Genomic DNA, 57,671 nt, shown 5'->3' on the forward strand with positions numbered 1-57,671 from the left:
GGGACGGCGCCCTGCGCACCGACCTGCCCACCGCGCACCTGCTGATCGTCTACGCGTCCCTGCTGAGGGGCATCTCGGGGCACGTCGTCCACGGGCGCCTCGGCGTCGAGGAGGCGAGCACCGCGGTCACCCGGGTCTTCCTCGGCGGCGTACTCGCGACGTGAGCCGATGCCCCCGGCTGCAACGCATGATCACCTCGCTGGACAGGCTTCGGAGTTCCGACGCGGGAAACGTACGACTTACAGCGCGCTCCAACGCAAGAGGCGGGACGGGGCTCCGAAGGCTGCGGTGCCGCCCGTGCTGCGCGGCGGCAACTCCGAAGCGTCTGCGCGCGGACCGGTCACCTACGTGGCCGGCTGGATGCCCTCGGTCATGAGCCTGGGCGAGGTGGCCGCCGAGACCCGCACGTGCCGCCGCGCGGGGGCAACGGCCGGCTGGCCCGCTTCCCAGGCTACGCGCACGGCCTGCATGCGGTTGGACACGCCGAGCCTGGTGTAGATGTTCCGCAGGTGGGCTTTGACGGTGACCTCGGCAACGGAGAGGGATGCCGCGATGCCGGCACTGGTGAGCCCTTCGGCGGCGAGATCCAGCACTTCCCGCTCGCGCGGGCTGAGCGTGCCGATCAGCATCTGCGCGGCCTTCCGCGCGGTGGTGAGCCGCTCCGGCTCCGTGTAGGCGGCGACGACGGAGCGGGTCAGCCCCGGGTCGAGGACCAGGCCGCCGTGTGCGGCGGCGGGCACCGCCCACGGCAGGTGCGTCGCGGCCGTGCCACGCCGCAGGATGCCGACCGAGTGGCACGCGAGTAGCCGGCGGATGTCCTCGGCGGTGGGGCAGTTGAGCAGGATGAGGGTGCAGGGCCGCCGGGGTGATCCGGCGGTGACGCGCCGCAGCGAGTGCAGCGCCGCGTCCGCGCTGGGCTGGCAGTTCACGAGCACGTCCAGCGGCGTGTGGCGCACCAGCCGTAGCTCTCCGCCGGGCTTCCCCTCGGCGACGACGCTGACGCCTGCCTGGTCCGCAAGCGTGGCGCGGATGCCGCTGCACTCAAGCTGGTCTTCGGCGATGACACCGACTCGTAGCACGTTGTCCCCCTTATGGCACGTCACGAGACCGCCGGCCTGGTCAGGGCCCACTCGGCGGGTGCCGGATCTCATCGCGATCATGCCGCACGTTTCCCGTGGGGGACCTTGACGGCATCTAGCGCGTGTCCTCGCGGCGGCCCCAGCACACACGGCCGTGTGCTGTCAATTGCGCTGTCGGCGAAGAGGGTTCGCGGTCTCGTCCGGTCGGCCGATACCGCGCCCGGGATGAATCGCATCTTCGCCCCCGGACCGCGCTGCGGGAGGTGACCGCGCAAGCCCCCCGGCGCTGACCACCGTCCGCATGCGGCTATCGACGAGCGCCGGTGCTCATCCCGTCCAACCGGGCGCGGAGGTCTTCTGCCCGCGGGTGCTGCAACTCCTCGTAGATGCCGAGGGCACGCCGCCAGGCGTCGTGTGCTTCGGCGGGGTCTCCCGCGCTGTGCCGGGTGTCGCCGAGCCGGGCGAGCGTGTGGGCCGCCATCAGGCGGTGGGACGCCACCGGCGACTGAAGCAGGTCGAGTGCCTGCTGGTAGCAGGCGATCGCCTGGGGCCAGTCGCCCCGTTTCTGGTGGGCGAGGGCCAGGCTGTCCAAGGTCATGCCGGCGCCGTACTGATCGCCGAGGCGCTCCTGGAGCGCCAGCGCCTCGCCGAGGTGAGCCAGCGCCTGCTCGTGGTCGCCGCGCAGTGTGTGCAGCCAGCCGACGGAGTTCAGCGCCCGGCCCAGGCCGTCCTCGCAGCCGGTGGAGCGTTCGAGGTCGAGCATCCGCAGCGAGTGGTCCAGTGCCTCGTCGTAGTCTCCCCGCAACTCCTGCACGTAACTGAGGAGGTGGTGTGCGCGGGTCTGGCCACGAGTGTCGCCGCAGGCGTGGAAGAGGGCGAGGGCCTTCTTCAGGTGGGCCAGGGCCTGCTCGAAGTGTTTGGCCCTGATGTGCGCACGGGCGAGGTCGGTGAGCGAGCGAGCCTGCTCGACGGGGTCGTCGAGGCGCAGCGCCGCCTGAAGGGCGGTGTGCTGAAGCTCTTCCTGCTCGTGCCAGTAACCCTGCCGATCGAGGAAGGTGGTCAGCCACCGGCTCAACTGGGTGGCGTAGCCGTCGAGTTCGGTCCGCGCGGCGAGCCGTACCGCCGCGGCCAGGGTGCGGTGTTCGGCGGCGAACCAGTCCATCGCCTGGGCGGCGTCGGTGAAGCTTTCCGGGGTGATGGTGGGCAGTGGCGGACCGGGCGGTTCCAGGTAGAGGTGGATCCCGGTGGCCAGGCAGGCGGCGTGCGCGGAGTGGAGGTAGTAGTCCAGCAGCCGGGACAGGGCGGCGTGCCGCTCCGGCTCGGGGTCGAGGCGGTGGGTCAGCTCGGTGGCGTAGGCGCGCAGCAGGTCGTGGCTGGTGTAGCGGCCCGGAGTGCGCTCGGTGAGCAGGTGGGCGCGGGTGAGTTCGGACAGCAGCGTTCGGGTGCGCTGGAGCGGGAACCCGGTCAGGTGGGCTGCCGCGGCGCAGCTCAGGTCGGGGCCGGCGGGCAGGCCGGTCAGCCGGAACAGCCGGGCCGCCGCGGGGCTGAGGCCGCGGTAGGACCAGGAGAAGACGGCGCGGATGTCGGGATTCATGCCGCTGTCGGAGAACGCCGGCGCCAGGCCGCGGCCTTCCTCGCGTAGCTGTTCGGCCAGCGTGCCCAGGGGGAACGTGGGGTGGGCGGCGGCGATCGCGGCGACGACGGCCAGCGCCAGCGGCAGGCCGGCGCAGCGCTCGACGATGGTCTCGACCGCCTCCGACTGGCCGTTCAGGCGGCTTGCGCCGAGGCGGTGGACCAGCATCTGCCGGGCCTCGCCGGGGGTGAACAACTCCAGGCCGAGCCGGGTGGCGCCGACGGTCGGCAGGCCGGGGGGTGCGGATCGGCTGGTGATCAGGGTCAGGCAGCCCGGTGCGGCGGGCAGCAGCGACCGGATCTGGTCGAGGTCGCGGGCGTTGTCCAGGATGAGAAGTACCCGTCGCCCGGCCAGCGTGGTGCGGAAGAGGGCGGACAGCGCCTCCGTACTCGGGGGGAACTCCTCCTTCCGCAAGCCGAGCGCCGTCAGGAAGCCCCGTAGCACCTGAGCCGGGGCGAGTGCCGTGTGTGTGCCGTCGAAGCCGCGCAGGTTGACGTAGAGCTGACCGTCGGGGAAGTGTCCGGCCACTTGGTGCGCCCAGTGCACCGCCAAGGTCGTCTTGCCGATTCCCGCGGTCCCGACGACGGCACAGACCGCCGCCGTGCCGGTGGCGCCGGGCAGCAAGGGGTAGAGGCGGTCGAGGTAGTCGTCCCGGCCGACGAATCCGGGGACATCCGGCGGAAGCTGGGCGGGCCGTACCACGGGAGCGGGGGCGAGGCGGGACGAGGGCGGCGTGGACGTGGGGCGGTCGTGCAGTCCGGGATCGTGGCGCAGGATGCGCTGGTGCAGCTCGCGCAGGGCCCGGCCCGGGTCCTGGCCGAGTTCCTCGACGAGGTGGTTCCGGAGGTCGTCGTACGCCGCTCGGGCGTCGACTGTGCGGCCGGTGCGGTACAGGGCCAGCATGAACTGGGCTGTCAGAGGTTCGGCCGAGGGGTGCTCGGCGACGGCACTGGAAAGCTCCACCACGATCTCGGCGTGCCTGCCCCGTTCGAGTTCGGTGTCGAAGCGCTCGGTCAACAGGGTGACGCGCTCGCGCACCAGCCCTGCCCGTACCCGAGCCGCCCAATCGCCGCGCAGGTCGCCCAACGGGGTGCCGCGCCACAGCCCGGTGGCCTCGCGAAACAACTCCACGGCCTGCGCCCGTTCCTGCCGGGCGCGGCGGGCCAGCGTGCGGACACGGTGCACGTCCACCTCGTCGGGCCTGAGGTCCAGGACGTATCCCTCGGCACTGTGGGGCAGCGCGACGGAGGCGTCCGTCCGACGGAGGAGGCGCCGCAGCCGGTAGACGTAGTTGTAGACGAGATCGCGGACGTTCTCTGGCGGGTGCGGGCCCCAGACGTTGTCGATGACGGTCTCCACCGCCACCGGCCGACCGGGGGACATGGCGAGCACTGCCAGCACACAGCGCTGCTGCTGCGGGCCGAGGTCGATGCACGCGCCCGTCTCGCCGCGCAGCTCGACCGCTCCCAGGAGACGAAGGTGAGTCATGCCCGGTGGAGACCTCCTGGATGTGCGTTCCGTGTCAAGGCGCGTGAGCGCAAGCTTGCCAGACGAATTACCAGCCAGAGGCTCCGTCCAGGGCGGGGCACTTCGGCTAGGCAAGCCGGCCGGGGCTCAGCGAGGTCCCTGACAGGTTTCGTCAAGGTCTGGCAGGCACAATTCATCGGCAGGGTCAACAGCTGTGACAACCTCGCCTGTCGGTACTGCTCCACCACCTCCAGACTGCCTGCGACGATGCAGCCGTCGCCGCCGAGCGGACGCCGGGCAGAACCGGCCCGTGGCCACGTCCGCATCCTGGTCCCGCTACGCCGCCCGCGAAGGCATACGTGCGGCGGCTGCCGGAGCGCCCGACCGTTTCATGCACACGTACGAGAGTTTGGGGTGGTTGCCGATGGAGCCGTTGCAGGTCGAGGATCCGGTTGCCTTCGGTCCGTACCGGCTGCTGGCGCGGCTTGGGGCGGGGGGCATGGGGCGGGTGTACCTTGCGCGGTCGGCGGGCGGGCGGACCGTCGCGGTCAAGGTCGTGCGACCGGAGCTGGCCGAGGACGCCGGGTTCCGGCAGCGGTTTCGGCAGGAGGTGGAGGTCGCACGGGCGGTGTCGGGGACGTACACCGCGCCCGTCGTGGACGCCGACACCGAGGGGGTGTTGCCGTGGCTGGCGACGGCGTACGTCCTGGGGCCCTCGCTCTCCGAGGTCGTGGGGCGGCACGGGCCGCTGCCGGAGACCACTGTGCGCGCCCTGGGTGCCGGGCTCGCGGAGGCGCTGGTGGCGGTCCACGGCGCCGGGCTGGTGCACCGGGACCTCAAGCCGTCGAACGTGCTGCTGGCCGCCGACGGCCCGCGCGTCATCGACTTCGGTATCGCCCGCGCCGTCGACGGCGACCACCTGACGAGCACCGGCGTCATCGTCGGCTCGCCCGGCTTCATCCCGCCGGAGCAGGCGACCGGGCAGCACGCCGGCCCGGGGGGCGATGTCTTCTCGCTGGGCGTGGTGCTGGCGTACGCGGCGACCGGGCGGCAGCCGTTCGGTGCGGGCAGCGCGCCCGCGCTGCTGTATCAGGTGGTGCACGCGGAGCCCGACCTGAGCGGGGTGCCGGACGGCCTGCGCGGCCACATCGCGCCGCTGCTCGCCAAGGATCCGGCGACCCGGCCCCGTCCGGAGCAGATCGGCGCGGGCTTCGCGGCCGGCGGCGCGGCGGGGCTGCCGCAGTCGTGGCTGCCAGGCCCGGTCGCCTCCACGATCGCGCAGCACGCGGCGCGGATCCTCGACCTGGAGGAGCCGCTGCGGGAAGGCGCCCCCGCCGGCGCCGCGGGGCCGCCGGCGGCGTTCGGGCCGGTCCCGGACGGGGCCTACGACGTGACGAGGTCCGGCGGCGGCACCCCGGCGCCCGGTGCCGGTGCCGGTGCCGGTGCCGGCTACACCCCGACCGCCTTCGCCGCGCCCCGGCCGGGTCCCGCCGGGCGCAGGCGGTCCTCCCGGCGGACGTTCCTGACCGCCGGGCTCGGCACCGGTGTGCTCGCGCTCGGCGGCGGCGGGCTGGCCGCGTGGCTGCTCACCGGCGCGGACGGCGGCGGGAAGACGGACGGCGACAAGGACAAGCTGCCCGAGGCGCTGGACGCGGACAACTTCACCACCCCGCCCGCCGGCACGAGCCCGGAGCCGCTGTGGCGGCAGCGCGCCAAGCCGCTGAGCCTGGCGTACGGCGTCGCGCCACAGGTCGTCGACGGCCAGGCCATCGTCATGGGCGACCCGCTCCTCGCGTGCGACCCGGTGACCGGCGACAAGAAGTGGCCGGTTGCGGGCATCACACCCGGCTCCGAGATCGTGCACAGCGGCGGACTGCTGTTCCTGCTCAGCGCCGACTACGACGGCGACTTCGTCGGCCTCGACGTCAAGACCGGCAAGGAGGCGTGGCGCAGTCGCCTCGGCGCCGGCTACACCAACCCGCGGCCCGTCGCCGCCGACGACAGACACGTCTACGTGATCGCCGAAATCGAGGGCGTGGAAGGCGCCGGGGAAGGCGGCACCGTCGTCGCCGCCGTGGACCTGGATTCCCGCAAGGTCGCCTGGCGCAAGCAGCGTGACCCGGGGGCGGGCGAGTGGAGCGTGGCCGCGACCACCGACGGGACCTACCTCGTCTACGCGGACGACAACTACAACCTCACCGTCCGCTCCACCGCGGCCGGCAACCAGGTGTGGACCAAGGAGGTCGGCGACGAGATAGCCCAGCGCCCCGCCCTCCACCGCGACAAGGTCATCTTCGCCAACCAGAGCGAGCGGACGCTCGTCGCCTACGCGCTGGACAGCGGGGACGAACTCTGGGCGGTCCCCTCGGAGCACCAGAGCAACGGCTTCAACCCCTCGGTGACCGTCGCCGACGGGGTGGTGTACACCTCCGTCACCCGGCACGCCGTCTTCGCCGTCGACGCCGACAGCGGCGACGTGCTGTGGCGCAACAAAGACGTGACGCCGATGGAAATGCCGATCAGCTTCGTCCGGGCCGGGGACTCCGTGTACGGCGCCTCGTACTTCGACGGCGGCGGCATCTACGCGTTCGACGCCGACTCCGGCGAGCTGCGCTGGCGGTACAACGACGGCGTGAACGACAGCGGCCAGTGGCAAGTGGCGGCAGCGGGCAGACGGCTCATCGCCGTCCACACGGACAACATCTACGGCCTTCCCGCCGTATGACGGAGACAGGGCCGGTCTCCGGGGACCGAGCACCCGGGCAGGCCCCGCAGAACCCCGACGCCGCCGGGCGCCTTGCCCCCGCGCCGGCGGCGTCGGTCCCGAGCGTCCGCGGCGGGCGGCTGTCCTCCCGCCCGCCGCGGACCCACCACCTTCCCCCTCAGCCGCCCCGCGGGCCCGGGCCCGTGAGGTGGTTGCCCTTCACCGCCAGCGACGGCAGCCGCACCGCCGAGTCGTCCTCGGCGATCACGGCGAGCGCCAGGGTGTTGCGCCCGTCGTCGCGGAGCAGCCCGGCCGGGAGGGTGAAGTCCCGCTGCGGGCCGATGCCCGCGCCGTACTGGCCGACGTTCCAGCCGTTGAGGTACATCAGCAGCCGGTGCCCGGCGGGCGGCTCGCCGAACCGCAGCGCGAGGGCGGTGTCCTGGCCCCGGGGCAGGTCGAGGCGGAACGACGTGCGGTACCAGGTGACGGTGCCCGCCCCGACGTCCGGCGGTGCCGCCCGCCACGCGCCGGAGTGCGGCTCGCCCGGCAGGTGCCAGCCGTGCCGCTCGCCGTACAGGCCGCCGGTGTTGAGCGGCCCGCGTACGACGTCCGTCAGGTCCTCGCCGCCGCGGGCGCCCTGGAGCTTCCAGGACAGGGCGGCGTCCGACCCTTCCAGTTCCGCGCGTACGAGGCCGCGGGGCTGCTTGAAGCGGGTGTCGTCGGCGATCCAGTCGTCGTTGTGCCCCATGTTCTGTACGAGCACCGCGACGACCACCTCCTCGCCCGCCGCCGCCTCCGGCAGCGTGAACGTGCCCGGCCCCGGGTCCTCGTTGACCGGCGGGTCGGAGTCCGCCTGGACGCCGCCCTTCGCCGAGCCGAGGTAGCGGCCGTCCGCCCACACCTGGTAGATGCCGCGCCGGCCGGTGAGCGCGTTCAGCTTCAGCGTCGTCTCGCCGCCGGTGGCGGTGAACCGCCCCCGGTACCACAGGCTGCCGTGGTGGAAGCCGTGGTCGTCGGCGTGCAGCGTCTTGTCCGCCGACCGCCAGCGGGAGTCGTCGAAGCCCGGCTGCGCCTCCGGCGCCTCCGCCGCGGCCCGCCAGCCCGTCAGCTCCGGCGGCTCGACCGCCCGCGGCCCGGGCAGCGCGCCGAGCAGCGAACCGCTCGCGGTCCGCCGTACGGGCACCCGCTCGCCGTTCACCGCGAGCCGGCCGGCGCCGGCGCCGGTGAACACCTCGACCTCGCCGGCCCGTTCGGTGTCGGCCCGCAGCCGTGCCGTGCCGCCGTGGACCGCCCCGTCGCGCAGCAGCGCGGTGCCGCGTACCAGCAGCCCGCTCTCCGCGTCCTGCCAGAACTCCGCCGCGGTCGCGTCGGTGCCGAGGAGGAGCAGCAGCGGCGGCCGGTCGCCGCCGGTGATCCGGACCCGGGTCAGGCCCTCGTGGACGTAGTCGAGGGTCAGCTCGCCTCCCTCGTACGCGGCGGACGCCTCCCCGGACAGCACCTCGACCCGCGGCCGGGAGCCGTACTCCAGCACCGTGCGCCCGTCTTCACCCGCGCGCCCGTAGAACAGCGCGACGTCCCCGCCGCCGCCGTCGTCGGTGTGCGTCATCAGCTCGGAGCTGGACACCGCGAGCCGCTGCCCGCCGAAGTCGTAGTCCGAGAGCAGCACCTTGGCGTCCCGCCCGTCGACGCGCACGGGCAGCGTCCGCCCGTCGCCGTAGTCGAGGACGGCCGTGTCGTCGGTGGTCGCGGCGGGCTCGCTGTGCCGTACGAGCGTGAACGCCGCCCCGCTGTCGGGGTTGACGCGGGCCGCCGTCTGGACGGCCGGGTTGTCGGAGGCCGGCACGTCGGCGGGCGCCGCCTCGTCGGTCTTCGTCAGCTCGCCGGAGGCCGCCCGCAGGAAGTGCGACTGGAGCTTGAACTCGTCGTACTTCTCCGTCAGCTGGCGGTCCTCGGTGATCATCGCCCCGTAGTCGTACGAGGTGTAGACGTCGTTCGGCTGCGCCAGATAGCCCCAGTTGGTGCCGCCGAAGCCCATGTAGTAACTGAAGAGGGTGGCGCCGCTCTTGATCAGGTTGGATTTGTAGAAGTACTTCATGTACGCGGGGCCGGTCAGCTTCCGGCACGCCTCGTAGCCCGCGTTGTTGAGGTCGATCGCCCCGCCCTGGTACTCGGCGGCGTACACGGGCGCGTCGTCCTTCAGCCGCCGGGTGATGCCGTCACCCCACGGGCCCCAGACCGTGTCTGCGTCCTGGCACTCGAAGGACTGCGGGTAGTCGTCCAGGCCGGGGATGTCGACGGCGCCGAGGCCCTCCGCCCAGGTCGGGGTCCAGGACGCCTGGCAGCACTGGTTGTGCGTGATGGGCACGTCGACGCCCTGCGCGTGCGCGAGGTCCTGGAGGTCCTGCATGTACTGCGCGTCGGTGTTCTGTGCGTACTCGTTCTCGACGTTGTAGAGGACGACCGGGCCGCCCCGGGTGATCTGGTGCGGCACGATGATCCGGTTGATCTCGGTCAGCCACTCCCGGTACGCGGCGGTGTACCCGGCGTCCGACGACCGGGCCCGCCCCTCGACGTTCTTCAGCCACGCGGGCAGCCCGCCGCCGCTGGTCTCGGCGTTGATGTACGGCCCGGGCCGTACGACGGCGTACAACCCGACGTCCTCGACGACGTCGAGCAGCCGGTCGACGTCGCGGACGCCGGAGAAGTCGTAGACGCCGCGCTTGGGCGAGTGGTAGCCCCAGTGGAAGTACAGGGACACGGTGTTGAAGCCGGCGGCCTTGTACTTCTCCAGCACGTCCCGCCAGGTGTCCGGCGACGGCAGCCGGAAGTAGTGGAACTCGGCGCCCTGGAGGAGGGTCCGCTCGCCGTCGATGAGCAGCGAGTGGCGGTCGTAGGAAATGGTGTGAGCGGTGCGCGCATCCGCGCGGGCGGCGGGTCGCGGCTGTGCCTCCGGCGCGGGCTCCGGTGCGCGCTCCGGCTCCGGGGCGCCGGAGGCCAGCCCGAGGCAGGCCGCCGCGGCGAGCGCGAGCAGCACCGCGAGCACGCGGCGTGGCCGCGCGCGGCGGCGGGCGAGGCGTGGGTGCATGACGCTTCCTTCCGTGAGAAGGGCGAACGGCGGCCCGGCGGGTCGGCGGGGCCGCGGGCCGGGTGTGGCGGCGGCCGGGCCCCCGCGACCCCCGGACTCCGCGGCCCGCGTCCGTAAGCGCTCAGCGCAGCGAGAACGTGGCCAGGCGGACGTCCTCGGTCAGGACCAGGTACACGTCCTGCCGCTTGGCGGCGCCCTTCAGTGCCGCGGTGACCTCCGTGTACGTATACCGCGAACCCGTGCTCGGCACCGGCGCCGTGCCCGCCAGGGGGCCGTCCGGGGCGCCCAGGCGGACCTCCAGCGTGCCCTCGCCCGGCGACTCCTTCGCCACCTGGGCGGTCAGCTGGCCCGCGCCGCCGCGCAGGTCCGCGTCCGCGAACAGCAGCCACGCGCCCGCCGACTCCGCGCCGACCGCCGTGCCCCGCGGCTTCGACTCGTCGACCAGCCGCACGCCCGCGTAGTCGTCGAAGTTCTCCGCCCGCGTCGCACGGCGCAGGTCCCGCGGCGGCACCGTCTCGCCGTCCACCGCCAGCTCCGCCTGCCCCCGGATGTCCTCCGCCGAGGCGCCGACCAGCACGTCGTACGTGCTGCGCTCGACCACCCAGCGCTCCCGGGTCACGTCCCAGTGCGCCAGCGCGTCCCGCTTCAGCGGCAGCGTCACCGTCCGCGTCTCGCCCGGCTTCAGCGACACCTTCGCGAACGCCTGCAGCTTCTTCAGCGGCTGCTTCACCCGCGAGCTGCGCTGCCGCGTGTACAGCTGCACGACCTCCGCGCCCGCCCGCCGGCCGGTGTTGGTGACCGACACCGCCACGGCGTCGCGCCGCAGCTGCGGGCGGCCGTAGCGGAAGGTGGTGTACGACAGGCCGTGGCCGAAGGGGTAGAGCACGTCGCCGGTGAAGTACTGGTACGTGCGGTCGTACTTGATGTTGTCGTACTCCAGGATGTCGGGCAGGTCGTCCGTCGAGCGGTACCAGGTCTGGGTGAGCTTGCCCGACGGGTTCACGTCCCCGAACAGCACGTCGGCGAGCGCGCGGCCCGTCTCCTGGCCCGCGTGCGTCGTCCACACCAGCGCCGGGACGTTCTCCTGCTCCCAGGTCAGCGTCGTGGGGTAGCTGTTCTCGACCACGACCACGGTCTTCGGGTTGGCGGCGAGCACCGCCCGCACCAGCTCCGCCTGGGGCTCCGCCAGGCCCATGTCCTCGCGGTCGTCGGTCTCGCGCGCGGTGATGAACGGCATCGAGCCGACGACGACCACCGCGACGTCCGCCGCCCGCGCCGCCGCCACGGCCTCGTCGACGCCGTTGCGCACCGTTTCCCGCGTGTAGCGGGAGGCTTCCGCGGCGGTGCCGAGGACGAGCACGCCGTCCTCCTCGCGCGCGCGGAGGTAGACGGCGTCGCCGAGCCAGTTCTCGTAGCCCGAGTACCGCAGCACCACCGTGCCGTCGTCCTGCTCCTCCGGCCGGAAGAGCTGGGAGACGAACCAGCCGTTGGGCTGGTCCTGGTCGTTGAAGAACTGGTTGCCCTCCGGCCCGTCGCCGTCCGGGTCGCGCATGCCGACGACCTTGCCGTTGGCGACGGCCCGCAGCGTGACGATGCCCTCGCCCCAGCCGAAGACGTCGAACTGCTCGGTCTCGCCCGCCGCCGTCGCCTTCTCGGCCAGCGCCGCGCCCTCCGCGCCGCTGCCCGCGGTGACGTAGCGGCCGGTCGCGGCGTTCTTCAGCGCCACGCGGTCGACGCCCTCGCTCGTGGTCACCTCGGCGCCCGCGCCGAGGTGGTCGGCGATGCCCTTCAGCGGCGTGATCGCGTACGGCAGGCTGCCCGAGTACCAGTCGGTGTACAGGGTGTCGGCCAGCGGCCCGACGACCGCGACCTTGCGCAGCTCCCCGGCGTCGAGCGGCAGCGCGCCGCCGTCGTTCTTCAGCAGCACGACCGCCTCGGCGGCGGTGCGGCGGGCCAGCTTGCGGTGGGCGGGGCTGTCGATGACGGACTTGTCGAGGTGCCCGTACGGGCCGCCGTCCGCGGCGAAGTCGCCGAGGCGCTCGCGGACGTCGAGGATGTGCCCGACGGCGGTGTCGATGTCCGCCTCGGTGAGCAGGCCCTGCGCCAGCGCCTCCTTGACCGCGGCGGCGGTCGGCTCGCCGTTGGTGTCGTCGGTGGTGAAGCTGTCGACGCCGGCCTTGAGGATGGCGGCGTCGGCCTCGGCGAGGGTGTCGAAGTACTTCTGGGAGCCGGTGGCCGGGAGGTTGTTGGGCGCCCAGGCGTCGGTGACGTTGAGCAGGGCGCGGTCGGTCCAGGTGCGTACCGAGGCGTTGAGGTCGGTAACCGTGCAGGGGCGGCCGTTGACGAGGTTGTACGCGGTCATGACGCCGCACGCGGCGTCCGCGGCGATCGCCGCCCGGTACGCCGGCTCCTCGTACTCCTTCAGGACCCGCGGGCGCAGGTCCGAGGAGGTCTGGTCGCGCCGGATCTCGTTGTTGTTGGCCAGGTAGTGCTTGACCAGCGGGGCCGTCTTGAGGTTGGCGGGGTCGCCGCCGGTGAGCCCGCCCGCGTAGGCCGTGGAGATCACGCCGGTCAGGTACGGGTCCTCGGAGTAGCCCTCCTCGTTGCGGCCCCAGCGCGGGTCGCGCAGCAGGTTCACCACCGGCGCCCAGACGTTCAGGCCCCAGCCGGCCGGGCGTTCGTGCTGCAGGCCGCGTACCTCGTCGCCGACGGCGTCGCCGACCTCGCGGACCAGCTCGGGGTTCCAGGTGGCACCGAGGCCGACGGCCTGCGGGAAGACGGTGGCGGGGCCGAGCCAGGCGAGGCCGTGGAGCGCCTCGGTGCCGGTGCGGAACGCCTTCATCTCCAGCCGGGGGATGGCGGGTTGCCACTGGTGGAGCAGGGATATCTTCTCGTCCAGGGTGAGCTTGCCCAGCAGGTCGCGGGCCTTGCCGGCGGCGGCCGGAGCTGCTGCCGGGGTGGCGGCCGTGGCCTTGCCGGTGAGGGTGGCCACGAGCGGGACGGCCAGGGGGACGGCGAGAATTGATCTGCGTTTCACGTGCGCGACTCCTTTTGATCTAGTCGAATCGCTTCGACTACGTGATGAGTTGCTCCGTTCCGTAACGCCCGGCCGGGGGAGGGCTAGCCGGTGCGCGGCGCCGTCGTCGCCCGCCGGGTCAGCCGCGGCGGCAGCAGCGTCGCCTCCGGCACGTCCAGCCGGTCCAGCTTGCGCGTCAGCAGTTCCACCGCCCGCGCGCCGATCTCCGCGGACGGCACGGCGACCGACGAGATCGGCGTCGGCGCCTGCTCCGCCAACTCGTCCGGGCAGATCGCCACCACCGACAGGTCCTCCGGCACCCGCAGCCCGAGCCGCCGGAACGCCTCGATCAGCGGCTGCACCACCGGCTCGTTGTGCACCACGACCCCGGTCAGCTCCGGGTGTTCGCGCAGCAGCCGCTCCGCCATCGCCTGCGCCGCCGCCGGGGTGGCCTCGCAGGGGTGCACGGTCGACGTCAGCCCGCGCTCGTCGGCCGCCGCGGTGAAGCCCTGCGTGACGCGCTGGGCGAAGCCCGTCTGGCGCAGGTAGACGGCTGGTGGCGAGCCGACGAGGGCCACGCAGCGGTGGCCCAGCTCCGCCAGATGCGTCACGCAGGCGCCGCCGGCCGCCGCGAAGTCCAGGTCGATGCAGGTCAGTCCGGCGGCCTCGGCGGGGAAGCCGATGAGCACCGAGGGCCGGTCCAGAGCGCGCAGCAGCGACAGCCGGGCGTCGTGCAGCTGCACGTCCATGACGATGAGCGCGTCGACCAGCGCCGTGTCCGCCACCCGCGAGAGCCCCTCCTCGCCCTCCTCCTGGGTGAGCAGCAGCACGTCGTGGTCGTGCTGCCGGGCCGTCGTCACCACCGACACCGCGAACTGCATGACGACCGGCACGTGGATCCCGCTGCGGAACGGGATGACCAGCGCCAGCACGTTGGACCGGCTGCTGGCCAGCGCGCGGGCGCCGGCGTGCGGCCGGTAGCCGAGTTCGCGGATGCTGGCCTCGATGCGCTGCCGGGTGTCCTCGGAGATCGGGCGCTTGCCGCTGAGCGCGTACGAGACGGTGCTCGGCGACACCCCGGCGTGCCGGGCCACATCGGTGATCTTGACCATCAGCTCCCCCTCCCTCGGCCGACCGGCCGTTCGACATGCCGGACTGCGGGACCCTAGCCCAGCTCCGCGACGAGGACCGCGCGGCCCGCCTCCGCGTGCACCGTGGGCCCGCCCACGACCTCCAGCGCCCACGGCCCGCCCGCGCCCGCCGGACCGCCGCCGGCCGACGCCCGTACCGTGCCGCCCTCGCTGACGACCGTGAACGTCGTCCCCGCGACCGGCACTTCCACCCGCTGCCCGGGCCGCAGGCCGTACGCCCGCAGCGTCACCCCGTCCGCGTAGTCGTAGTCCGGCCGGTCGTCCACCGCACCCACCGGCAGCACCGCGCCCGGCCGCACCAGCACCGGCGCGCTCGCGAACCCGTGCCGCTCCCGCACCCACCGCGGCCCCTGCACCTCCGCGCCGCTCAGCAGGTGCGTCCACGTACCCTCCGGGACGTAGTACGACACCTCGCCCTCGTCGCTGAACACCGGCGCCACCAGCAGGTCGGGGCCGAGCATGTACTGCCGCTCCAGATGCGTGCACGCCCGGTCGTCCGGGAACTCCAGCGCCATCGGCCGCATCATCGGCACGCCCTGCTCGTGCGCCTCGCGCGCCACCGCGTCCAGGTACGGCATCAGCCGCAGCTTCAGCTTCGTGAACACCCGCAGCACGTCCACGGCTTCCTCGTCGAACAGCCACGGCACCCGGTACGACGACGAGCCGTGCAGCCGGCTGTGCGACGACAGCAGCCCGAAGGCGATCCACCGCTTGAACAGCGCCGCCGACGGCGTGCCCTCGAAGCCGCCGATGTCGTGGCTCCAGTAGCCGAAGCCCGACATCCCCAGCGACAGACCGCCGCGCAGCGACTCGGCCATCGCCTCGTACGTCGACTCGCAGTCGCCGCCCCAGTGCACCGGGAACTGCTGGCTGCCGGCCGTCGCCGAGCGCGCGAAGACCACCGCCTCGCCCTCGCCGCGGTGCTTCTTCAGCACGTCGAAGACCGTCTCGTTGTAGAGGTAGGTGTAGTAGTTGTGCATCCGCTCCGGGTCGGAGCCGTCGAAGTACGCGACGTCCGTGGGCACCCGCTCGCCGAAGTCGGTCTTGAAGCAGTCCACGCCCATGTCCAGCAGCGCCGCCAGCTTGCCCGCGTACCAGGCGCGCGCGTCGGGGTTGGTGAAGTCCACCAGCGCCATCCCCGGCTGCCACAGGTCCCACTGCCACACCCCGCCGTCCGGCTTGCGCAGCAGATAGCCCGCCTCGCGGCCCTCGGCGAACAGCGGCGAGCGCTGCGCGATGTACGGGTTGATCCACACGCAGATCTTCAGGCCCCGCTCCTTCAGCCGGCGCAGCATGCCCGCCGGGTCGGGGAAGACCCGCGGATCCCACTCGAAATCGCACCAGTTGAACTCGCGCATCCAGAAGCAGTCGAAGTGGAAGACGGACAGCGGCAGGTCGCGCTCGGCCATCCCGTCGATGAAGGAGGTGACGGTCTCCTCGTCGTACGAGGTCGTGAACGACGTCGACAGCCACAGCCCGAACGACCACGCGGGCGGCAGCGCGGGCCGGCCGGTGAGCGCCGTGTACTTGCGCAGGATCTCCTTAGGAGTCGGCCCGTGGATGACGTAGTACGTCAGCTCCTGCCCCTCGACGCTGAACTGCACCCGCGACACCGCCTCCGAGCCGACCTCCAGCGACACCCGCCCGGGGTGGTCGACGAAGACGCCGTAGCCGGCGTCGGTGAGGTAGAACGGCACGTTCTTGTACGCCTGCTCGGTGGCCGTGCCGCCGTCCGCGTTCCAGATGTCGACGACCTGGCCGTTCTTCACCAGCGGCCCGAAGCGCTCGCCGAGCCCGTAGACGTGGGTGCCGACGGTGAGCCCGAGCTGCTCGCGCAGGTAGTGCCGGGCCGGGCCGCCGGGGGTGTCGGTCTCCATGATCCCCATGCCCTTGGGCCCGGACGACGTGAGCGGCTTCAGCCCGTCGGCGGTGAGGAAGTCCAGCCGCCACGGGCCGCCGCGCGCCACCCGCAGGGCGAGGCTGCCGGCGGTGAGCAGGGCGTGCTCGTCGTCGTAGGCGACGTCCGCGTGCGGGCCGGACTCCGCGAGCTGGAAGCGGGGCCCGGCGTCGGCGCCGCCGTCGAAGTGGGTGAGCGTCACCCCGATCACGTCGGGCATGGGGGAGTGGCAGGAGACCGTCATGACCGGGCCCTTCAGCAGATCGCCGCGGTGCCGGATGGGCTGGGTCGGTGCGTGGACGTCCAGCGTGCCGTCCCCGGCGGTGACGTCGAGCACCTCGACGGGGTACGCGGCACGCACGCCTTCGCGCAGCATCCAGTAACCGTCGGTGAACTTCATGCGCAGCCTCTCGGGGTCAAGGGGGAGATCATTTGACCGCGCGGTGTCCACGGCAGGGCCGTGGGCGAGCGGTCGAAACGCGGTGGTGGGCAAGGCGGGGCGGGCTGACGTCGTGCGGATCCGCTGACCGGCCCGAGTCCCGGTACCGGCGGCTCCCCGCCGCCACGCGCAGCATCCAGTAGCCGTCGGTGAACTTCATGCGCAGCCTTTCGGGGTCACTTGACCGCGCCCACGGCGATGCCGCGGGTCAGGGTCCGCTGGAAGAGGAGGAAGAACGCGATCGCCGGCAGCACGCCCAGCAGGGCCGCGGCGTTGGTCATCGTGGCGTCCATGTCCCGCTGGCCCTGCAGCACGCCGAGGGCGACGGACACGGTCTGGTTGTCGTCCGAGACGAGCATGACCAGCGGCAGCAGGAACTCGTTCCACGTCCAGATGAAGAACAGCACCATCAGCACGCCGATCGTGGGCCGGCTGACCGGCACCACCACCCGCCACAGCACCTGCCACTTGCTCGCCCCGTCGATCCGCGCCGCCTCGATCACCTCGCGCGGGAAGCCGCCGAGCACCGAGGACAGCAGGTATGTGCCGAAGGCGGACTGCACGACGGTGAAGACGATCACCACGCTCAGCCGGGTGTCGTAGAGGCCGACCTCCTTCGACAGGTAGTAGAGCGGGTAGACCAGCGCCTCCTGCGGCAGCATGTTCGCCAGCACGAAGAACGCCAGCACGTACGGCCGCCCCCGGATCCGCCCGATGCCGATGGCGTACGCGCTGAGCACCGACAGCACCACCGCGAGCACCGCCACCGAGCCGGAGATCAGCACCGAGTTCCACAGCTTCTGCCCGAAGTCGACGCGCTCCCAGAAGTCCGAGAGACCGTCGAGATACACGCCGTCGGGCATGCTCAGCGGCCCGTCGCTGGAGTACTCCTCCGGCGTCTTGACCGCGTTCATCAGCACCACGACGAACGGCAGCACCATGAACGCCGCGCCGAGCACCAGTGCCACGAGCACGGGGTACTTCCTGACCGCGGTCATCCGTTCTCGTCCTCCGCCCTCGTCTGCAGCTTCAGGGCGACGACCGCCAGCACCAGGATCAGCACCGTGAGGACGGTGGAGATCGCGGCGCCGTAGCCGGCCTGGAAGTTCTCGAAGAAGTTCTGGTACGCGAAGTACGACGGGACGTTCGTCGCCCCGCCCGGCCCGCCGCCGGTGAGGACGTACACCATGCCGAAGACCTTCAGCGCCGCGATCGTGCACCACAGCAGCACCACCGCGATCTCCGGCCGCAGCTGCGGCAGCGTCACGTGCCAGAACCGCCGCCACCAGCCCGCGCCGTCCAGCTCCGCCGCCTCGTGCAGCGCCGGGTCGACGCGCTGCAGCCCGGACATGAAGATCACCAGCGGGAAGCCGATCTGCACCCACACCATCACGGCCATCACGCTGTACAGCGCCAGGTCCGGGTCGCCCAGCCAGTCCTGCTGCAGCGAGTCGAGCCCGACGGCGCCCAGGAGTTCGTTCAGCGAGCCGCTCTCCGGCGCCAGGATCCAGCTCCACACGATGCCGGCGACCGCGATCGGCAGCACCTGCGGCAGGTAGAAGCAGGCGCGCAGCGCCGCCACCCAGCGGCTGCCGGCGTGCCGGCCGACGAAGTCGAACAGCGCCGAGGCCAGCACCAGCCCCAGTGCGGTCGGTATCAGCGCCATCGCCGCGACCATCGCCAGGCTGTGCCGGAACGACTCCCAGAAGTCCTCGTCGCCGACGAGCCGGTCGTAGTTCTCCAGCCCGGTGAACTCCGGGGTGCCGACGCCGCTCCACTCGGTGAAGCTGATCCCGGTGTTCATCACGAACGGCACGACGATGACGACGAGGAACGCCAGCGCGCCGGGCAGCAGATAGAGCGCGTACGAGCCCTCGGTGGACGTCCGGCGCGCACGGCCGGGACGGCCCTTGCGCCACCGCCGGCGGGAGGGGGTTCCGCTCCCGCCGGCGGGGCGAGCCGCGTCCTTGGAGACGACGGCCGTCATTCCTGCAGCACGTTCTCGTCGTACTCCGCCTGCAGCGACTCCAGCACGTCCGCCGGCTCCGCGCTGTCGGTGAGGAGCTTCTGCGTCTCGGAGGTCATCGAGTCGTAGAAGCCGTTGGCCGGCCAGTCCGGGTAGTAGGCGAGGCCGTCGCTCTCGGTGAGTGTCGTGTAGTCCTCGATGAGGGCCTTCGACTTGGCGTCGGTGATCGCGGCGGGGTCGGCCGCGATCGGGACGCCGCCGTTGTCGCCGAGGATGTTCTGGATGCCCTTCTTCATCGTGATGTCGATGAAGTCGTACGCCAGCTCCTTGTTCTCGGCTCCCTCCGGGACCACCCACAGGTTGCCGCCGGAGCCGAGCGTCAGGTCGCTCTCGGGCCACAGGAAGGTGTCCCAGTCGAACTTCTGTATCTCCGCCTGGAAGCGGCCGAACCACCAGCTTCCGGAGAAGAGCATCGGGTGATCGCCCTGGATGAAGGAGACGCCGGCGTCCTCGGCCTTGGTGCCGGAGGAGTTCTCGGCGATGTAGCCCTTGTCGACCCAGTCGGCGAACTTCTCCGCGGCGTAGGTCCAGGCGGCGTCGGAGAAGTCGGTCTTGCCCTCCATCTGGAAGGAGTCGACCCACGCCTTGTCGGCCTGGGTGAGGGCGAGCTGGTAGAGGTACTGGTGCGCCATGTACTCGGCGCCGGCGTTGGCGAACGGGGTGATCCCGGCGTCCGCGAACGTCGCGAGCGCGTCCTCCAGCTCCGCGAACGTCGTCGGGACCTCGACCCCGTGCTTCTTGAAGAGGTCCTTGTTGAAGTAGACCATCGTGTACTCGGCGTAGTTGGGGATGCCGTACCAGGCGCCGGAGCCCATGACGCCGCTCTCGTCGTACTGGCTGGTGGTGGCGACGGTCGGCGGGATGGCGTCGGCCCAGCCGCGCTTGTCCGCCTCCTCGCTGAGATCGGTGAGGAGCCCCTGCCGGGAGAGCTGGCCGGTGGTGGCGTTGCCCTTGTTGTACTCCAGGAGGTCGGGCGCCTCGTCGGAGTTGAGCACCTGCGGGGCGGTCTTCTGGATCTGCTCGAAGCCCTTCTCCTCGAACTCGACCTTCACCCCCGGGTGGCTGTCCTCGAACTCCTTGATGGCCTCCGCCCACGCCTTGCCCATGGCGCTTTCGGGATTCTCGTAGTGCCAGAGCCGCAGGGTCTTGCCGTCGCCCGAACCGCCGTCGCCGGAGTCGCCGCACGCCGCGAGCGTGCTCAGCGACAGGGCTCCCGCCAGGGCGGCGGCCAGCAGGCGCGCCCTTCTCCGTGCCTTCAACATCCACTGCCTCCGGGAGAGTGCGTCGTCGTCCTCGTCGTCGTCCTCGTCGAATCGTTTCGATGAGAAGTGTCGAAGCGCTTCGACGGAGGAACGTAGGGAGGGCCCGGAGGTATGTCAATGGAGATGACAAAAGGCGTCGAGAAAGAGGCGACCGCCGCTCGGCGGCCGTACGAGACGCCCTGCCGGCCGGGCCCGTGGGCCTGCCCGTGGGCCGGCTCGACCCGGGTGCGGCCGGGGTCGGCGACCGGCCGTCAAACGGGTAGGTCAGCTTCCGTCAAGGTCCTGTGCAGAAAGCTCCGTTAGCGTCCCGGGTGCGGTTCGGGAACGGCAGGGACCTCCCCGGCGGACACTCGCCGGGCGGCGGGCGCACGTTCCGGAATCCGCCCGGGCAACGGGCCGCGATCGATCCTCCGGCCGTACCCGCCATGAACCACGGGAGATCACGATCTCCGCAAGGAGCGCAGGGGCAGGCGATGAAAACGCAGCGGTCCGGTGACACGGACGTGGTCGATATCCCCCATATGTTCCGCTGGCCCGCCGGCCCCGGGCCGGAGCCGGCGGAGCGGCCGGAAAGTCCCGTGCTGTCGTTGCTGGCGTTGACGGATGCGCTGCTCGCCGCTCATGCGGACGGCCGGATCGTGGTGTATCCGGTACGCATCGACGCGGAGCCGGTCCTGGGCGCGCCCTCGGAGCTGCACCGGCTCGATGATCCGGCGGTGGGGATGGTGTTCTGCGGCGGGCAGGTCATCGCCGCGTCCGGCAGCCGGCTGGCGCGGGTGCGGCCGGACGGTATGGCGCTGGCGGCGCTGGAGCTGGACGCGCCGGTCGGTGCGCTGACGGCCCGCCGCGGGCGGATCTACGCGGTGGCCGGGGACACGGTGCACGTCTTCGAGCCCGACGGCGGCGAGCGGGGCCCCGGTTGGGCGCGGGTGTACCGGACGCCGGTTCCGCTGTCGGACTGCCACGACATCGACGTCGACCGCCGCGGCCGGCACGTGGTGGTGTGCCAGCGCCCGGGTCTCGGCTCGGTCGTCGAGCTGGAGACCGGCGCGGTGGTCGGCAACTGCAACCGGCGGGCCAGTGAGAGCAAGACCGTCACGGAGTCCTACGCCCGCTTCTCCCCGGTCACCGACCATCTGTACAGGGCGTCGTCACGGGCCCATCATCTGGAGAAGCTGGCGAAGCTGGGAAAGTCCGGCCGCAGCCTGGGCTGGAAGCACCACCTCGGGCAGCCGAGCACCTGGTGCACGCCGCTGGCCTCAAGCCCCGACGGGCGTTACGTGGCGTCCCGGCAGAGCGGCGTCGGGGTGCTGGTGTGGGACCTGTGGGGAGGGGACCGGCAGGGACCCGCGCAGGTCCTCTTCGCCGAGCTTGACGACGCCTCGACGCAGCAGAAGTTCGCCAAGCGGATGCGGCAGGAGCCTGCCGTCGTCAAGCCGCTGGGCCCGGGCGCCGTCACGGTCAAGCGGTGGCGGACCCTCCCGGGACAGGACGGCGAGGCGACCGCCGTCGCCGTGTCCCCCGGGGCCACGTACGCGGCCACCGGGGACCGGCACGGGGTGCTGACGGTGGTGCACCGCTGGACCCGGCGGATCGAGCAGAACGACGGCTGGCTCCGGCAGCCGGCCTGTCTGTCGGCAGAGGTGTCGCTCGACGACATCGAGCACTGGACGTCCACCGCCACCGAGTGGATCGGCATATCCGCCGACGGCACGGTCACCGTGGTCGACCTCGCCACCGCGCAGGCGCACTCGCCGGGCTCGGTGGACCTCGACGGCCTGACCGACCACCGACTTCACCTGCACGTCGACGGAGACGAGCTGGTACTGACCAGCGGGCAGAACGCGCGCGCGTACGACCGCCGTACGCTGGCGCCCACGTGGCGGGCCGACACCCCGTTGCCCGACTGCGGGGCTCTCGGCTACTACGGCTCCGAACTCGTCGCGATCGACCGATCGGACGGTCTCGTACGCCGGATCCACCGATACCGGCCCCGCAGCGGCGCCCACGCCCCCGGGCCGACCGTCCGGCTCGACTCCGCGAGCGGGTGGGGGGAGGTCGCACGGAGCCGCCGTACCGGCCGCTTCTTCGTCCACATCCAGAACGGGCCGGGCAGCCTGCTCTGGTCCGAGGTGCTGCCGAGCGGAGAGCTGGACGCCCGCTTCCCGGAGGAGACCCGGATACTCCCCGACGAACGGCACGCGGTGAAAACCAGCCTGCGCGGGTGGCAGTTGTTCGACCTCGACGCCCCCGAGCAGCCCGTCGCCGTCGTCGACGACATCGAGGTCACGCTCGGGACCACCTGTGTGGATCCGGCACGCGGGCTGGTCGCCGGCGTGGACATCCACACCAAGCGGGTCCACGTGTGGACGACGGAGGGCAAACCCGTCGCCTCGTTCGACGGCGTGGGCGAGAACTTCGCCCGGTCGCTCGCCCTGGGCGGCGGGGCGCTGTGGCTGCTCTCCCGGCACAAGCACAGGGAGCGGCACCGGCTGTACCGCCTCGACCTGCCCGTTTGATCCGGCGGGGGGCGTGGCTGATGGGCCGGGGAGGCGAGGGGGTCAGACGCCAAGGTCAGGCCATGTCGTACTCGTCGATATCGAGCACGGCCCCGGTAGCGGTGAGGAAGTCCAGCATGTCGCGGTCCAGATGCCAGCCGAACAGGTTGGGACCTTCCGGTGCCCCCGGCCGGACGGGCCGCTGCTTCTCGTCGGATTCGTTGAAGTAGCGCACGACCTCCAGGACCGCGCCGCCGCGTTCTTGTTCCCCGGCAGCCAGACGACCGGCGAGTTCGGCGATGCGGTCCGTGTGCGGGCGAAGCATGTCCAGAACGCGGGTGATCTGCTCGTCGACACGCAAGCCCGGCTCCCGGCACACGATCTTCCAGCAGTGGCTCACCGGTCTCACCACGGGTTTGGTGAAGCGGCTGCCGCGGACGGACACTTCGTCAGGTTCAACGCCCAGCAGCGCGGTCATCTCCGCCGCGCTGGTGCGTTGGCTGAACAACGCGAAGTAGACGTACTGGCGGAGGGGCATTCGACGAATGCTATCCGCGACGGCGGCGAACCCGGGGCCGGTGGCGTCGTTCTCAGGAGCCGTAGGGGTTCCGGCTGTACGGGTGCTGGCCGCCAGGCTGCGGCTGCTGCTGCTCAGGTGCGGGCTCCTGGGCGAACGGGTTGCCGGTGCCCTGCTGCGGCGCCGGCTGGGGTGCACCGTGCAGCTGGAACTGCTCGGACTGCTCCTTGGTTATCTGGCCCGACGCCCCACAGAACGTGCACTGGGTGAAGTGCTTCGTCGAGACGGGGAACAGCGGGATGAAGAACAGCGTGAACTTCGTGACCCGCTTGAGCAGGCTGTGTGCCGCAGGGTTCCCGCACATGCCACACAGGAGGTTGATCATGGCGAGCTGGGCCGCGGTGGTCCGGGTGCCAAAGATGATCACTGTTCTGTCCGTTCTTTCGGAAACGAATGCCGCCCCGCACGACGGAGAAGGGTGCGGGGAAGCCGGAACGCGTACGTCGACGCCGGAGAGGTGGCTGGTTGCGCGGACATGATGCCTCTCCCGTTCCTGGCATGGTGATCGGCAGGGGAACGACCCTGCCACACGCGTCTGGTGAAGAACCTTGGCGAATTCTGACACGAGAATCTGCCTTGCGGCCGCTGTCACGCTACGCAGAACTCGTTGCCCTCAGGGTCCCGGAGCACGACGGCGTAAGCCCCGGCGTCCGGCTCGTCGGTGGTCCGCAGCACGGTGGCACCGGCGTCGGCCAGCCGTGCCACCTTGGCCGTGACTCGTTGTCTGCGGACCTCTAGCGGCACGTCGTGACCACCACCGACCTTCAGATCGAGGTGCAGCCGGTTCTTTACGACCTTCGGCTCCGGAACCTGCTGGAACCACACCCGCGGTCCCCGCCCCGCGGGATCGACGATCGATTCCGGCGTCTCCCCGGCGCCTGCGGGCAACTCCGCTTCGGGCACGCCCATCTCCACCCAGTGAGCGCGCCAGGTGGCGTGCCCGCCCGGCGGAGGCTCGGGTACGTACCCGAGGGCCTCGGTCCAGGAGGTCACCAGCTTCTGGGGATCGGAGCAGTCGATTGTCAGCTGCAGCGTCATCTTCATGCGCGGAGCGTCCCAGGCAGGTCTGACACGACGCTGCCCGCACCTGCGGCGGGCGGGTGACGGCGGCGGTACTCGCCGCTACGCCGGGCGGCGTTGGGCGGTGGCGGCGAGGGCCGCCGCCATGGCCGCGGCGAGGGGGACGGCGTAGCCGGCGGCGGGGTGCTGGTCCGCCCAGCCGCCCGCCGCCCAGCCGCCGGTGGCGGAGCCGGCGGCGATGCCGGCGAGGAGGGCGGTGACGGCGAGGGTCATGCCCTCGTTGAGGCGGCCGGCGGGGGTGCGGGACTGCACGAGGGACATGCCGGTGATCATCGTCGGTGCGGTGGCCATGCCGGCGAGGAGGAGGGCGAGGGTGAGGAGGGCGAGGCTGCCGGTGGCGGCGGCGAGGAGGGGGAGGAGCATGAGGGCGGCCATGGCGGCGACGCAGCGGAGGAAGTGCTGTTCCGGGCCGGGCTCGGAGGCGTTCGGGGACGCGGCGGCGGGGACGGCCGGGTCGGTGGCTTCCGCCGGAGTCGCCGTGGGTGCCGGAGGTGCGACTTCCACGCGAGGCGTCTCCGCGACCTCCGCGGTCTCGGTGGCCGGCGGTGTCGCGGTGAGCGGGGCTGCCGTGCCCGCGGGTGCCGTGCCGCCCGCTGCCGTCTCCGCGGCCCGCAGGGCCCCCGCGGTCCCCGCGGCGCCCGGGCCCTCCGCGGCACCCGCCGCTTCCGCCGCCTCCGCGGCACCCGCCGCCCCCGCCGGGCGCCGCGTGCCGTAGACCAGGCCCGCCACGCACGACCCCGCGGCCAGCAGCGCCAGGATCCCGCCCGCCGCCGCCGGCCGGCCGAGGCGGTCCGCGTACGCGATCGTGACCACCTCCATCGACCCGAACACCGCCCCCGCGCAGCCGAACGCCGCCAGCAGCGGCGGGAACCCGCGCCGCCGCAGCGGCGACCGCGTCCGTTCGCCCGGCGCGCGCGGCCGGGGCGGGGGCTCGGTGGCGCGCTGCGCGGCGAAGAGGAGGATGCCGCCGGTGAGCAGCAAGGCGCCGGTCACCGTGCCCGCCTCGGGGAAGGCGGCGGTGCAGAGCAGCGCGGCGAGGACGGGGCCGGTCATGAAGCAGAGTTCGTCCGCGGCCTGCTCGAAGGAGTTGGCGGTGTGCAGCGCGGCGGCGCTCTCGGGGCCGGGGCCGCGGAAGGCGTGGGCCCAGCGGGCGCGGGACATGCCGCCCGTGTTGGGGGTGGTGGCGGTGAGGACGTACGCGGCGAAGAGCGTCCACGCGGGCGCGCGCAGATGGACGCAGAGCGCGAGCGTGAGCGAGCCGAGCGCGGCGATCGCCGCCGCGGGGACGGCGACACGGGCCTGGCCGTGCCGGTCGACGAGGCGGGCGGTGAGCGGGCCGACGACGGCGGTGGCGGCGAGCCCGGCGGCGGGGACGGCGCCGGCGAGGGCGTACGAGCCGTAGCGCTCGGCGATCATGATGACGGCGCTGACGGAGAACATGCCCATGGGCAGCCGGGCGACGAGGTTGCCCGCGGTGAAGGCGCGGGCGCCGGGGACGGCGAAGAGCCGGCGGTAGGGGCCGAGGGTGCCGAGGGCGGCGGCGAGCGGGCGCGGGGGAGCCATGCGGCAAAGGTTGGCCGCAGCCGGTCGCGGCGGTCCAACACCTGATCGCTGGCCATTCACGCGCGTACGTTGTGAAATGGCCGGATGTCGAACCTGCCCCGCGATGTCGAGCCGCGGCTGCTGCGCGCCTTCGCGGCCGTGGCCGAGACCCTGCACTTCACCCGTGCCGCCGGCCGGCTGTACGTCGCGCAGCAGGCCCTGAGCCGCGACATCCGCCGGCTCGAACGGGAGCTGGGCGCGGAGCTGTTCGTCCGCACCACGCGCCAGGTGCGGCTGACCCCGGAGGGCGAGCGGCTGCTGCCGTACGCCCGCCGGGTGCTCGCCGCCTACGACGAACTCGCCGGCGCGGCGGACCCGCGGTCCCGGCCCCTGCTCGTCGACGTCGGCGCCCGCTACAGCACCGGGCAGCGGGTCCTGGACGCCGCCCGCGCGGCGGCGCCGGACCTGGAGCTGGTGGCGCGGTTCCACAGCGGGCTGACCGGCGCGGCGGCGGAGATCGCCGCGGGGCGGCTGGACGTGTCGTTCGGCCGGGTGGCGGGGCTGGCACCCGGGACGTGGGAGGGGCTGCGGTACGAACTCGTCCGGCTGGAGCCGATGGCGGTGCTGCTGCCGTCGGCGCACCCGCTGGCGGCCCGGGCGGCGGTGCCGCTGGCGGCGCTGGCGGGCGAGACGCTGTACGCGGCCGACGGCAACGCGGCGACGGCGGAGTGGACGGACCTGGCCCGCGAACTCCTCGCCGGCCACGGCATCCGCCTCGCGGCGCCGTTCCCGGAGATCGACGGCGAGGCGGAGTTCGTACGGCTGGTGCACCGGCACGGCTGGTCGGTGCTGGCGACGACGGAGTTCGCGGACATCCCCGGCATGACCCTGCGCCCCCTGACCGACCCGGTCCCGCTGTCCCCGGTCTCCCTGACCTGGCGCCGCGGCCTGACCCACCCGGGCCTGCACACCCTGCGCACGGCGGCGCGGAAACTGGCCCGGGCCCACGACTGGCAGCACCACCCGGCAGGCGCCTGGCTCCCGAAAGCCGACCGCACCCTGTACTCCTGACCACCGGGCCCGCGCGCCTTGCGCCCCGGCGCCAGGCCGACAGCACACCCGCGAGGGCATCGCAGCCGGTCGAGCGGCCAAGGGCCGGCGCTGCGGCCGGGGAGTGATGCGGCTTGAGCCCGGGCAGCGGGGCCGAGGGCTCGACGATCTGAGTGTGTCGTCGGGGGTCACACCTTCCGGTGTACGTCGGAGAGAGGCTGGATCTCCCCGATGGTGAGGACAGCCGCGATGAGCGGCACTACTGTCCGTGTGGTGACGGATGCGCACGGGATGACAGAAGACGAGACGTGCCGGGCACTGGTCATACCTGCCCTCGCGGATTCCGGGTGGGCCGACGATCAGGTTCGCCCGCAGTTCCGCATCAACGACGGGCGGCTTACAGCCACGCCGAAGCGGCACGTCTATGGCGACCCTCTGGTTGCCGACTATGTGCTGGAGTACGCGCCGGACGTTCCCATCGCTGTCGTCGAGGCCAAGCGCTACCGCGTCGATGTCAACGACGGTGTGGAGCAGGCTCGTCGGTACGCCGGGAAGCTCGGGCTGTCCTTCGCCTACGCGACCAACGGCCGGCAGATCGTGGAGATCGACTACAGCGACACCGCCCCCGCAATCCGGGAGATCGACCGCTTTCCCACTCCCGAGGAACTGTGGACCCGGTACCTGGCCGAGCAGCAGGCGGACTCCCATGTGGGGCGCGAACTCCTGGCCGCTCCCTACGACCACACGCTGCGAAATTCGGACAACACCGCCAAGCGGCCCCGCTACTACCAGCGCGTCGCGGTAGCCCGCACCCTCGCGGCCATCGCCGCAGGGCAGAAGCGGGTCCTTCTCGTGCTGGCCACCGGTACGGGGAAGACCATGGTGGCTCTTCAGACGGTCGCCAAGCTCTACAGGTCTCAGTGGATCTCAGGCCGCAAGCCCAGGGTTCTGTATCTGTCGGACCGCTCGATGCTTGTCGACGACCCCAAGGACAAGTACTTCCTCCCCGTCTTCGGCCAGGACGACGTCCACAAGATCAGCGGCGACCCCGTGCGGGGCAGGAAGATCTACTTCGCCCTTTACCAGGCACTGGAGAAGGGTGATGAGGAGGAACTTTTCCGTCGGTACAAACCCGACTACTTCGACCTTGTCATCGTGGACGAGTGCCATCGGGGCAGCGCACGGGACAACTCGCAGTGGCGTCGCGTGCTGGAGCACTTCTCCCCCGCGACTCAGCTTGGACTGACCGCCACCCCGATCAGCAAGAAGGAGGCCGACACCTTCGACTACTTCGGCGAGCCCGTCTACACCTACTCGCTGGCCGACGGCATCGAGGACGGCTTCCTGGCCCCGTACCGGGTGCGCCGGGTCCGGCTCAACGTGGACATGGAGGGCTACCAGACCGAGCCCGGGCAGCGGGACACGTACGGCAACGAGATCCCGGAGGGTGTCTACGGCCCGAAGGACTTCGAGCGGGTCATGGTCATCCTGGAGCGTACGGAGGCGGCGGCGCAGTACGTCATCGACTACCTGCGCTCCACCGCGGAGGACGGCAAGCACGGCAAGACCATCGTGTTCTGCGAGAACAACGATCATGCCGCCCGCATGCGCACGGCTCTCTTCAACGCGGCTTCGGCGGAGGTGCAGGCGCACAACAACTATGTCGTGCGGATCACCGACGCCGACGGCCCTCACGGCCGCGCGCTGCTGGATGACTTCCGCAAGGACGACTCAGACGAGCCGGTGATCGCCGTAACGTCGAAGCTGCTCAACACCGGCATCGACCTGCCCGCCGTACGCAACATCGTGCTGTTCCGGCGTATCGGCTCGATGCCCGAGTTCAAGCAGACCATCGGCCGGGGCACCCGTCTGTGCCCGGAGATCGGCAAGGGGTCCTTCGACATCATCGACTTCGTCGAGGCCACCCGGCTCTTCAACGACCCCGGGTTCGACGGTCCTCCGCTCCGCGTCGTGCGCGATACCGCCGACGAGCAGGGGCACGTGGTCGGGAGCGCCCCGGAGACCCCGGAGGGCGACGAGATCGACCCGGAGGCGGTGGCAGAGCCCGAGGCCGAGTACGACCAGACGGACGGCGGCAGCTTCGACGCGCATCACGCCGAGGACAGGGTGGACGACCCTGATGAGGTGGACCGCATCCGGTCCCGCGGCAAGCGCTACGTGGTCAACGGAGTCCATGTCTACAAGTGGGGCGAGCGGCGCTACCAACTCGACACGGACGGCCGGACGATGAAGCTGGTGACCGTCCAGCAGTGGGTACACGACCGCGTCCTCGAACTCGACCTGGCCCCGGACATGCTGCGCTCCCGGTGGGCCGCTGCCAGGAGCCGGCGAGAGCTCATGACCATGCTGGAGGCCGCCGATGTCGAGGCAGAGGAACTGCCCGCGGAGTTCGGCAGCCCGGATGTCGACCCTGTCGACCTGCTCCTCAACGTCGCATGGGGACTGCCGCTGGTCAGCCGGGAGGAACGCCTGTACCGGTTCCTGCACGAGCACCGGGACTTCCTGGAGTCCTTCCAGCCTCAAGCCCGGCAGGTGCTGGAGGAGATGCTGCTGAAGTTCGCCGAGTATGGCTCGCCCCAGCTCAAGCCCGAGACTCTCGGGGTGCGCCCCTTCACCGAGATGGGTTCGGTGGTCGAGCTGGCGAACCGCTTCGGTGGCGCGCAGCCTCTTCACGAGGCCATTGATGAGCTGAGCAAACGGCTTTTGGAAGCCTCATAAGTAAAATAAAACTTTAGTTTGATGTTGATGGGTGCCAGAAAACTACAGTCGACTGTTAGGTATTCGCTTCTGGTAGGCTGGGAGGGTGCTCAGGGACCGTACGGACACCAGGGCTGCGCTCTGGCGTGTCGCCGGGGGGCAGCGGGGTTACTTCACCGCAGCTCAGGCGCTTGAGGTGGGGTATTCGTACCAAGCCCAGCGGTATCACGCTCAGCGCGGCAACTGGACGGCCGTCGACCGCGGTATCTACCGCTTTCGCGAGTTCGACGCCCTCCCCGGAGGTGAGGACGACCATCTGGTCCGCTGGTCCCTGTGGAGCAAGAGCCGCGCGGTCGTCTCCCACATCACCGCCCTGTCAGTCCACGACCTGGGGACGGCCAACCCCTCACAGATCCACCTCACGGTCCCTCCCGGCTTTCGACAGAAGGACGATGCCGTGATCCTCCATCGGGCCGAACTCGCCCAGGACGAGATCGAGGAGCGCGACGGCTACCGTGTGACGACACCGGTACGAGCGATCATCGAGTGTGCGGCCGCGCAGATGGACCAGGACGTGGTGGACTCCGCCGTCGCCGAGGCTCTCGTGGGAGGGCTGGCCACCCGGCGAAGTCTCCTGCACGCGGCCCAGCGGCTGGGGCCGCGAGCGGAACTCGGCGTCGAGCGGGCGCTCCAGGAGGCGCGGTGACCGGTCGCTACCGTGACGCCACCGCGCTCAGGCGCGCCCTTGAAGTCCGGCTCAAGCAGCAGGCAGCCGATACCGGTACAGACCTGGCCAGGCGGCGCCGTCTCGTCGTCTTCGATCGAGTCGCGGCACGCCTCTCCGCTGATCCGGCGGGCGGCTGGGTTCTCAAGGGCGGGGCGGTGATGGAGTTCCGTCTGCGTGGCAGAGCGCGCACAACAAAGGACATGGACCTTGCTGCCTGCCCTGACGGCGAACCGGCAGTCGACGGCCCGGCAGTGCGTGATCTTCTCATCGACGTGCTCGGAGTGGACGAGGATAAGGATGGCTTCCTGTTCCAGGTGTCCCCTCCCGTCGAGCTGAAGGCGGACACGGCAGGCCGGGGCGGATGGCGCTTCTCCGTCGAGTCCCGGCTGGCGGGCAGGATCTTCGCGACCGTACGCATCGATGTCGTCGTACGGGGAGAGGAGATCGCCCTGACCGAGAGGCTGGCACTGCCCAACACCCTGGGCTTCGCCGGAACTCCGACCCGACACGTTGAGGCTGTAGACCGCCGCCAGCACTTCGCCGAGAAACTGCATGCCCTCACCCGTGACTACGGTGACCGTCCCAACACCAGGGTCAAGGACCTCGTGGACTTGGTGCTGCTCATCGAGAGTGGCCTGGCCGCGGACACGTCGGTGATCGATGCCGTACGGCATGTGTTCGCCGCACGGGCGACCCATGACGTGCCGGCGATACTCCCCGAACCACCGCCGAACTGGGCCGGTGTTTACCCCGAGCTGGCCACGGGCCTCACACAGGCTCCCCCTCGACTCGACGCCGCGCTCGACCTGGTGCGCGGATTCTGGCGCGAGGCATGCAGTATCGGCGAAGCCGAACCGAAGCAGAAAGAGTGAGATGGCGTCCACCAAGAAGAAGGCGGCTGCGGCCACCACCTCAAGGGCGCGGCTCGCGTCCGTCATCAAGTCGGCCCGCGACACCATGCGTAAGGACGCCGGCCTCAACGGCGACCTCGACCGCCTTCCGCAGCTCTCCTGGCTGCTGTTCCTCAAGGCGTTCGACCAGCGTGTCGAGCGGGTGGGGCCGCTGTTTGACGCCGACTACCGTCCGGCGATCGAGAAGCCGTACCGGTGGGAGGACTGGGCGACGGATCCTGACTTCAGCGGCACCGACCTGAAGACGTTCGTCAACGACAAGCTCATCCCGCATCTCGCCGAACTGGAGGGTGCCGACGGCGACGCCGAGGACCCGAGGAACGTTCTGTCGACCATCTTCAAGGACGTCAACAACCGCATGCAGTCCGGGACCCTCCTCCGGGACCTGGTGAACCTGGTGGACGAGATCCACTTCGACTCCTCGGACGACATCCACACGATGGCGTTCCTCTACGAGTCGATCCTCAAGGAGATGCGAGACGCCGCCGGCGACTCCGGCGAGTTCTACACCCCGCGCCCCGTCAACCGCTTCATGGTGCAGCAGTCCTTCCTCAAACTGGGGGAGTCGATCCTCGACCCCGCCTGCGGTACCGGAGGTTTCCTGGTCCAGGCATACGAGGATCTGGTGCAGCAGGTGGAGACCGACACCCAGCGCAGGCGGCTGCACGCCGACGTCCGCGGCATCGAGAAGAAGTCTCTCCCGTACTTGCTGGCCAGTATGAACCTGCTTCTGCACGGTATCGGGGCGCCGCGGCTGGTCCGGGAGAACGCCCTGCTACAGATGCGGGACGCGACAGCAGCGGATCGCGTGGACGTGGTGCTGACGAACCCGCCGTTCGGGGGTGAGGAAGAGCGGTCGGTGGTGGAGAAGTTCCCGAAGGGCTACCAGACCCAGGAGACGTCGTGGCTCTTCCTGCATGCCATCCTTGACCAGTTGAGGAAGGGTGGTCGCTGCGCGATCGTCCTGCCGAACGGCAGTCTCTTCGCCAGCGGGGAGAACAGCATGGGTGCCCGCATCAAGCAGAAGCTGATGAAGGATTGCAACCTGCACACCATCGTCCGCCTGCCGCAGGGGGTGTTCGCGCCGTACACCCAGATTCCGTCGAACCTGCTGTTCTTTGAGAAGGGGCGGCCGACGGAGGAAGTCTGGTTCTACGAGGTCTCGCTGCCGGACGGCCGCCGTGGGTATACCAAGACGAAGCCGATGCGGTTCGAGGAGTTCGAGCCGTGTGTGGAGTGGTGGGGTGGCGAGAGTCGCGAGGGCCGCGAAGAGGGCGGCAACGCATGGAGAGTGTCGGCGGTCGAGGTCGAGAAGGCTGGGTTCAACCTCGACGTCCCTAATCCGCATGTTGGGGAGGCGATGGGCCTCCGCTCTCCGGCGGAGCTTGTGAACGAACTGGTCAAGACGGAGAACGAGATTCTGGGACTGCTGGAAGAGTTGCGTGAAGAGCTGGGCGGTGCTGCATGAAGTTCACCGAGTACCGCGTTGGCGACATCATGGAGCTGGTTCGAAGGCCGGTCAATGTCCGCGTAGGGGAGACTTACCACGAAATCGGCCTCCGCTCATTCGGTAATGGAGTCTTCCATAAGTCACCCGTGCCTGGTGAAGAACTCGGGGCCAAGAAGGTTTTTCACATTAGACCGGGGGATCTTCTCTTCAGTAACGTATTCGCCTGGGAAGGGGCCGTAGCGCTCGCCTCAGAGCATGAGGCCGGAAAAATCGGTTCGCATAGATTCATGACCTACAAGGTTGACACGAAAAGAGTGGATCCCCGGTACCTTCTGCACTACTTCTACGGTGGCCCCGGCCAGCAGGCGATTCGCGAAGCTTCTCCTGGTTCGGCGGGCCGTAACAGGACGCTGGGAATCAAGAACTTTGAGCGTCAGATCGTCCGGGTGCCGGACCGGGGCGAGCAGCGCCGTATCGCGGATAAGATCGATGCGGTAATGTTGCGAATCACGCAGTTCGCTACCTTGCGTAAGTATTCCCGACAGCTCACCCAGCAGTACATGGAGTCGCTGCTTCGGTCCATCAAAACCATGGCTCCGCTTTCCGTTGCGCTGCGGCAAAGTCGCGATATCGTCGATGTGGAACCCGAATCGCGATATGCGATCACTGGCATTTATAGCTTTGGGCGCGGACTGATTAAGCGTCCCACAATCCTAGGCAGTGATACTTCCTACGTGCGGCTCACACGCCTGCACGCAGGGCAGGTGGTCATGAGCAAACTAAATGCCTGGGAGGGGGCCCTCGCTGTTGTTGGTAATGCGTTCGACGATACCTATGTATCTCCTGAGTACCCCAGCTTTGACATCAACGAGACAGATGTGGATCCCTCCTACATCGAACACTTGCTAGGTTGGCCGGGCCTTTGGTCGTCGCTTACACCACGCGGTTCCATGGTCAGACGTAAGCGGACCACTCCTGCGACCCTTCTGGCTACAGAGGTCCCGCTTCCCAATCTCGCCGAGCAACGGCGCATCGCGCTGCAGCTCACCATGGTTAGGCGGGCAACCGAAGCCGGAGCAGAACAGACTGCACAAGTAGCCGCCTTTCGCCCTGCCCTTCTCCACGCCGCCTTCTCCGGGCAGTTGTAGTCGGCTCCGGAGCCTCTCTCGGCTCAACCCCGCGGTTCGACCCGCCGCCACCCCCGGTCCGTGACCACCACGTGGTCCAGGAACCGGAGCCCGACCGCCTCCGCCCCCGCCGCCAGGCGGACTGTCGCGAGGCGGTCGGGCTCGCTGGGCTCCGGGCGGCCCGTGGGGTGGTTGTGCGCCACGCCGAATGCTGTGCCGCCCGTGGCCAGGACCAGGGCTAGCACATCACGTACCGGCAGCAGGGAGCGGTCGACCGCGCCCTCGGTCAGCACCGCCTTCCGCATCACCGCGCCCGCCGCGTCGCATACGACGACTACGACCCGCTCGTGTCTCAAGCCCTTCAGCAGCGGTGCCGCGATCCTCGCCAGGTCCGCGGATCCGCGGACGCGTTGCCGACTCCCGACCTCCACCGGTGCTGCCCGGCGCCCCAGTTGAAAGGCAGCCGCAATGCGTGCCGCCTTTGCCGGCCCCACCCCCGGTAGCCCCGCCACCAGCTCATGTGCCGGGGTCCGGGAGAGTTCGTACAGTCCGCCCTGTCGCGCAATGAGCTGTCCTGCCAACTCCACCGCACCGCAGCCGCCCGTGCCCGAGCCGATGAGCAGGGCGAGGAGTTCGCGGTCGGAGAGCGCTTCCGCTCCTCGGTTCAGCAGCCGCTCTCGGGGCCGGTCAGTGACCGGCACATCCGCCATCCGCATGTCTGCCCACCCCGCCCATCAGTCCGCAGAATCGCGGTCCATCGGTTCGTCCAGGAGGGCATCGGAGTCCTCTTCCTCCTCCGGCCCCTCGTCATCGGGCAACGACTGCGCTGCACCCCTCGCGGCAGGGCTCACCGCTCCCGCCGCTCCACCGATCAACTGCATCAACCGCCGGTGCAAAGTCTCCGACCTCACGCGCAGAAACGTGTCGTAGTCGTCCCTCAGCGCCGCCTGGTAGGCGTCTTCCTCTACCAGGCAGGTACTCAACCGCTCGCGCAGCGGCCCTTCGCCCTCGATGTCGGCCAGGTCCCGCAGATACTGCGAGGGCGGTCGGTCGCTCACCCAGATGTTGCTGTGGGAGGTCAGCATGACCAGATTGCCGCAGACGTTCGCCCCAGCACTGCTCACTCCGCGCGAGCGTAGAAACGCCCTGGGGAAGAAGTGATGGAACTCCTTGTCGTTCTGCCACGACAAGGCCTTGCCCACGTCGATCCGTTGTCCGGTGAGCAGATCCAGCGGATGCTCGTACGAGAGGAGGAGAGCGAGGAGCTTGCTCGGTGCGTTCCGTTTGGAGAAGGCGCTCCGCCGCCACAAGGCACTCCGCGGGAGCGCCGCTCCTGTCTCGATCTCCGGGGCCTCACCCTCGGCGAAGGCGGTGATCGCCTGGAGGTCGGGACCCATCTGGGCTTCGCTCCAGCCCTTGAAGTACTCACCGCTTGCGGTCAGCCAGAACCAGCGGCGCAACGCGTCGTACTGCGCGGACGAAGGCTTCGGTAGCTGCCGGAACACTTCGACCAGCACCGCGAACTGGTTGTAGTAGGGCAGAGCGTCGGCCTTCGGCGTGCGGATCTGGGTGCTGAGGAAGTCCACTGCCCGCTCGGCTGCTTGCGCCGCCTCGGCGACTGCCTCCCGCAACCGCTCCCTGTCGAGTTCCCTCAGGCGGTTGATGTCTTTGGTGGAGAACCCGAACCCGGCGGCGACCGCGATCGTGCGGAGCATGGTCTTGGTGTCGACCCGGCCGTAGTGCTTCGCGTCGAGGACCTGGAGCAGTGATTCGATCTGCTCCTTGAGGTCGAAGTCGGGGCTCCATGTGCCGGCCCGCGCCACGTCGACGATGTTCATCGTCGTGCCCGTGCTGTTGATCCGTACGAAGACCTCCGCCGACTCCTCCGCCGACATGTGGTCCAAGGTCACCACCGGCACAAGGTAGTGGGCGAACTGCTCGTACAGTTCGGCCGCGCGGTCCCTCAGCTCAGGGGACAACTCGGCGACCTGCCCGAAGAGGGACCCCGCCGAGCTCACCTGCCGCATGGGGATGATGTGCGGTCCGGTCGGGCTCTCCAGGGTGCGCTGGAAGAAGCGCTCCTCTTCCAGGTCGTAGGCGATGTCCCACGGGCCGGTGCCGCCGTGCAGCGCCCCAATGACACTGGCGAGCCTTTGCTGGCCGTCGAGGATGTACTTGACCGGGCGACCAGGACGCGGTGGGTCCACCTCCAAGCCTGCGACGGTCTCCTCGCTGGCGAGTTGCTCGGTGGTGTCCCACAGCAGCAGACTGCCGATCGGGTAGTTGCGCAGCACCGAATCCAGGAGGTGGAGGACCTGGTGCGGCCCCCACACGAACGCCCGCTGGTACTTCGGCAGCACGATCTCGCCGGTCAGCACCCGGTCGGCGAGCCGGGACACCGGCACGATCGTCGGTTCCGGGCTGGCGGACTGGCGCCTGCGGCCTGTTGCACTCACTGAGCGTGCCCCCCGTCTGCCGTGGTCCCTGGAAGAGTGTCCGCTGCGAATCCTAGGGAGCGGCACTGACAGACGTGGTGCTCCCGGCGGGATCGACCGCGGAAGGTTCGGCTCATTCGTGCCCAGCAGAGTTCACACTTGCGGCGGCTGGGTGTCGGCCAAGTTGTGCCGGTCGGCATGTCCTTTCTCTGCCGTCCGCGCGCCGTAGGCGAAGGTTCACCCCATGCGGGGTACGGGGTGGTGGGGGCCGTCGAGCCAGGGGTGGTGTGCGCCGTCCGCGGCGTCGACGGTCAGGCCGAAGCAGTCGGCGGGCGGGCGCTCCTCGCCGGTCCACCAGTCGACAGCGTTCTCGATCTCCGTCCACAGCTCGCGTCCGCCGTCCTGGCAGACCCTGCCCGGCTCGCCTCCCGGCCCCCACGACACCGCGGCCCAGGAGCGGTCGCCCTCGGCCAGGCCGTAGACCCAGGCGGTCGTGCCGCCGTCGGCCCCGCGGGTCAGGGTGTGCGTCGCCTTCGGCACGACCAGCCCGAGCACGAACGCTCCGGCGGTCAGGTCGTCGGGTCTCAGGTCCGTACGCGACTCCCGTACGGCCGCGGGCCAGGGGTCCGGCACGTACTCCGCGTGCCGGGGCCACCGGTCGCGCTGCCCGCGGGCCTTCATGAACTCCACCTCGCGCAGGAAGTCGCCGCTCGCGCTCTTGCCGTCGTCATCGACGATCAGCCTCACCAGGGCGTCCCGGTTGCTGAACGCAGTGCCCCAGGGGGCCAGGATGGTGCCCCCGGGCCGCACCTGCTCGATCCACGCGGCGGGGATGGTCCGTAGCCCGCAGGTGGCGACGAGGCGGTCGTACGGTGCGCCCGGCGGGTCGCCGTCGAGCCCGTCGCGGGCCACGACGGTGGGGCGCAGTCCGGCTTCGTACAGCCTGGTCCGGGCGGCGTCCGCCACGTTCTCGTCGACGTCGACGGTGACGACGTTGCCGGCGCCGAGGCGGTGGGTGAGCAGTCCGGCGTTCCAGCCGGTTCCCGTGCCGATTTCCAGGACCCTCATCCCCGGCTCCACTTCGAGGTCGCGGAGCATCGCCATGACCAGCGAGGGCTGCGACGACGAACTGGTCGGTAAGGTGCCGGGGTCCTTGCCGGTGTGCGCGCCGTCGTCCCACTGGGTGACCAGCGCGCAGTTGCCGTCCGCGTAGTGGCTCCACGTCGTGGGGTCGGTGGTACGCGAGACAGCGCTGCGGGGCGCGCCGGTGACGTGGTCGAACGGCCAGATGAGATCGGGGAGGAAGCGCGCGCGGTCGACCGCCGCCCAGGCCGGTCGCCAGCCGGAGGTCATGTCGCGGGAGTCGATGAGGAGACGGCCCAGCTCCTCCCAGCCGGGCCGCACCTCGCGGTGCTCGTCGGTGGTCACGGTCGCGCCCTCAGCGACAGCGGTGCTGTTACGGAGATCCGCCCGTGGCCCGGTTCGAGGTCGTTCTCGCCGGTGGCGGTCACGCAGTACGCACCGGCCTGGTGAACCGCGAGCCGCAGGATCGCGCTGCCCTCCCGGTCCCGGCTGATCCGGTCCCACGAGTCGACCAGGCACACCGCGCGGGCGGCGGCCTGCCGCATGGCGTACGTCATCGCGTCCCACCGCGGCCGAGGCCAGTTCGCCAGTGCCGCGTCCCCGCGGTCCACCCACTCCCCGGCAACCACCCAGCCCCGCTCGACGGCGTACCGCCGGCATCGCGTTATGCGCTCGTCCAGAGCGGGGGTCGCCAGCGTGGCGTGCCGGTCGTAGAGGAATGCGAGTGTGGGCCGGGTGGTGGTGGCGTTGCCGGGGGTGGGGGTCTCCATGACGCTCGCTCGTCTTCGGTGATCAGGTCGTCACCGACCGTAGCTCCCAGGTGAGCGTGGTCACCATGCCAGAATTGCCCGTACCCGGCCTAGACTGGCAAATCGCCTGGTCAGAGCGGCAGTCGAACGGCGTCGGCGACCTCCCGCATCTCCCGGGTGAGGCTCCGGCGCCGACCGACGACGCGGCCCACGATGTCCCGGGCGTACCGCTGGTGAGCCAGCCACTCCGGCCGCGTCTTCGACAAGTCGCGCATGATGGACATGGCCTTGCCGTGCTCCCGTAGCCGGGCGTGCGCGTCGGCCACGTTGAGGCGGTGTCTGCCCTGGTTGCTGGCGGTGAGCGAGGCCACCGGCAGGCCCTCTGCCAGGGCCAGCACCTTGTCCGGCCGACGGGTGACGGTGGCGTGCTCGACCATGTGCTGGGTGACCGTTGCGGGCCCGAAGGTGCGCAGTTTGTCGACGCCGGCAACGTCTTCCCGGCCGATCGCCACCGCGGCGGAGCGAGCCATCCGCAGCGCGTACGCCGCCTCGCCCGGCCGGTTGTCGCGGACGGCCGCGCCCGAGACGCGCAGAAGCATCCACCCCCACGCGGACAGCTCAGCCGGCGTCGCGCGCGACCACCGGGGCTCGATGTCGTCCGCCCAACGGGTCGCCAGCTCCCGCGACTCGTCGAAGCCGCCCTGCCGGAGGAGGAGCCAGCACCTCGTGTTGACGGTGGCGGTGGCGTCCAGTCGGTCCGTGGCCGTGTCGAGCGCCCGGTCCAGCGCATCCGAGGCCGCCGCGTACTGGTGCGTCTGCGTCAGCAGCCAGCCCGCGAGCTGCAGCGCCCGCACCTTGACCGCGCGCGTCTGCCGGTCGGTGCCGTCGAGGGCGTCGGCGTCTCGCAGCAGCGGCGGCAGCAGTGCCGCGAGGTCGGCCAGGCGGACCGTGCCGAACGGTTCCTCGGTGGCGCGCAGCGCGGCGGCGACACCGGCCGTTGTCGGCTCTTCGGCGAGGTCGTCGGGCGGGGCGTTCAGCGCGCTCCGTACGGCTGCCCACCGGTCGGTGGTCTCCTCGTCCGGAGTCGGCGCGTCACCGCTCAGGAGGCGCGTCGTCGGCACTCGCAGCGCGCGGGCGAGCAGGTGTGCGGTCTCGGCGCGGGTGCCCGTTACCTGTCCTTGCTCCAGCTTGCTGATGAGCGAGAGGGAGACGCCGGACGCTCTGGACAGCTCACGCTGGCTGAGTCCGCGCCGCTTCCGCACCGTCTTCAGCCGGTCGCCGATGTGCTCTTCGGGGTGGTCGGGCATGCTGACTCCCGTTCTGAGGTGACACCAGAACGGTACCCCCGAGCGACCCCGCGGTTACCGTCCGAACAGCCCCGCGACCCAGGCGCCGTCGCGGATCTCTCCGTCCTTCTGCCGTCTCGCCCGCCGGATCAGGTTTTGTTGAGCTTTCGTCAAGAAGCTGCCGCCAGAATGCCGGGGAAGGGTGGGAGCCGTGGACAGAGGTCCGGACACCGGGGTGTATGGGTGAAGGTGAAGACACGGGGCGCCGGCGGAGGCAGCGGGGCCGTAGTGGACGCGGCCGGGGGGCGCGGGGACACCGCAGGACTCGACGGGCTGCTGCATGAGGTGAGACGTCAGGTGTCCCGCGGAGCCGAGCTGGACGAGCGGGAGGTCCTGGACTGGCTGCACGGACACACCGGCGCGGACTTCGCGCTGGTCGCGGAGGACCGGGGGCGCGGTGGAATCGTCCACCGCAGGCTTTCCCCGGGAGCTTCTGCGTTCGCTCGCTCCGCTGCTCGCGCGATTGTCAGGCGGGCAGTTGGCCGCTGCCGTGACGCGGGTCGACGCGTGGAACGTGCGCTGTGAGGTTCTCGGTGTGCACGGGGCGCGCCCGGTGCTGGTGGCTGCCGCCAGGTCGGTGCTGCGTCCGGAGGCGGTCGCGCTGATCTCGCACACCGGGAGCGTCATCACTCTGCTGCGCCGCGCCAGGGACGGCGAGCGGACGTGGCGTGGCTTCCACTACAAGGCGCGCCAGGTGCGGTTCGGCGTGTTCTCGGCGCTGCTGGTCGGAGAGCCGCTGCTGGCCCGCCGCATGACGACCGGCGCCGTTCCGCCGTTGCTGGAGGCCGGCATGCTGCGGGTCCATCTGCTGCATTGCCCGCCCGCGGACCGCGACCGGGTCGTGCGGACCCACCAGGATCCCTCCGGCTACCACGGCTCGGATCTGATGGTGCACTGCCCCGTCTTCAAGGAGCACGTGATCTGTCTCGTCGCCGACGACACCGGTGCCCGGGGCGGACACGGCTCCGGCGACCACACCGGTGGCCTCGGCGAGGCGCTGCGCCGCCTGGTGCGGGACAACGCCGGCTATGCGCTGGGTGTCAGCGGTGCGCATTCGCTCGGCGCGACGGCTGAGGCGTACGGACAGGCCGCCCACGCACTGGCGGCTGCCCGCACCACACCGGGCCGCCTGGCCTCCTACCACGGGCAGACGTCGTTGGCCGGTGTACTGCCCCGTCGGCCCGCTCTCGCCTGGGCTCGTGCCGTCCTGCGCCCGCTCGACTCCTTACCGAAGACCACCGTCGACATCACCCGCCTCCTGACGAGCATGCCCCGGGGGGCCGTCGCCCGCCTGCTCGACCTCAGCCGCAACACCGTCACCGCCCACATCAGACGTGCGGAACAGGCCCTCGGCCTGGATCTCGCCGATGTCCGCTCCCGCGCCGCCGTCCACCTCGCCCTCGCTCTCACCTCCGGCGGCACCACACACGAACCCGACGAGCTCCAACCACCGCCCAGCCTGGACGACTTGCTGCACACCGAACGCGCCGCCGCCTGGGCCCGAACGTTCCTGAAGCCTGTGCGACCCCCGCAGCGCCGCACCCTTCAGGCGTGGATCGACGCCAACACCGACGGCCAGCAGGCGGCCCGCCGCCTCGGCATCAGCCGCAACACCGTCCGCGCCCACCTGCGAACCGCCGAAGCCCATCTCTGCCGCGACCTGCTGACCGCCGGCGCCGGCATCCACGATGTCGTCCACGCTCTCCACGTCCTTAGCGCCCCGGCCAGCTGAGCACCGTGCACAACCAGGAGCCGAAGTTGAGCACCGTGCACATTGCCCCGGGTGTGAAGCGTCTCCTACGGTCCTTGACGACGGCCCATCTGTTGGACGGTGAACGATGGCGGCCGTCCCACGAATGTCGTCTGTCGATCAACCCGACGAATGAACTGTTCGATCCTCACCGATTTCAAGTCACTTCGCGGCGAGCCCTCGACCTCGTATCCGAGATCAGTCGAACGCCCCTCATCAAGGAGAATGTCGTGGCAACCGTCAGGAATTTCTCGCTCCCCGGAATAGCCGCGGCGTCCTGCGCCGCCCTCGCACTGACCCTCTCGATGCCGGGGACCGCCGCGGCAACGCCGACGCCGGATCCGGACGGCGAGCACTGTGTCCTCGTCCTCAGCGAGTCGAGCGAGGAAACGGTGTGCTTCGCTACGGCGCAGGAGTCGACCGTCTACAGATCCGTCAAGCAATTGCGGAACTGGGTGACTCTCTATGACCGGGTCAACTTCAATGACTCGGGCCCTACCACCGCGGTCGTCGCGGACGACTTCGAGGTGTGCACGGGGGGCACCGGAGACACCGACGCGGTGCGGAAATCCCTCTACGGCAAGCAGTTCCTCTCGAGCAATCCCGACGGCGTATCCGAGAACAACGCATACAGCTCGATACAAACGTTCAACGGGTGCGACATCAAACTCGCCGACTGGGTCAACAACAACGCCGACGGCGGTCGCTCCAGCTGGATCGACTCCTGCTCCGACCTGGACGGGAGCGGCGAGGGGGACTGTCCCGCCGATCACAACTGGAACAACCGCGCCAGTTCCTGGCGGCTCAGCTAGAACACGGGAAGCTCGTATCACCTCCACCCTGCCCTCCGGCGGCCCATCCCCCGGAGAACAGGTCGGTGCTGCCGGGAAAGGGGCGACATGACACTCCGGCGCGGATCGCGCAGGCGCCGCTTGTGGGCAACCGGCGTGCTCGCGCTGGCGCTCGGCGCCGGTCTCATCCAGGCGCCGGCTTCGCGGGCGGAGGCGCCCCCGCCCTCGTCGGTCGAGGAGGTGTGGGACCAGCTCCGGCCGGCCGTGCCGGCCGGCGAGCCCGTCTCCGCACCCCCGGCCGCCGACGCGGTGGCCCCCGGCGAGCGGGCCGAGGTGCTGGGTGAGAACTGGAAGTCCTCCGGTGACCGGGCCTGGACCACGTCCGGTGACGCCACGGGCTTCCACGTCCTCGTCGCCGACTCGCGCGACGGCTACGCCTGGCGCACGGCGGCCACACTCTCCGAGCCCGGCTTCGACACCGACACCTGGATCGGCAACGCGTGCGTGACCGGTTCCGGCGACCGGGCCGTGGTGGTGTACGCGCCGCGGACGTTCACCAACGACCCCGTGCTGATGGGGCGTGGCGGGTTCACGGCCGTGGTCGACCTGCAGACGGGCAAGGTACGCAAGCTGCCCGTGAAGAGTTCGCTGTCGTACTACAACCCCGGCTGCGGAACGGGTGACTCGGCCGTGCTGACCCAGTCGGGCGGGGACCGCGACGCCACCCGGCTGACGCTCGTGGACGTGCCGCGTGCGGCCCCGGCCGAGCCGGTGGAGGTGGCGGGACAGGTCACCTCGGCGGTGCTCGTCGAGGGCGAGGTGTACGCCGCTGCCGCGGGCCGCGTCGTACGGGTGGCGGAGTCCGGGCGGATGGACGCCGTCGCCCGTACCGCCGGCGTTCCGTACCGGCTGACTCCGGACGCCGACGGCGGCCTAACCTTCCTGGACCACGGCGGCCGGGAGACGGCGCGCGCGGCGCACCTGACCGCCGGGCAGCTCGCGGACGGCCCGGCCACGCCGCGTACGCTCGCCGAAGGCCCGCTGAACGGCGCCGGCCTGACCCGGACCGCCGCCGGCGAGGTCTGGCTGACCGGCGAGATCAAGCAGGTGGCGGCCGGTCTGCCGGACGGCGTCAGGGTGCGGGTCGGCATCCCGCGGGACGCCGAGGCGTCCACCCGCGGCGCGGCGGTGGTGACCGCCGTGACCGGTGCGGACGGCGGGCAGACCGACGGTGCGGTGGCCGATGCCGCCGCGCCGCGTCCGGTGCGTATCGACATGACCGCGCTCGCCACCGGCAAGGACGTCTCCTTCAACGTCGCCCCCGAGACGGCCGCCTCCGGCGAGGCCGCCGACGCCGCCGACGCCGCGGCGGCCGAAGAGCAGCCCCGCACCATGGCCTCCCGCACCGAGCTGATCGAGAGTGAGCGGACCTGTTCCGTGCCGCGCAACGCCCCCCGCAACCAGGCGATGCAGCCCAAACCGCGGCAGGTGGAGTGGGCGATCGACCAGGCGGTCAAGGGCACGCTGAACAGCCACATCTCGCGTCCGGCCAACTGGAAGAACCTGGACATGCCCGCCTACCAGCCGCAGTCGGCCGACATGTTCCCCAGGCCCACGCTCTCCGGCGGCGGCCAGATCCCCGCGCAGATCGCGCTCGGGGTGGCCATGCAGGAGTCCAACATGTGGCAGGCGTCCCGCTACACCGTCCCCGGTGTCACCGGCAACCCGCTGATCGGCAACTACTACGGCATCGACCTGTACGACGGCGACTCCGCGAACGACTGGGACGTCAACTGGGCGGAGGCCGACTGCGGCTACGGCATCATGCAGATCACCGACCACATGCGGCGCTCCGGGAAGGAGGACGGCACGCCGACGGCCTGGCCGTACCAGAAGCAGCGTGCGGTGGCCCTGGACTACACCGCCAACATCGCCGCCGGCCTGACCATTCTGGCCGAGAAGTGGAACCAGACCCGCAACGCCGGAATGACCCTGAACAACGGCGATCCGGCGAAGCTGGAGAACTGGTTCTTCGCACTGTGGGCCTACAACTCCGGCTTCTATCCGGAGTCCGAGGCCGGGGCGAACGACGGTGCCTGGGGCGTCGGTTGGTTCAACAACCCTGCCAACCCCGAGTGGGACCCGGCCCGTGACAACTTCATGGAGGACGTCTACGGCAACCCGCAGCACTCGGACGCCGCCCACCCGCAGGACTGGCCGTACCCGGAGAAGGTGCTCGGCTTCGCCGCCCAGCCGCCGGAGGCACTGGAGGCGCCCAGCACCACGGTCCCGGCCTTCCGCCCGGCCACTTGGAACGGGACCGAAGGCGACGCGCTGACCCCGGGCTCCGCCAAGTACCACCGGGCCGGCGTCAAGCCGCCGATGACACTGTTCTGCACCAGCGCCAACGACTGCGATCCCGCGGCCGTCACCTCGTCCGCCGGGCCCTGCGAGCGCTCGGACTCCAAGTGCTGGTGGAACGGGGACGCGACCTGGAAGGACGACTGCGCCGACACATGCGGCAACGAGTTCGTACGGTTCGACTCCAGCTATCCCGAGGAGGCCGACGGGACCTCCTACCCGCCCAACTGCGCGCTCGACGACATTCCCGTCAACGCGCTCCTCATCGACAACCTCGGCGAGAACACGCCGTCTATCCGGCCGGGGTGCGAGAAACGGTGGACCAACGCGGGCGAATTCACCGTCGACTTCGGGCCCGGTGAGACCCAGAACGGCACCCAGGTCTGGCCCGCCAAGACGGACTTCCACCAGATCGGCGCGGGCTTCGGCGCCGGGTTCTACTTCGCGCACGGCCGGGCCCCCGACGAAGAGGGCTGGCGCCTGCGAGTCGAGGGCACCTGGGCCTTCGACAGGGGGGTGACCGGACCCGGCCTGGTCGCCGTCCACCTGCCCGACCACGGCGCCCGAACGGAGTACGCCCGGTACGAGATCGAGACGGCGAACGGCACCGAGGAACGGATCATCCAGCAGCACGGCGAGGGCAACCGCTGGGTGCTGCTCGGCGCCTTCCCGTTCGACAACAAGCCCATCGTCCGGCTGGACAACCACGTACCCGGCGGCCAGGGCGACGACAACGTCGCCTTCGACGCAGCCATGGTGATCCCCGTCGCCGGCGAATTCGTGGAGAACCGAGTCGACGCGGCAGCCTATTTCGACGAGAACCAGAACCTGGACGCATATCCGTTCGCCGAGGTCCTGGCCACGCCCTTCGCCGACCGCGGCGAACTGCACAACTGGGCAATGGAGCGCAGCGGCGACGCCATCGACGCCGACGCCTGCTCCGGCGACCCCACCAGCAGTTGCGTGGGCCCGGCCATGAAGCAGGCCATGCAGTCCTGGCGCAACCAGGCCGAGGTAGCCGGCACCGACCCGGTCGACCATCCACCGGGCAACTCCATACCGGCCTGGCTGAACTTCTCCAACCCCCACACCCAGCGGCCGGACAGCGCCGACAAACCCGGCTGGTTCGACCTGGACGACGGATCGTACAAGGTCAAATCCAGCGTGACGGTGTCCTACATCGTGCTCGATACCGGGGAAATCCTCCAGGGCACGGAACGTGCCGAGTTCGACGACCGCACGGGAGACACCCACCTGCCGCAGTTCGTCCGGGACACCTTCGCCGCCGTCGAGGAGGACTACGGAATCGCGGCCCCGAACCTCAACTTCAGCGCGACCGACCTCAATGAGCACACCGGCACGACCACCCCCACCGACACCAACCGCACCGGCGTTATCCCCGGCCGTGCGTACGAGCCCGCCGCCAGCGGACCCACGCCGATCACCGACACGGGACAGCCGGCCTCAGACACCGTGCCGGCTGACTGCGTGGCCGTTCAGTACACCTCCGGCGGATCGATCGGCTACCGGGTGGCGGTGAGCGACGAGGCGCTTCTCCACCAGTCTGTCGGCAACTGGGCTTCCGAGCTGCAGTTCCACCCCAACGTGGCGCCGGAGGTCTGGCTGGTGGCATCCGACATCACCAACTACTTCTTCAAGGACACCATCGGCGCGCTGTTCAGCCACGCGCCACCGATCTGGCAGGAGCTGCACTTCTGGTCCTGCGCCGACGGCAGCGTCCGCAAGCCCGGCGACCACGAACTGCTCCGCTCCAGCTACATGCCCGACCAGTACCTGTACGTCAACGACCGCGCGGCGGGCACGGACGGCCGCCCCTCCAACTCCGCGGCGCCCGTCCGGCGCGGTGACTACTACGCCTTCACCAACCCGCTCGGCGGCGACAGCCCGTACGGCCGGTGCACGAACACCTCCGGGCACGCCAGCAACCCCTGGGACATCGACCTGACCGAAAGCCCCGGCATCAATCCCGAGGGAGGGCACTGCACGACGGCCTCTTACTTCGAGTAGGGAAGCCGGGTCTTCGATCCTGATGGGGTGCGGCGGGCAAGTAGCCCGCGGGGCCCTCGTGATCACGTTTGTCGTCCGGCTAGTCCTCCGTTACGGGTTCCTCCGCGTTGCGCCAGATCGTGAGGTCGAAGGTGGCGTACGTCGCGTCGCCCGACTCGGCCTTGCCGCCGTACGTCGCCACCGCGATATGGCCCGCGTCGCTGAGCACGCAGAACTGCGATCCCTCGCTGATCTGGTCGAGGGTGATCTTCTCGGTGTAGCGGGTCTCCGTACGGCAGGTCTCCAGGGAGCCCTCCTGCGCGTTGTTCAGCAGGACGAACTTGCCGTTGTCGGTGCCGATCCAGGTGTCCTCCCAGAGGGTGTCGACGTAGTAGTACAGGTCATGGCCGCCGTAGAGCACGTCCCCCTCCTGCGGCCGCGGCGGGTCCTCGGCGAGCATGACCCCGTAGTTCTGCGTGATGTCGATGCCCTCGTACGAGACCGGCTTCGGGTCGGGCCGCTGCTTGTCCGCCTCCGCGGCCTCGCCGTCGCCCGAACCGTCGCCGTCACCACCGGTGCCACCACCGGTGGTGCTCCCGGTGCTGGTGCCGGGCGACTTGCTCTCGTCGTCCTTGCCGGAGTCGTCCGGCAGCAGGGCGCCGATGATCCCGAGGACCACGAGGACGCCCACCACCGAGGCGGCGACGATCAGCCCGGTCCGCTTCGGCTTGGGCGGCGGCGGGGCCGCGTACGGACGGTGGGCGGCCGGCGGCGGAGTGCCGTAGCCGGGCGGGGGTATGGGTCGCCCCGGGTGGCCGGGCGGGGGCGGCACCGCGCCGGGGACACCCGGCGTGCTCTGCGTCGGGGCCGCGGCGGCCGGGGGGAACCCTGTCGGCGGCTGCGGGTGCGCCGGGCCCGGGGCCGGCTGGTGCGGCGCGTACTGGGTCGGCGGGTGCTGGGCCGGTGGCTGCGGGGGCGGCGGGTGCTGGGCCGGTGGCTGCTGGGGCGGCGGCTGCGGCGAGAACGCGGTCGGCGTCGGTGTCGGCGCGACGGTCGGCTGCGGCGGCGGGGTCTTCGCCGGCTCGGGCAGCTGCAGCCGCTCGGTGATCGATCCGGCGACCGACCGCGGCAGCCAGTCCTCGCCCTGGCGCAGCGGTTCGGGCGAGATCTCGTGGCACAGCTCGATGACCTCCGTGAGGCTCGGCCGGCCGTCGGGGTCGCGGGTCAGACAGCGGGTCACCAGGGGCAGCAGCTCCGCCGGCACCCGGCTGAGATCGGGGTCCTCGTGCACGATCCGGTAGAGCACGGCGTGCGAGGACCCTTCGCCGTAGGCCGGTGAACCGATCGCCGCGAAGGCCGCGATCTGGCCGAGGGCGAAGATGTCGGTGGCGGGGGTGATCGTGCCGGCCGCCGCCTGTTCCGGCGCCATGAACGACGGGGTGCCCACGCTGACTCCGGTGCCGGTCAGCGCGGTGCTCTCCGCGGCGCGGGCGATACCGAAGTCGATCACGCGGGGGCCGTCGGACGCGAGCAGTACGTTGGCGGGCTTGAGGTCGCGGTGGACGATGCCCGCGCCGTGGATGACGTGCAGGGCCTCGGCGACCCCGACGGACAGCAGCAGCACACTGCCCAGCGGCAGCGCGCCGTGCTGCGCCACGGCGTGCGCGAGCGAGGGGCCCGGCACGTACGCGGTGGCCAGCCAGGGCTGCGGGCCCTCGGTGTCGGAGTCGATGACCGGCGCGGTGTACAGGCCCTGCACCCGCTGCGCGGCCTGGACCTCCCGCTGGAAGCGCCGCCGGAACTCGGGGTCCTCGCTGAACTCGGCCCGGATCACCTTGATCGCGATGGGCCGGCCGCCGGGCGTGTAGGAGAGATACACCTTGCCCATACCGCCCGTGCCGAGCACGGCGGCGAGCCGGTAGCCACCGACCACGGTCGGGTCGCTCTGCTCAAGCGGCTTGAAAAGGCCGGCCGAAGGTGCACTCGCCATGATGATCGTCCCCCTGTCCACGGCGGTTCAGATCCCGCCGTCCCCGAAGTCAAGCGGGAGCGTATCGACTTTTCTTCGATGTCCTCGCCACGGAGGGCAACAACCCTGCAACAACAGGTTTTACGCGGGAGGTTGACGGACGGCAGTCGGGGCGGCTCCGGCCTCTTTCCGGACACGGCTCGCGGCGCCGGCCCAGCCGATACGGTGCGCACATGGCGGAGTTCGCGAGGCAGTTGCCCGCCTTGATCGGCGTGGTGATCGGGGCCCTCGGTTCGTACGTGGCGGTCGTGCACGGCGAGCGGGTGCGGTTCCGGCGTGAGCGCGTCGTCAGGTGGGAGGACCGGCGCCTTGCCGCCTACCGGGCTTACGCGCTCGCGGTGAAGTCGACCGTCAGCCTGCTGTTCAGAGTCGGTGCCCACTTCGGCAACGACGGCAACCCCCACCCGCTGCCGCCGCGGGAAGCCGGTCCTCGGCTGGGCGATGCCTCGCAGGCCCGCGACCTGGCGTGGGAGGAGATGCTGTTGCTCGGCTCGCCGGAGGTGGTGGAGGCGGGCCGGGCGTGGGCGGAGACGGCCGCGGCGATGGAGCGGTTCGTACGGGACGAGACCCGCGAACCGGGTGCGTGGTCGGCTCTGGTCGGGGACCAGCGGGCGGCACGCGAGGCGTACTACGCGGCGGCTCGCCGGGATGTGGCGCTCGGGCCCGGGCACTCGGGCCGGTGGTCGCCGGGAGACAGGCCGTGAGCCGGTAGCCGGGCCTCCAACCAACCCGGGGCGGCTCACGGAGATCCTGCACGGCAACGCCCTGCACGGCCCCCTGCGCTCCTCGCGGCAGCCCTCGCGGCGGCCACCGGATGACCGCGGCGAAGTACCACACCCTCGCCGCCACCTCCCCTGTTACATCCATGTGAAGTCCGGCAAAACACCTGGCCCAGCCCTCGCACACCCCCCGCCCACCGCCCTCCGCCCACCCCTGACACCGCTTCCCTCACCTGTCAACCCCTCCTCCCGTGAGGGCAAGGTTGCGCGTGCGTCACCTGTCGGCACAGGGTGGAAACCCGCCGTCCCTACGGTCACCCTGAACCAGATCCGCCGCCCGCCCGCGGGCGGCGGCCCGCTGACGAAGGGCAGGGACGGCTGCGATGACCGGCTCCGGGCAGACCGCGCGCAGGGGGAAGCGCTGGATCGAGGAGTGGGATCCCGAGGACGAGGCGTTCTGGGCGGAGAAGGGTGAGAAGACCGCCAACCGCAACCTCCTCTACTCCGTCTTCTCCGAACACATCGGCTTCTCCATCTGGACTCTCTTCTCCGTCCTCGTCCTCTTCATGGGCGACGAGTACGGCATCGACCCCGCCGGGAAGTTCTTCCTGGTCTCCGTCGCCACCCTCGTCGGCGCCTGCGTGCGCGTGCCGTACACCTTCGCCGTCGCCCGCTTCGGCGGGCGCAACTGGACGGTGTTCAGCGCGCTGATGCTCCTGCTGCCCACGACCGCCGCGTTCGCCGTGATGGAGCCGGGGACGTCGTATGGCACTTTCTTGCTTGTCGCCGCGCTCGCCGGTGTCGGCGGCGGCAACTTCGCCTCGTCGATGACGAACATCAACGCCTTCTTCCCGCTGCACCGCAAGGGCTGGGCCCTCGGCCTCAACGCCGGCGGCGGCAACATCGGCGTGCCCGTCATCCAGCTCGTCGCGCTGCTCGTCATCGCCATCGCCGGCGACGGCCGGCCGCGGGTGCTGCTGGCGTTGTACATGCCGCTGATCGTCGTCGCCGCCACGCTCGCGTGGCTGCGGATGGACAACCTGGCGCCGGTACGGAACGACACCGGGGCGGCGAAGGAGTCCGTCCGGGACGCGCACACGTGGATCATGTCCTTCCTGTACATCGGCACCTTCGGCTCGTTCATCGGCTACAGCTTCGCCTTCGGTCTTGTGCTGCAGACCCAGTTCGACCGCACCCCGCTGCAGGCCGCGGCCGTGACGTTCATCGGGCCGCTGCTCGGCTCGGTGATCCGGCCGGTCGGCGGGTGGCTGGCCGACCGGTACGGCGGGGCGCGCATCACGCTGTGGAACTTCGCCGCGATGGCCGTGGCGACGGCCGTCGTCGTCTTCGCCTCCGTACGCGAGTCGCTGCCCGTCTACCTCGTCGGCTTCGTCGCCCTGTTCCTCTTCTCCGGGCTCGGCAACGGCTCCACGTACAAGATGATCCCCGGCATCTACCAGGCCAAGGCCCTGGCCATGGGGCTGCGGGGCGAGCAGGCGAACACCTACGCGCGCCGGCTGTCCGGCGCCGCGATCGGGCTCATCGGCGCGGTCGGCGCCCTCGGCGGCCTCGGCATCAACCTCGCGTTCCGGCAGTCCTTCCTCGCCAACGGCAACGGCACGGCCGCCTGCGTGGCCTTCCTCGTCTTCTACGCTGTGTGTTTCGTGGTGACGTGGGCCGTGTACCTGCGCGGCCCGCGCACGTCCGCACCGACCGCCGACGGCGCGGACGGCCCCGAGCCGCGGCAGCCCGCGTACGTGGGAGTGTGAGCGGAGCACCACAGACGACACAGGCGGCACAGACAGCGCAGAACGGCACAGACGGCACCGACCGGGGAGCAGCGAGACATGACCGTACCCGCCGAGGTCAAACCCCTGGAGGGCTTCTCTGTCGGAGTCACGGCCGCCCGCCGCGCGGACGAGCTGAGCACCCTGCTGGAGCGGCGCGGCGCGGTCGTGCACCGCGCGCCCGCGCTGCGGATCGTGCCCCTGCACGACGACGACGAGCTGCTGAACACCACCAAGCAGCTCATCGGCGACCCGCCGGACGTCGTCGTCGCCACCACCGCCATCGGCTTCCGCGGCTGGGTCGAGGCCGCCGACGGGTGGGGCCTCGGCGACGCACTGCTCCGCCGGCTGTCGGGGGTGGAGCTGCTCGCGCGCGGGCCGAAGGTGCGGGGCGCGATCCGGGCGGCGGGGCTGACCGAGGCGTGGTCGCCGGCCTCGGAGTCGATGGCGGAGGTGCTGGACCGGATGCTCGCCGAGGGCGCCGAGGGGCGGCGGGTGGCGCTGCAGCAGCACGGCGAGCCGCTGCCGGGGTTCGTGGAGTCGCTACGGGCCGCGGGGGCGGTCGTCGTCGTGGTGCCGGTGTACCGGTGGATGCCGCCGGAGGACCCGGCGCCGCTGGACCGGATGCTGGACGCGGTCCTCAGCCGCGGGGTGGACGCGGTGACGTTCACCAGCGCCCCGGCCGCCGCGAGCTTCCTGGACCGGGCGGCGGCGCGGCACCGCCTCGACGAGGTCCTGGACGCCCTGCGCCACACCGTGCTGCCCGCCTGCGTCGGGCCGCTCACGGCACTGCCGCTGGAGCGCCACGACGTGCCGACGTTCCAGCCGGAGCGCTACCGCCTCGGGCCGCTCGTCCAGCTCGTCGCCCTCGAACTCCCCGGCCGTGTACGGCCGCTGCCGGTCGCCGGCCACCGCATGGAGATCCGCGGCCACGCCGTCGTCATCGACGGCGGGCTGCGCCCCGTACCGCCGGCCGGCATGGCGCTGCTGCGCGCCCTCGCCCACCGCCCCGGCTGGGTCGTCTCCCGCGCCGACCTGCTGCGCGCGCTGCCGGGCGCGGGCAGCGACGAGCACGCGGTGGAGACGGCGATGACGCGGCTGCGCACGGCGCTGGGCGCGCCGAAGCTCATCCAGACCGTCGTCAAGCGCGGCTACCGGCTGTCCCTGGACCCCTCCGCGGCCACCAAGTACGCCGCGATGTAAGGGGCCGGTGGTTCGAGGGGCAGCCCCTCGGTGTTTCCGGGGCGGTACGTTTGAACGCTCCGGCGGCGGTCTCCGTATACCTCGACCCGGAGGTGAGGGATGCGGGACGATGCCGTGATGGCAGCGCAGCGCTCGGAGCCGACTCCCGACGAGGAGTTGATGCGGGTCCTCTACCGCGAGCACGCGGGCCCGCTCTTCGGCTTCGTGCTGCGCCTGGTCGCCGGTGACCGGCACCGGGCGGAGGACGTCGTACAGGAGACCCTGCTGCGCGCCTGGCGGCACGCCGACGAACTGGCGGCGGCCGACGGTTCCGTACGGCCGTGGCTGGTCACCGTGGCCCGCCGCATAGTGATCGACGGGCACCGCAGCCGGCAGGCGCGCCCGCGTGAGACCGACCCCGCGCCGCTGGAGAGCGTCCCGGCAGCCGACGACACCGACCGGGTGCTGCGGCTGATGACCCTCTCCGACGCGCTCGCCGACCTGACCCCCGCCCACCGCGCCGCGCTGGTGGAGACGTACTTCAAGGGCCGGACGGCGAACGAGGCGGCCGAGGTGCTGGGCGTCCCGGCGGGGACCGTGCGCTCACGGGTGTACTACGCGCTGCGCTCGCTGCGGTTGTCCCTGGAGGAACGGGGTGTGGTGCCGTGACCGGACAACGGCATCCGGACGTCGGCGCGTACGCGATCGGCGCGCTGGAGCAGGACGAGGCAGAGCGGTTCGAGGAGCATCTGGCCGGGTGCGCGCGGTGCGCCGACGCGCTGGCGGAGCTGGTGCCGGTCGCGGACCTGCTGGCGGACGTGCCGCCGCCGGAGGAGCCGCCGCCGGGTGCGCTGGACCGGCTGCTGGCGGAGCTGTCGGCGGTACGGGCGCGGCAGCGGCTGGTGCGCCGGCGGCTGGTCGTCGCGGTGGCGGCGGCGGCCGTGGTGGCCGTCGCGGCGCCGGTGGTGACGGCCGTGGTCATGGCCGGGGACGAGGCGGCGCCGGGGCAGCGGAGCGAGGACGTCGCGGGGCCGGGGCATGGGCCGGGGCAGGAGGTCAGGGCAGTAGACCCGGAGACGGGCGTGGCGGCCCGGATCAGCATGCGGCCGGTGACCTGGGGGACGAGCGTGGACCTGGACCTGCGCGGGGTGACCGGGCCGCTCCGCTGCGACCTGCGGGCGGTCGGCAAGGACGGGACGCGCGAGACGGTGACCAGCTGGGGGGTGCCCGCGGACGGCTACGGCGTGGGGGCCGGCGGGAACGCCGGGGCCTACGGCCAGGGCGGCGGGGGCGGCCTGCGGACCTCCGGGGGGACGAGCATGTCGCCGGACGACATCGACCACTTCGACGTGGTCACGTCGGAGGGGGACCGGCTGGTGAGGGTCCCGGCGGAGGCCGGCTGACCCCGGCGGGGCGGGGGGCACCCCCCGCACCCGTACCGACCTGGGCGAGGCCCGAGCCGACCTTCGCCCACACGCCCACACGCCCACCCGCCCGGCCTCCAACCGCACCCGGCCACCGGGCCGGTGCCGTCGCGCGCCCGCCGGCTCCGGACAGCCTCCCCGCCTGCCGCCCGTCACCCCACCCCACCCCTGCCGACCTGGGCCGACATCCGCCCACCCGGCCGCGAGAGGGTAAGATGAACGGCTGCCTTGTCCGCACGAAGGGGGCCGCGGGTGACCGCGCACATCACCGCCCCGGACTCCGTCCGGGATCGCGAGATCCAGGCCGAGCAGGACCATCTGGACCGCGTGTACGACCGCCTGGAGGAGAAGATCCACGAGGCGGAGTTCCTCATGAGCGACGCCGCCAAGCGCGGCCAGGTCGGCACCCCCGGCGCGCTCGCCGAGCGTGACGCGCAGGTCTTCCGCGCCGGCGTCCACCTCAACCGGCTGAACAGCGAGTTCGAGGACTTCCTCTTCGGCCGCATCGATCTGCTCCCCGGCAAGGACGGCGTCCGCGGCCCCGACGGCGCGTACACCTCCGTCGAACCCGCCGACGACGCCGTGGACGCCCCTGACGCCGCCGGCGGCGGCGAGCAGCGCGCCCGGATCGCCGAGACCCTGCACATCGGCCGCCTCGGCGTCCTCGACGCCGACTACGCCCCGCTGGTCATCGACTGGCGTGCCCCCGCCGCCGCGCCGTTCTACCGCGCCACCCCCGTCGCCCCCGGCCGGGTCGTGCGCCGGCGCGTGATCCGCTCCCAGGGCCGCCGGGTGCTCGGCGTCGAGGACGACCTGCTGCGCCCGGAGCTGTCGGTGACCCTCGCCGGCGACGCGCTGCCGGTCGTCGGCGACGGCGCGCTGATGGCGGCGCTGGGCCGGGCCCGTACGCACGCGATGCGCGACATCGTCTCCTCCATCCAGGCCGAGCAGGACACCGTCATCCGGGCCCCCGCCGCCTCCGTCACGGAGGTCGAGGGCGGCCCCGGCACCGGCAAGACGGCGGTGGCCCTGCACCGCGCCGCGTACCTGCTGTACCAGGACCGGCGGCGGTACGCGGGCGGGATCCTCGTCGTCAGCCCGACGCCGCTGCTCGTGGCGTACACCGAGGGCGTGCTGCCGTCGCTGGGCGAGGAGGGGCAGGTCGCGATCCGGGCGGTGGGGTCGCTGGTCGAGGGGATCGACGACGGGGCAGTGGCGCTGTACGACGAGCCGAAGACGGCCCGGGTCAAGGGCTCGGCGCGCATGGTGCGGGTGCTGCGCCGGGCGGCCCGCGGGGCGCTGACGGTGGGCGACGTGCCGCAGCGGCTGCGGGTGGTCGCGTTCGGCGCCCGGGTGGAGCTGGACGCGCGGGAGTTGCGGCACGTACGGCAGGCGGTGCTCGGCGGCACGGCACCGGTGAACCTGCTGCGGGCGCGGGCCCGCCGCTTCCTGCTCGACGCGCTGTGGCAGAAGTCCGGCGCCCGGCCGCGCTACGACGACCCGGAGCTGGCCGCGGAGGCGCGCGCGGCGTTCGACGAGGACATCGCCACCGAGGACGACTTCACCGCCTTCCTCGACGCCTGGTGGCCGGAGTTGACGCCGCGCGGGGTGCTCGCGGCGCTCGCCGACGAGCGGCGGCTGGCGGGCTTCGCGCGGCGCGTGCTGACCCCCGCGGAGATCCGCGGCCTGGCCCGCTCGCTGGCCCGGGACGGGCTGACCGTGCACGACGTGGCGCTGCTGGACGAGCTGCAGGTGCTGCTCGGGGCGCCCGCGAAGCCGGCCCGGCAGCGGGAGCTGGACCCGCTGGACCAGCTGACGGGCCTGGCGGAGCTGACGACGTACGCGGAGCGCACCGCGCCCGCCGCGCGCCCGCGGGACGCGGAGCGGCAGGAGTACGCGCACGTCATCGTCGACGAGGCGCAGGACCTCACGCCGATGCAGTGGCGGATGGTGGGCCGCCGCGGGCGGCACGCGACGTGGACGGTCGTCGGCGACCCGGCGCAGAGTTCGTGGCCGGACCCGGAGGAGGCCGCCGCGGCCCGTACGGAGGCGCTGGGCACCCGCCCGCGGCGCCGCTTCACCCTCACCGTCAACTACCGCAACCCGGCGGAGATCGCCGAGGTCGCGTCCCGGGTCCTGGCGCTGGCCATGCCCAGCACCGAGCCGCCGGCGGCGGTGCGGTCGACGGGCGTGGTCCCGGCGTTCGCGGTCGCGGGGGCGGATCCGTACGACACGGTGCGGGCGGAGGTCGGGCGGCTGCTGGCGGACGTGGACGGCACGGTGGGCGTGGTGGTGCCGATGGGCCGCCGCGACGAGGCCCGCCGGCGGCTGGCGGAGCTGGGGGAGCGCGTGGTGGTGCTGGGCAGCCTGGAGGCCAAGGGGCTGGAGTACGACGCGACGGTGGTGCTCTCGCCGGCGGAGATGGCGGACGAGTCCCCGGCGGGCCTGCGGGTGCTGTACGTGGCCCTGACCCGCGCGACGCAGCGGCTGACGGTCGTCGCCACCACCCCGGACCTCCCGGACGCCGACGGCGTACCGGACCTGCTGCGGCCGTAGCGCGCGGCCCCGGGGGCCGCCGTTACGGGAATGGCCTTACGGGGACGGTTTGTTAGCCTGGCAGTGGCACCGGCCCGATCCATGCCCCCGGGCCCAACCATCGGCGCTTCGAGCGCCCACTTGCCGCGAGGCGAGCTGGCGGGTCGGTGCCACCAGCTTCGGCACGGCCGGGAGCGGCGGGAACGCCGCACCCGGCCCGTCGTCTTCCTTCGCCCAAGCCTGCATTGCCGCCGGTCACGTCCTGTGGAAAAGTGATTTCGCGCTCCGGACCGGTTACCGGATACCGCACAGTAGGTGCGACGATCGATCCGGTTCACCACCCAGCACACGCGAGGGAACACACGGTCATGGCAACGGCGCCAAGCGTCTCCTACTCGAACACGGTCCGGCTGGAGGTCCCCGCCGGCGGCAACGCCGTCAGCCAGCTCACCTCCGCCGTGGAGTCCTCCGGCGGCAGCGTCACCGGCCTCGACGTCACCGCCTCCGGCCACGAGCGGCTGCGCATCGACGTCACCATCGCCGCCGCCTCCACCGACCACGCGCGCTCCATCGTCGAGAGGCTCCGCGGCATCGAGGGCGTCACCGTCGGCAAGGTCTCCGACCGTACGTTCCTCATGCACCTCGGCGGCAAGATTGAGATGCAGTCCAAGCACCCGATCCGCAACCGCGACGACCTGTCGATGATCTACACCCCCGGCGTCGCCCGCGTCTGCCTGCAGATCGCCGAGAACCCCGAGGACGCCCGCCGGCTGACCATCAAGCGCAACAGCGTCGCCGTGGTCACCGACGGCTCCGCCGTTTTGGGCCTGGGCAACATCGGCCCCAAGGCCGCGCTGCCGGTGATGGAGGGCAAGGCGGCCCTGTTCAAGCGCTTCGCCGGCATCGACGCCTGGCCGCTGTGCCTGGACACCCAGGACACCGACGCCATCGTGGAGATCGTCAAAGCCATCGCCCCCGGCTTCGCCGGCATCAACCTGGAGGACATCTCCGCGCCCCGCTGCTTCGAGATCGAGGCGCGGCTGCGCGAGGCGCTGGACATCCCGGTCTTCCACGACGACCAGCACGGCACCGCCATCGTCGTGCTCGCCGCGCTGACCAACGCGCTGCGGGTGGTCGGCAAGGAGCTGGGCGAGGTGCGCGTGGTGATGTCCGGCGCGGGCGCGGCCGGCACCGCGATCCTCAAGCTGCTGACCGACGCCGGCGTCAAGCACGCCGTCGTCGCCGACATCAACGGCGTGGTCCACTCCGACCGCGCCGACCTCGTCGACGCGGCGCCCGGCAGCGCGCTGCGCTGGATCGCCGAGAACACCAACCGCGACGGCCTCACCGGCACGCTGAAGGACGCGGTACACGGCGCGGACGTGTTCATCGGCGTCTCCGCCCCCGACGTCATCGACGGCGCCGACGTCGCCGCCATGGCGTCCGACGCGATCGTCTTCGCGCTGGCCAACCCCGACCCCGAGGTGGACCCGGCCGCCGCCCGCGAGCACGCCGCCGTCGTCGCCACCGGGCGCAGCGACTTCCCGAACCAGATCAACAACGTGCTCGTCTTCCCGGGCGTCTTCCGCGGCCTGCTCGACGCGCACTCGCAGACCGTCAATTCGGAGATGATGATCGCCGCGGCCCGCGCCATCGCCGACGTCGTGCACGAAGACGAGCTCAACCCGAACTACATCATCCCCAGCGTCTTCAACGACCGGGTCGCCCCCACCGTCGCCGACGCCGTCCGCGACGCCGCGCAGACCGCCGGTGTGACGGAGCCGCCCACCAGCGGTGCGTAACCGCCCCTTCACCCCGCGTGGGAACGGGCCGGGCCCCGGCGCGTCGGCTGGCTTTCGGGCCGTGCGTACGTCATAAGTGTGCGGATGGACGGGCTGCGGTGTACGACGCGCCAGGGCGCCGGATTGGCGTTTCCGCCGCAGGTGAGGGCAGGATGCGTAGTCGGGCGCGAGACGCTGTCAACGGGACCCGGTTACGGGGACTGTCAGCGGGTCCTGGCAGCATCGGCATTGA

Annotated in this window: 38 protein-coding genes (1 of these 38 only partly in view); 19 read left to right on the forward strand and 19 right to left on the reverse strand. The window is 71.3% G+C overall.

Annotation, left to right across the window (positions count from 1 at the left end):
• Positions 1-164, forward strand: the 3' end of a protein-coding gene (locus tag T328_RS12885) for a TetR/AcrR family transcriptional regulator (protein ID WP_496496133.1). 397 nt of this gene lie to the left of the window's left edge; the window shows 164 of its 561 coding nt (coding positions 398-561); its start codon lies off the left edge, out of view; the stop codon is at positions 162-164.
• Between the two features lie 180 nt (positions 165-344).
• On the opposite strand, the gene T328_RS12890 is transcribed toward T328_RS12885, so the two are convergent.
• Both T328_RS12890 and T328_RS12895 read right to left on the reverse strand, forming a co-directional pair.
• Entirely contained in the window at positions 345-1,079 is a 735-nt protein-coding gene (locus tag T328_RS12890) for a helix-turn-helix transcriptional regulator (protein WP_496496134.1), read from the reverse strand.
• 307 nt (positions 1,080-1,386) lie between these two features.
• Entirely contained in the window at positions 1,387-4,200 is a 2,814-nt protein-coding gene (locus T328_RS12895) for an AfsR/SARP family transcriptional regulator (protein ID WP_496496135.1), read from the reverse strand.
• Between the two features lie 403 nt (positions 4,201-4,603).
• On the opposite strand from T328_RS12895, the gene T328_RS12900 reads away from it, so the two are divergent.
• The gene (locus T328_RS12900; protein ID WP_496496136.1) at positions 4,604-6,904 is read left to right on the forward strand and encodes a serine/threonine-protein kinase; all 2,301 of its coding nucleotides are present in this window, start codon (positions 4,604-4,606) and stop codon (positions 6,902-6,904) included.
• Between the two features lie 157 nt (positions 6,905-7,061).
• On the opposite strand, the gene T328_RS12905 is transcribed toward T328_RS12900, so the two are convergent.
• The 7 genes from T328_RS12905 to T328_RS12935 form a co-directional block, all read right to left on the reverse strand.
• Positions 7,062-9,968 (reverse strand): beta-galactosidase, encoded by a 2,907-nt coding sequence (locus T328_RS12905; RefSeq protein ID WP_496496137.1) that lies wholly within the window; start codon positions 9,966-9,968, stop codon positions 7,062-7,064.
• A gap of 121 nt (positions 9,969-10,089) precedes the next feature.
• Positions 10,090-13,005, reverse strand: coding sequence for a glycoside hydrolase family 3 C-terminal domain-containing protein (locus T328_RS12910; RefSeq protein ID WP_496496138.1), 2,916 nt, complete (start codon positions 13,003-13,005; stop codon positions 10,090-10,092).
• Between the two features lie 83 nt (positions 13,006-13,088).
• Entirely contained in the window at positions 13,089-14,096 is a 1,008-nt protein-coding gene (locus T328_RS12915) for a LacI family DNA-binding transcriptional regulator (protein ID WP_496496139.1), read from the reverse strand.
• A 53-nt stretch (positions 14,097-14,149) separates the two neighbouring features.
• Positions 14,150-16,432: an alpha-xylosidase gene (yicI, locus tag T328_RS12920; RefSeq protein WP_496496140.1), complete on the reverse strand. Its 2,283-nt coding sequence runs from the start codon at positions 16,430-16,432 to the stop codon at positions 14,150-14,152.
• A 215-nt stretch (positions 16,433-16,647) separates the two neighbouring features.
• Positions 16,648-17,469 (reverse strand): carbohydrate ABC transporter permease, encoded by an 822-nt coding sequence (locus T328_RS12925; protein WP_496496141.1) that lies wholly within the window; start codon positions 17,467-17,469, stop codon positions 16,648-16,650.
• Positions 17,466-18,458 (reverse strand): carbohydrate ABC transporter permease, encoded by a 993-nt coding sequence (locus T328_RS12930; protein WP_496496142.1) that lies wholly within the window; start codon positions 18,456-18,458, stop codon positions 17,466-17,468. The genes T328_RS12925 and T328_RS12930 overlap by 4 nt, the downstream gene beginning before the upstream one ends.
• Positions 18,455-19,759, reverse strand: coding sequence for an ABC transporter substrate-binding protein (locus T328_RS12935; RefSeq protein WP_496496143.1), 1,305 nt, complete (start codon positions 19,757-19,759; stop codon positions 18,455-18,457). Before T328_RS12935 ends, T328_RS12930 begins: the two co-directional genes overlap by 4 nt.
• A 473-nt stretch (positions 19,760-20,232) precedes the next feature.
• On the opposite strand from T328_RS12935, the gene T328_RS12940 reads away from it, so the two are divergent.
• Positions 20,233-22,278 (forward strand): hypothetical protein, encoded by a 2,046-nt coding sequence (locus T328_RS12940; RefSeq protein ID WP_496496144.1) that lies wholly within the window; start codon positions 20,233-20,235, stop codon positions 22,276-22,278.
• Between the two features lie 55 nt (positions 22,279-22,333).
• Here T328_RS12940 and T328_RS12945 read toward each other — a convergent pair whose 3' ends face one another.
• From T328_RS12945 to T328_RS12960, 4 genes are all read right to left on the reverse strand, one after another.
• Entirely contained in the window at positions 22,334-22,795 is a 462-nt protein-coding gene (locus T328_RS12945; protein ID WP_496496145.1) for a DUF4279 domain-containing protein, read from the reverse strand.
• A gap of 52 nt (positions 22,796-22,847) precedes the next feature.
• Positions 22,848-23,201 carry a zinc-ribbon domain-containing protein gene (locus T328_RS12950; protein ID WP_496496146.1) on the reverse strand — a complete coding sequence of 118 codons (354 nt, stop codon included), beginning with the start codon at positions 23,199-23,201 and terminating at the stop codon, positions 22,848-22,850.
• Between the two features lie 221 nt (positions 23,202-23,422).
• Positions 23,423-23,878: a VOC family protein gene (locus T328_RS12955; RefSeq protein ID WP_496496147.1), complete on the reverse strand. Its 456-nt coding sequence runs from the start codon at positions 23,876-23,878 to the stop codon at positions 23,423-23,425.
• Between the two features lie 78 nt (positions 23,879-23,956).
• The gene (locus T328_RS12960; RefSeq protein WP_496496148.1) at positions 23,957-25,477 is read right to left on the reverse strand and encodes an MFS transporter; all 1,521 of its coding nucleotides are present in this window, start codon (positions 25,475-25,477) and stop codon (positions 23,957-23,959) included.
• Positions 25,478-25,561: 84 nt separating this feature from the next.
• Between T328_RS12960 and T328_RS12965 the strand changes: the two genes are divergently transcribed.
• The 6 genes from T328_RS12965 to T328_RS12990 all read left to right on the forward strand — a co-directional run bounded on the left by T328_RS12965 (position 25,562) and on the right by T328_RS12990 (position 33,460).
• A complete protein-coding gene (locus tag T328_RS12965; protein WP_496496149.1) occupies positions 25,562-26,527 on the forward strand; it encodes a LysR family transcriptional regulator in 966 nt (321 codons plus the stop codon).
• 270 nt (positions 26,528-26,797) lie between these two features.
• Positions 26,798-29,245 carry an EcoAI/FtnUII family type I restriction enzme subunit R gene (hsdR, locus tag T328_RS12970; RefSeq protein WP_496496150.1) on the forward strand — a complete coding sequence of 816 codons (2,448 nt, stop codon included), beginning with the start codon at positions 26,798-26,800 and terminating at the stop codon, positions 29,243-29,245.
• An 85-nt stretch (positions 29,246-29,330) separates the two neighbouring features.
• Positions 29,331-29,930 (forward strand): type IV toxin-antitoxin system AbiEi family antitoxin domain-containing protein, encoded by a 600-nt coding sequence (locus T328_RS12975; RefSeq protein WP_496496151.1) that lies wholly within the window; start codon positions 29,331-29,333, stop codon positions 29,928-29,930.
• Positions 29,927-30,823 carry a nucleotidyl transferase AbiEii/AbiGii toxin family protein gene (locus tag T328_RS12980; protein WP_496496152.1) on the forward strand — a complete coding sequence of 299 codons (897 nt, stop codon included), beginning with the start codon at positions 29,927-29,929 and terminating at the stop codon, positions 30,821-30,823. Before T328_RS12975 ends, T328_RS12980 begins: the two co-directional genes overlap by 4 nt.
• A 1-nt stretch (position 30,824) precedes the next feature.
• A complete protein-coding gene (locus tag T328_RS12985) occupies positions 30,825-32,330 on the forward strand; it encodes a class I SAM-dependent DNA methyltransferase (protein WP_496496153.1) in 1,506 nt (501 codons plus the stop codon).
• The gene (locus T328_RS12990; protein WP_496496154.1) at positions 32,327-33,460 is read left to right on the forward strand and encodes a restriction endonuclease subunit S; all 1,134 of its coding nucleotides are present in this window, start codon (positions 32,327-32,329) and stop codon (positions 33,458-33,460) included. Before T328_RS12985 ends, T328_RS12990 begins: the two co-directional genes overlap by 4 nt.
• A 23-nt stretch (positions 33,461-33,483) precedes the next feature.
• Here the strand turns inward: T328_RS12990 and T328_RS12995 are convergent, their stop codons facing one another.
• The 5 genes from T328_RS12995 to T328_RS13015 all read right to left on the reverse strand — a co-directional run bounded on the left by T328_RS12995 (position 33,484) and on the right by T328_RS13015 (position 39,013).
• Entirely contained in the window at positions 33,484-34,155 is a 672-nt protein-coding gene (locus T328_RS12995; RefSeq protein WP_496496155.1) for a JAB domain-containing protein, read from the reverse strand.
• An 18-nt stretch (positions 34,156-34,173) separates the two neighbouring features.
• Positions 34,174-35,838: a GmrSD restriction endonuclease domain-containing protein gene (locus T328_RS13000; protein WP_496496156.1), complete on the reverse strand. Its 1,665-nt coding sequence runs from the start codon at positions 35,836-35,838 to the stop codon at positions 34,174-34,176.
• Between the two features lie 273 nt (positions 35,839-36,111).
• On the reverse strand, positions 36,112-37,302 hold the full coding sequence (locus T328_RS13005; RefSeq protein WP_496496157.1) for a methyltransferase domain-containing protein: 1,191 nt from the start codon (positions 37,300-37,302) through the stop codon (positions 36,112-36,114).
• A complete protein-coding gene (locus T328_RS13010; protein ID WP_496496158.1) occupies positions 37,299-37,727 on the reverse strand; it encodes a recombinase family protein in 429 nt (142 codons plus the stop codon). Before T328_RS13010 ends, T328_RS13005 begins: the two co-directional genes overlap by 4 nt.
• Positions 37,728-37,837: 110 nt before the next feature.
• The gene (locus T328_RS13015; protein ID WP_496496159.1) at positions 37,838-39,013 is read right to left on the reverse strand and encodes a helix-turn-helix domain-containing protein; all 1,176 of its coding nucleotides are present in this window, start codon (positions 39,011-39,013) and stop codon (positions 37,838-37,840) included.
• A gap of 574 nt (positions 39,014-39,587) precedes the next feature.
• On the opposite strand from T328_RS13015, the gene T328_RS13020 reads away from it, so the two are divergent.
• From T328_RS13020 to T328_RS13030, 3 genes are all read left to right on the forward strand, one after another.
• Positions 39,588-40,784 (forward strand): helix-turn-helix domain-containing protein, encoded by a 1,197-nt coding sequence (locus T328_RS13020; RefSeq protein WP_496496160.1) that lies wholly within the window; start codon positions 39,588-39,590, stop codon positions 40,782-40,784.
• Between the two features lie 248 nt (positions 40,785-41,032).
• On the forward strand, positions 41,033-41,614 hold the full coding sequence (locus T328_RS13025; RefSeq protein ID WP_496496161.1) for a hypothetical protein: 582 nt from the start codon (positions 41,033-41,035) through the stop codon (positions 41,612-41,614).
• An 87-nt stretch (positions 41,615-41,701) separates the two neighbouring features.
• Positions 41,702-45,982: a golvesin C-terminal-like domain-containing protein gene (locus T328_RS13030; protein ID WP_496496162.1), complete on the forward strand. Its 4,281-nt coding sequence runs from the start codon at positions 41,702-41,704 to the stop codon at positions 45,980-45,982.
• Between the two features lie 79 nt (positions 45,983-46,061).
• On the opposite strand, the gene T328_RS13035 is transcribed toward T328_RS13030, so the two are convergent.
• Positions 46,062-47,951 (reverse strand): serine/threonine-protein kinase, encoded by a 1,890-nt coding sequence (locus tag T328_RS13035; RefSeq protein WP_496496163.1) that lies wholly within the window; start codon positions 47,949-47,951, stop codon positions 46,062-46,064.
• A 212-nt stretch (positions 47,952-48,163) separates the two neighbouring features.
• Between T328_RS13035 and T328_RS13040 the strand changes: the two genes are divergently transcribed.
• From T328_RS13040 to T328_RS13070, 7 genes are all read left to right on the forward strand, one after another.
• On the forward strand, positions 48,164-48,694 hold the full coding sequence (locus tag T328_RS13040) for a hypothetical protein (RefSeq protein WP_496496164.1): 531 nt from the start codon (positions 48,164-48,166) through the stop codon (positions 48,692-48,694).
• A gap of 398 nt (positions 48,695-49,092) precedes the next feature.
• Positions 49,093-50,478 (forward strand): nitrate/nitrite transporter, encoded by a 1,386-nt coding sequence (locus T328_RS13045; protein WP_496496165.1) that lies wholly within the window; start codon positions 49,093-49,095, stop codon positions 50,476-50,478.
• A gap of 78 nt (positions 50,479-50,556) precedes the next feature.
• Positions 50,557-51,699, forward strand: coding sequence for a uroporphyrinogen-III synthase (locus T328_RS13050; protein WP_496496166.1), 1,143 nt, complete (start codon positions 50,557-50,559; stop codon positions 51,697-51,699).
• Between the two features lie 99 nt (positions 51,700-51,798).
• Positions 51,799-52,347: a sigma-70 family RNA polymerase sigma factor gene (locus T328_RS13055; RefSeq protein WP_496496167.1), complete on the forward strand. Its 549-nt coding sequence runs from the start codon at positions 51,799-51,801 to the stop codon at positions 52,345-52,347.
• Positions 52,344-53,081 (forward strand): zf-HC2 domain-containing protein, encoded by a 738-nt coding sequence (locus T328_RS13060; RefSeq protein WP_496496168.1) that lies wholly within the window; start codon positions 52,344-52,346, stop codon positions 53,079-53,081. Before T328_RS13055 ends, T328_RS13060 begins: the two co-directional genes overlap by 4 nt.
• 273 nt (positions 53,082-53,354) lie before the next feature.
• A complete protein-coding gene (locus T328_RS13065) occupies positions 53,355-55,658 on the forward strand; it encodes a HelD family protein (protein ID WP_496496169.1) in 2,304 nt (767 codons plus the stop codon).
• Between the two features lie 347 nt (positions 55,659-56,005).
• Positions 56,006-57,439, forward strand: a complete 1,434-nt coding sequence (locus tag T328_RS13070) for an NAD-dependent malic enzyme (protein WP_496496170.1) — start codon at positions 56,006-56,008, stop codon at positions 57,437-57,439.
• Positions 57,440-57,671 lie beyond the last annotated feature (232 nt).

This window comes from Streptomyces sp. CNX435, from assembly GCF_059570575.1.

Coding starts and splice junctions, on each gene's coding strand:
- T328_RS12895 (WP_496496135.1), bottom strand. CDS start 4,200: ATGACTCACCTTCGTCTCCTGGGAGCGGTCGAGCTGCGCGGCGAGACG.
- T328_RS12900 (WP_496496136.1), top strand. CDS start 4,604: ATGGAGCCGTTGCAGGTCGAGGATCCGGTTGCCTTCGGTCCGTACCGG.
- T328_RS12905 (WP_496496137.1), bottom strand. CDS start 9,968: ATGCACCCACGCCTCGCCCGCCGCCGCGCGCGGCCACGCCGCGTGCTC.
- T328_RS12915 (WP_496496139.1), bottom strand. CDS start 14,096: ATGGTCAAGATCACCGATGTGGCCCGGCACGCCGGGGTGTCGCCGAGC.
- yicI (WP_496496140.1), bottom strand. CDS start 16,432: ATGAAGTTCACCGACGGTTACTGGATGCTGCGCGAAGGCGTGCGTGCC.
- T328_RS12925 (WP_496496141.1), bottom strand. CDS start 17,469: ATGACCGCGGTCAGGAAGTACCCCGTGCTCGTGGCACTGGTGCTCGGC.
- T328_RS12930 (WP_496496142.1), bottom strand. CDS start 18,458: ATGACGGCCGTCGTCTCCAAGGACGCGGCTCGCCCCGCCGGCGGGAGC.
- T328_RS12935 (WP_496496143.1), bottom strand. CDS start 19,759: ATGTTGAAGGCACGGAGAAGGGCGCGCCTGCTGGCCGCCGCCCTGGCG.
- T328_RS12940 (WP_496496144.1), top strand. CDS start 20,233: ATGAAAACGCAGCGGTCCGGTGACACGGACGTGGTCGATATCCCCCAT.
- T328_RS12945 (WP_496496145.1), bottom strand. CDS start 22,795: ATGCCCCTCCGCCAGTACGTCTACTTCGCGTTGTTCAGCCAACGCACC.
- T328_RS12955 (WP_496496147.1), bottom strand. CDS start 23,878: ATGAAGATGACGCTGCAGCTGACAATCGACTGCTCCGATCCCCAGAAG.
- T328_RS12960 (WP_496496148.1), bottom strand. CDS start 25,477: ATGGCTCCCCCGCGCCCGCTCGCCGCCGCCCTCGGCACCCTCGGCCCC.
- T328_RS12965 (WP_496496149.1), top strand. CDS start 25,562: ATGTCGAACCTGCCCCGCGATGTCGAGCCGCGGCTGCTGCGCGCCTTC.
- hsdR (WP_496496150.1), top strand. CDS start 26,798: ATGACAGAAGACGAGACGTGCCGGGCACTGGTCATACCTGCCCTCGCG.
- T328_RS12985 (WP_496496153.1), top strand. CDS start 30,825: ATGGCGTCCACCAAGAAGAAGGCGGCTGCGGCCACCACCTCAAGGGCG.
- T328_RS12990 (WP_496496154.1), top strand. CDS start 32,327: ATGAAGTTCACCGAGTACCGCGTTGGCGACATCATGGAGCTGGTTCGA.
- T328_RS12995 (WP_496496155.1), bottom strand. CDS start 34,155: ATGCGGATGGCGGATGTGCCGGTCACTGACCGGCCCCGAGAGCGGCTG.
- T328_RS13010 (WP_496496158.1), bottom strand. CDS start 37,727: ATGGAGACCCCCACCCCCGGCAACGCCACCACCACCCGGCCCACACTC.
- T328_RS13015 (WP_496496159.1), bottom strand. CDS start 39,013: ATGCCCGACCACCCCGAAGAGCACATCGGCGACCGGCTGAAGACGGTG.
- T328_RS13030 (WP_496496162.1), top strand. CDS start 41,702: ATGACACTCCGGCGCGGATCGCGCAGGCGCCGCTTGTGGGCAACCGGC.
- T328_RS13035 (WP_496496163.1), bottom strand. CDS start 47,951: ATGGCGAGTGCACCTTCGGCCGGCCTTTTCAAGCCGCTTGAGCAGAGC.
- T328_RS13040 (WP_496496164.1), top strand. CDS start 48,164: ATGGCGGAGTTCGCGAGGCAGTTGCCCGCCTTGATCGGCGTGGTGATC.
- T328_RS13045 (WP_496496165.1), top strand. CDS start 49,093: ATGACCGGCTCCGGGCAGACCGCGCGCAGGGGGAAGCGCTGGATCGAG.
- T328_RS13050 (WP_496496166.1), top strand. CDS start 50,557: ATGACCGTACCCGCCGAGGTCAAACCCCTGGAGGGCTTCTCTGTCGGA.
- T328_RS13055 (WP_496496167.1), top strand. CDS start 51,799: ATGCGGGACGATGCCGTGATGGCAGCGCAGCGCTCGGAGCCGACTCCC.
- T328_RS13070 (WP_496496170.1), top strand. CDS start 56,006: ATGGCAACGGCGCCAAGCGTCTCCTACTCGAACACGGTCCGGCTGGAG.